This is a genomic window from Rhizobium sp. JAB6 (assembly GCF_003024605.1).
Lineage (GTDB): Bacteria > Pseudomonadota > Alphaproteobacteria > Rhizobiales > Rhizobiaceae > Rhizobium.
On record NZ_PYJQ01000003.1, the window covers coordinates 1 to 57158 of the forward strand.

A 57158-nucleotide genomic window follows, 5' to 3' on the forward strand; every position below is an offset into this window, starting at 1 on the left:
TCAGGCCAATGCTGATGCGCTCTCCACGATCCAGACCGGCCGTGCCGACGCCTATGCGGCAACCGAGCTGACCGTCGCCAAGCTCGTTCAGGGCAGCACGAATGTCGAGCATGCGGAGCCGTTCACCGATCCGGTCATCAACGGGAAATCCGTCAGAAGCTACGGCGGTTTCGATTTCCGGCCCGAGGACAAGGAGCTCTACAAGGCCTTCAATACCGCTCTCGAAGCCTTCAAGAAGACCGAGGACTACAAGAAGATCCTGATGTCCTATGGTCTCAGCGCAGAAAGCGTCGAGGCCGCGCGCACCAAGAGCACCGAAGACCTTTGTGCGGGCAAGTGAGCCTATCGATAATCGGGAACGATCTGGCGACGTCTGCGGATGATCGCCAGGTCGGTCGGCCCCTCCCATCCTGAAACGGAGGTGACCTAACAATGAGCTGGACACACTATCTGCCCGCATTGCTGAAGGGCGCCGAGGTGACGGCGCTCATCGCCATCGCCTCCATGTTTCTTGGTGCCATTCTCGCCTTTGCGGCCGGCCTTGGGCGCTTTGCCGGAGGACGCCTGCTGTCCGCAATCGCGATCGTCTATATCGAGATCTTTCGCGGTACGTCGCTTCTGGTGCAGCTTTTCTGGCTTTATTACGCACTGCCGCTGATCGGGATCTCCTTCGATCCGATCACGACGGGCATTGCCGGCCTGGCGCTCAATATCGGTGCCTATGGCGCGGAAGTCGTGCGCGGCGCGCTGCAGGCGGTTCCAGATAACCAGCATGAGGCGGCACGCGCCCTGAATTTCAAGCAGGGACAGACGCTTTTCCATATCGTCCTGCCGCAGGCCGTGGTCGAAATGATGCCGGCTTTCGGCAATCTTGCCGTTCAGAACCTGAAGGATACGGCACTGGTCTCGCTGATCTCGATCAGCGATCTCACCTTCCAGGCGCAGCAATTGCGCAACATCACGCTCGACAGCGTGACGATCTACTCGCTGACGCTGATTGGATATTTCATCATGGCGCTTATCCTTGTTGCCTTCATGCGCTGGTTGGAGACGGTCCTTCGCCGTGGTGCTGCCTTCCCGGGGAGGGCACCGGCATGATGTATGGCTTCACCTGGGATACGACGACGACGCTCTCCTTCGCATTGTCGATCCTGCCGATCCTCGGCATCGGCCTGATCGTGACGCTGGAGGCGGCAGCCGCCGGCTTTGCGATCGCGCTCTTTCTCGGCCTCGTCTTCGCCTTGCTCAGGCGCAGCCGCTTCGTCGCGATCTCCTGGCCGACGGCCTTCGTCATCGAGTTTCTGCGCGATACGCCGCTGCTCGTCCAGCTCTTCTTCCTCTACTACGTTCTGCCGATCTACGGCATCACGCTCCCGGCCTTCCTGACGGGTGCGCTGGCCCTTGGGCTGCAATATTCGGCCTATACCTCGGAGGTCTATCGTGGGGGTCTGGATGCCGTGCCGCGCGGACAATGGGAGGCTGCGACGGCGCTCAATCTGGGTCGCGGCCGCACCTATTGGGATATCATCATCCCGCAGGCGATCCCCCGTATCATTCCGGCGATGGGCAACTACCTCGTCTCCATGCTCAAGGAGACGCCGGTGCTTTCGGTCGTCACAGTGGTCGACATGCTCAACCTTGCCAATCTCATCGGGGATCGAACATTCGAATATCTCGTGCCGCTTTCCCTCGTCGGCCTGATCTTTCTCATCCTCACGCTCGTCTGCTCGGCAGCCATTCATTGGCTCGAAAAGACGTTGCCGAAAAACGGAATTGCTTTGAGATGACGCAACCTTTGATCCGCTTTCAAGATGTGACCAAGCGCTACGGCCACCTGACCGTGCTCGACAATTTCTGCTTCGATGTGGCGCCGGGCGAGAAGGTGACGTTGATCGGCCCTTCCGGCTCCGGAAAATCGACGGTCCTGCGCATCCTGATGACGCTCGAGCCATTCCAGGAAGGAACCTTGCATCTCGCCGGCATGTCCTATCATCAGGACAATGGGCGAGGCCGGTTTCTTGCCAGCGAGGCGCATCTGCGCCAGATCCGCACCCATGTCGGCATGGTCTTCCAGAGCTTCAACCTGTTTCCGCACATGACCGTGCTGCGCAACGTCGTTGAAGCGCCGACACGGGTGCTCGGGCTTGGCCGGGCGGAAGCCGAGTGCCGTGCCGTCGATCTCTTGCGGATGGTCGGGCTTTCGGAGAAGAAGGATCATTATCCGAGCCAGCTTTCCGGCGGTCAGCAGCAGCGGGTCGCGATCGCCCGTGCGCTTGCCATGCGTCCAAGAGTCCTGCTGTTCGACGAGCCGACATCCGCACTCGATCCGCAGCTCGTCGGCGAAGTGCTCGGCGTCATTCGTGACCTTGCCCATGAGCATGATCTGACGATGCTGCTGGTCACGCACGAAATGCGCTTTGCCCGGGAAGTGTCCGACCGCGTCTGCTTCTTTGACAAGGGCCGCATCTGCGAACAGGGCAAGCCGGAAGAGATTTTCAGCGCGCCAAAGGAAGACCGCACGAAAGAGTTTCTGCATTCCATTCTTTGATCGGGTGCTGTGTTGAAATTGATGCCTCCCGCTGCGATTAAACGATCGTTCCCACGTCGAAAACGGGAGGCAGTTGCTCGAAGGTGCCGCGAACGGTTTCCAGCGCCGAGCGAAGGGCGGAATGGGATAGGCGGCCGCCCAGGCAGATGCGGATGCCGCCGGTCGGACGCTCCCCTCCCGCAATGAACGGTTCGGACGGCGTGACCGCGACGCCCTTGCGGGCAAGCGCGCGCACAAGACCTTCCTCCGTCCAACGTTCCGGAACGGAAAGCCAGGCGCAAAGCGACAGGGGATGGCTGCCGGCGACGAACGGCGCCAGCACATCGGAGACGATTGCCTGCCGGGCCTCGGCCTCGCTTCGCTGGACGGCAAGCAGGGCTTGCGCCGTCCCATCCAGAACCCAGCGCGACGCCATTTCGGCAACGACATTGGTGGCACTCCATCCGGTCACGCGCAGGATCGAAGCAGCGCGGATCGAATAATGGGCCGGCACGACGAGATAACCGATGCGCAAGCCCGTCATTACGGATTTGGTGAAGCTGGTCACGAAGAAACCGAGTTCCGGGATGAGATCCGGCATGGAGGGAAGGGGAGCCCGCAGCATCGGCTTATAGACCTCATCCTCGATGACGAAGATACCATGCCGCCGGGCTATGTCAGCGATCGCGTGGCGGCGTTCCGCACCCATGACGTGGCTGGTAGGATTGCCGAGCGAGGAAACGATGACCAGTGCCGAGACATCGCCGACGGCGCAGGCGGCCTCGAAGGCGTCCGGCAGGATACCCTCGCGATCGGTCGGAAGACCGCGAAGCGTGAAACCGAGAACGTTGGCAAGGCCGATGATGCCGTGGTCGGTCAGGTTCTCGGTCAAAACCACTTCGCCGGGTCGAACGACCGAGGCGACGGCAAGGAAGAGGCCGTGAGCGGCGCCATTCGTGATGAGGATGCGATCCGGATCGGTTGTGACCGATAAGCCGGCGAGCCAGGCCTGTGCCGCGGCACGATGGGCATCGAGGCCGGCGATCGGCCGGCAAGGCCGCATGAAACTGCTATTGTCGCTTTCGGCAAGCGCCTGCATGAGTTCACGGGCCGATCGCTCATGCGCCTCGGTATAAACAGCGCGGATGATGGAAAGATCGGCGCTGCCGCTTGGATCTCGATCGAGCATGAAGCTGTCGGCGCGTTCGGTCACACGGCTGCGCACGAAGGTGCCGCGCCCGACCTCGCCGCGCAGATAGCCGCGGCGCTCCGCCTCCTTGTAACTCAGGCTCACGGTCTGGACCGAAATGCCGAGCGCATGGGCGAGATCGCGATGCGTCGGCATCTGCGCATGCACCGGCAGGACGCCGTCATCGATGTCGGCGATGATCTTGTCGGTGAGCAGCTTGTGCTTGGTCACGCCCTTGCGATGCTGGAGGACGGGTTTCCAGGCGCCATTGTCCTGGTGCGTTGAATCATGACGATGCATGGATTGATCCGGTACAATTATCGAGATCCATGTACACCATTCGGCGCCGGATGGCGACGACCGGATGCAATGGCGCGGCCTATTGTCAACAACAGGCCGCGCCATTGGCGTAGGATGTGTAGGGTTGTCTCTTCGGGATCGGATCAACGGCCCGAAAGCACGCTTTCGATCGCGCCGGCAGCCGCCTTGACGACGGTATCGGCTTCCTCGCGCGTCAGGCACAGCGGTGGCGCGAAGCCGAGAATGTCTCCCTGCGGCATGGCCCGGCCGATGACACCGCGCTCGAGCAGCGCCGCTGCCACCTGTGGGCCGATCTTCTGCGCGGGATCGAAGAATTTGCAATCATCCTTGTCCTCGACGAATTCGATGGCTGCCATCAGGCCGTCGCCACGAACCTCGCCGACATGCCTGTGGCCGCCCACCGCCTTGGTTAGTTCGGAGCGGAAATAGGCGCCGGTCGAGCCTGCATTTTCAACGATGCCGAGTTCGTCGACCAATTCAAGATTGGCGATACCGGCGGCGGCGCAGATCGGATGCGCGGAATAGGTCCAGCCATGGCCGATGGCGCCGAGCTGATCGGATCCCTGCACGAGCACCTGCCACATCTTGTCGGAGACGATGCTGCCCGAAAGCGGCGCATAGGCCGAGGTCAAGCCCTTGGCGATGGTAATCAGGTCCGGCTTCATGCCGTAATGATCGGAGCCGAACATCGTGCCGAGACGACCGAAGCCGGTGACCACCTCGTCGGCGACGAGCAGGACGTCGTATTTGTTAAGGACGGCCTGGATCTTCTGCCAGTAAGTTTTCGGTGGCGGGACGATGCCGCCGGTGCCGAGGATCGGCTCGCCGATGAAGGCAGCGATCGTTTCCGGGCCTTCGGCGAGGATCATTTCCTCGAGTTTATCGGCGCAATGCTGCGCAAATTGTTCTTCGTTCATCGACCGGTCGGCGCGGCGGAAGAAATAGGGAGCTTCGGTATGGAGGATCGGCGCGCGCGGCAGGTCGAAGGCCTTGTGGAAGAGTTCGAGGCCGGTGAGGCTGCCGGTCATGACGCCGGAGCCATGATAGCCGCGCCAACGGGAGATGATCTTCTTCTTTTCCGGACGGCCGAGAATATTGTTGTAGTACCAGATGAGCTTGATGTTGGTCTCATTGGCATCGGAACCGGAAAGGCCGAAATAGACGCGGCTCATGCCTTCGGGTGCCCGGTCGATGATCATCTTGGACAGCGTAATCGAGGCTTCCGTGCCGTGTCCGACATAGGCGTGGTAATAGGCGAGGTTCTTTGCCTGCTCCGCTATCGCATCGGCAATTTTCTGACGGCCATAACCGACGTTGACGCAGTAAAGGCCGGCAAAGGCGTCGAGGCTCTTCTTGCCGGTGGTATCGGTGATGTAGACGCCTTCGGCGCCGGCGATAACGCGGGTCGGGGTCTCGCCGCGCGCATGCATTCCCATATGGGTCGAGGGATGGAAGAAATGGTCTCGGTCCCAGGCGTTCAGTTCGTTGCGCTTGTCCAGCATAGTGTGGTTCCTTCTTTGTATCGGAAGCGTCAGGCTGTCGTGTCGACGCAGAGATATTTGAGCTCGGTGAAGGCCTCGATGCCGTGGCGGGAGCCTTCGCGGCCGAGGCCCGACTGTTTCCAGCCGCCAAATGGGATCGGGCCGCCGGTGATCTTCACGCGGTTGATGGCGACCATGCCGTATTCGAGCGCCCTGCCGAGCCGCATCTGCCGCGCGCCGTTCGCCGTCACGACATAGGCGACAAGGCCGTAGTCGGTGTCGTTGGCGCGGGCGATGACCTCGTCTTCGCTGTCGAAAGCGGTCACGACGGCAACCGGTCCGAAGGTTTCTTCGTGCATGATCAGCGCATCCGGCGAGGGCTCGACGAGCAAAGTCGGCTGAAAGAAAAGCGTCCCGGCCGGGTGCCGTTTGCCGCCGGTGACCAGCCTTGCACCGTGGCGCAAGGCGTCCGTGACCTGTTCCTCAACCTTGGCCACGGCACGTTCGTGCATGAGGGGGCCGATATCGACGGTACCGTCCAGTCCGTTTCCAACCTTGAGGGCTTCGATACGCTTAGCGAATGCAGCGACAAAGGCGTCCATGATCGGACGCTGAACGAAGATCCGGTTGGCGGCCAGGCAATCCTGGCCGGAGGTCGCGAATTTGGCATTGACGGCGATGTCGACCGCGCGCTCGAGATCGGCGTCGTCGAAGATGATCAGCGGCGCATGGCCACCAAGCTCCATGACGAGCCGCTTCATGCTTGCGGCACACTGGCCGGCGATAAGTTTGCCGATCCCGGCCGAGCCGGTGAAACTCAAAGCTCTTACCCGAGGGTCGTCGCAGAAGGCACCGACGATGGTTGCGGCATCGCCGGTCAATACGTTGAAAACTCCGGCAGGAAGGCCGGCCCGTTCGCCGAGTTCGGCCAGCGCCAGCGCCGATAGCGGCGTTTCGGACGACGGATGGGCAACAATGGTGCAGCCGGCGGCGAGCGCTGCAGCCGCCTTGCGCGTGATCATGGCGGCGGGAAAATTCCAGGGCGTGACGATCCCGACAACGCCGAGGGCCTCCCTGCGGACGAGCATTTCGCTATCCGGAAGATGGCTGGTGACGCTTTCGACGTTGATGCGCTTGGCTTCCTCGGCATACCACTCGATGAAGCCCGCGGCATAGTCGATCTCACCAAGCGATTCAGCCAAGGGCTTACCTTGTTCCAGCGTCATGATCAGCGCCAGATCCTCGCGCGCATCGATCATCAAATCATGCCATTTGCGCAGGATCGATGACCGTTGCTGCGGCAGCAGTGAACGCCAGGCGGAAAAGGCACCAGATGCAGCGTCGATAGCCTCGAAGGCTTCTCTCTGGTCGAGGCTGGCGACCCAGGCAAGCGTTGCGGAGGATGCGGGGTCGGTGACCGCGAAACTCTGATTGGCCTTGCCAGCAACCCAGCGGCTGGCGACATAAGAAAGGTTTCGCAGCAAATGGCGGTCGTTCAGCCGCGAAAGGGCTTCATGATGGGTGGCGCGGGCATGGAGCGCAGTCATGGTCGAGTCTCTCCTTCCAGATAGCCGATGCTGTCACGAAATGACGTGAGAGATTGTCCATTGCTGGCGCTCGACAGAGAGAAAGGATCTAAAGAGAAGCGCGGCGCTAGAGAGTTTGTCTATTCACTGTCAGGCGCATCCGGGGAAAGAAGGCTGGTGACCGGCAGTACCGCCTCCTCCTTCACGGTCTTGGTCACGATATAGGTGAAATAGCGCTCGATGCCGAGGTCGCGATTGAGGAGATTGTCGATCAGGCGCTGATAGGCGTCGATATTGGCGGCCATGATCTTCAAGATATAGTCGACGCCACCGCCGACGGCCCAGCAGGCCACGATCTCGGGAATGGCCGCTACCGCCCGCTCGAAACGATCGAAGTCGCTCTGCCGATGATTTGCCAGTGTCAGTTCCACCATGACGCTTGCGACCGGCGCGAGACGACGGAGCGCCACGCGGGCATGATAGCCCGTGATGATCCCCGCTTTTTCAAGCTTGCGAAGGCGTAGCCAACAGGGCGTGGGCGACAGACCAACTTTCTCGGCGAGCGCGAGCTTGGTGATGCGGCCATCTCGTTGAATCGCATCCAGTATTCGAAGGTCAATGGCATCAAGTCTCATAGGGAAGCTGCTTATGTGTTCCGGCGTGCGTCAGCCCGCATTCTCATTCGGGTCTAAAGGCAGATGGCGATGGAGTCCATTGTGTATTCTCCCCTCAGGAAATGATCCCGAGCATGCAACCTAGCGTGAAAAAGTAGGAATCACCCGGATCGGCGAGTGCCTGGGCCTGCGGGCCGGTGCATGTCCGATCTGCATCTTCAGCGTCAGAATGATTGAATCATCGCGGCCATCTGCAAGTCGAAGCCGATTGTTCTCCTTGGCATCGCACTTTTCTGTGCTCTTCCTTTTGCGGCGCAAGCTATCGGGGAGTCGCCTGATCAAATACCGTTATCTCGCTAGAATGTGCGTGTCCGGCCGAAGGAACGCAGCAGAAGATTGACGGATACGGCGACCTTGTCGAGGTCGCGAATGTCTTGCGAATAGTCTCCCGTATAGAGCTTTACAATCATTTGATCTCGGATGGCGCCAGTAAGGTCGAAATGAAGGTGGAGATAATAGGCTTGCCGATCGCCTCCCCGGCTCACGCTTCTGCGTCGCTGAGTGACCTGCTTCAGTTCGGCTTCGAAGGGTGCAAAGCCGTGAAGATGCAGCAAGACCGATTTGGATTCGAAGCGTGAATCCACCGCAACCGCGACCACGGCCTTATCGAGCGCCAAACTGACCAACCGGCCGGGAATGTCATCCACCGAGGCCGGTTCGTCCAATTTGAACGCGTGAAACAATCGTTGCGGTTTCTCGAAGCAAATGAGGGAGGCGATGACTAAGACGACGATGTTGATGCCGGCCCAGAAAGCGGCGATCGGCGAAAATTGCGCCTGGATCTGTGTTGTCTCGGGGACGATATCGATGAGCAGTCCGAGCGCCGTTATCGTGATCAAGGTTGCGATCCAGGCAAACGTATATTTGTCGAATTGTTTTGCTTGATTGCCGCTGCCTTTCGGCGTCACCCTAAACGGCTTGCCGAATGGTCTGATCAGGCTCGACAACACGGTCGGCAGCATTCGGAAAGTCGCAAAGGTCCCAACGGCACTTGAGATAATGGGCAGATATCGCGTTGGCGTTATCCAAAGCATGAGAAGGAAATAGGCCGCCAGCAACGGAACCTGGTATGAGACGTAGTCAGCGATGTCAGTGAAATAAAGCGGCAAAAGTCCGAACCAGAGATAGGCGATCGGAATGACCAGGATCATCAGGCGAACCAGATATTGGACTATCCATGAAACCGGCAGGAACAGGATCCGCTGAAACAAAGACAGTCCTGGGCCGAGCAGCGGACCATTGTGCAAGTAAAGCGTCTGAATGCCACCCTGGCACCAGCGTTCTCGCTGAACGAAATAGGCGGTGAGATTTTCCGCGGCGAGTCCCATCGACAGGCGCTCGTTCAAGTAGCGCGTCTTATAGCCTTTGTTGAGCATGGAGAGCGTGGTGAGCAGATCCTCGGTGATCGACTCCGTCGGGAAGCCGCTGATCGCGTCGATCGCCTTGCGCCGAGCGATCGAGCACGAGCCACAGCAGAAGCTGACGTCCCATCCGTCGCGGCTGGGCGCGATCTCGTCAAAAAACAGACGCTGCTCGTCAGGCCATATGTTCTCCAGCCCCAGGTTCGTCTGAACGGGATCGGCATTAAAAAAGTGCTGCGGTGTCTGGACGATACCGATGCTTTCGTCGGAGAAGAAGGGCAGTGTACGACGAAGAAAGTGCCGGTAGGGGACGAAATCGGCATCGAAGACGGCAATGAATTCGCCCGAGCTGACTTGCAGACCATTATTCATGTTGCCGGCTTTGGCGTGAACGTTGTTGCTGCGCGTGACATGAATAGCGTTCTTCTCTTCACAAAAGGTTTTTAGCCAGTCGCGGCGCTGGTCGTCGAGGACATAAACCTTGAGCTTTTCTGCCGGGTAATCGAGTGAGAGTGCGCCGACAATTGTTCGCTCCAGGACGTCGAGCGGCTCATTGTAGGTGGGAATGAAGACATCCACCGTCGGCAGTTCGCGCTCGTCACGCGAAAAAAAGATATTGCCAAGCTCATCCGTCTCGAGGCTGCGGTCGACGTAGCGGCTCATGAGGATGAGGAACAGCACAACGTCGGAAAATGCGAGAAGTTCGACGATAAAGACGAGCCAGACCCAGTAGAAATTGGCACCATCGTAGGGATAAGGAAGGACGGTTTGCGTGAACCGCCAAATCATGTAGCGCAATGCGACGGCCGCGACGAACCCGCAGGTAAGTGTCCTCGTCCAGCTATGATGGCGCGACCAATTGAATGGTCCCAAGAAAAAGAAGGCCACCACGAGAAAGGTCGGAGCGAGGGCTAGAAGATACTGAACCACAGGTTCCTGACCCAATTCGAAAAACCGAGTCCATGCCTTGGAAAGCGGACCTGGACCGAACGTCCCACTTGGCAGAAATTTTCGAAGTCGCTGTTCATGAAGGAAGATTGCAGACGAACCCTGATGTGGGCATTGCGTTGTGATGTAAAGGGCAGGCTCGCCGCAAATGAATCGGTTTCCGTAGCTGCAGAGCTGCCCTTTACGGAAACGACCGAACCTTTGAAAACATCGCTACGCCCCAGCAGCCGAACCTGCGCGGCCAGGCCGGGATAGATCTCGTCATAGTCGACTTCGGGGACAAGGATGTCGACGAACAGCTCTCGGCAATCGAGAATTCGCATGAGCTGATTGTTGAGCACGACGTTAGAGCCATTGACGATGCTTCTGCTCCAAACAACGCCCTCGAATGGCGCGGTTACGGACGCCGATTCGAGACTGCTCACGCGAATGCCTTCTTCCGTGAGCTGCTTTTCGACTTCGGCGGCGCGAGCTTCATTTTCGGCGATCCGGGAATTCAGGTCGCTGATGTGGACGATCACCTCATCCTGACGTTGGCGGAAGTAGGGTACGTCGTTCTGTCCATCTCCGAATACGAAAATGCCCTGTCGAACGGCGTTCAGCCGTTGTTGCAATTGATCGACGGTCAGGTTGCTCACTTCGACCTCGCCCCCGGTCGCCGCGCCGGTGGCGCGTGCGGCATCCACCATTCGCTGGGTGAGTATCCCCTTGGATTCCAGCTCCTTCCGGCGATCGAAATCGACCTGCGCGGCGAGATCTTGCGCCTGCGAAACCTCGACCCTCTTCCGCAAAATCTCGACTTCGCGTTCAAGGTTTGAAATCGTAGCCTGCTTGAAGATTTCCAGGCGATTTCCCAGTTGGTCGCGAAGCTGCGTGAGATCGTCGCGTTCCTTTTTCAGCGCTGCCACTCGATCAAGGGCGGTATTGCGCTCCGCCTCAAGGGAGGCCAGAACTGCGCGGCTCACGCGAGGATTGCTGATTTCGGCGAGATTGTCGCCGGCTTTGACAGGAACGCCAACCTTTGCTGGCTCGCCCGAAATCACACCGTCGATAGGAGCATTGAGGAGAGCCAGGCGCGCATTGACGGTGCCATCCCGGCTTGTATAGCCCGTGATTGCCGGTAGCGAGACGACAATTGCAAGCGCCAGCAGCAAAAGGCCGACGGTGACACGGATAATGCGATGATTCCAAATCATGTCAGCGATAGGACCAGCGGGGTTAGCGGTCATCGGTCCGGCGACCTTGGCCGACAGATGCAACTAGGTCTTGTGTAATTTAGCGCGAAGGAATTTAGCCGGCAAGTGGCGGCGATGGGCTTGTGTTAACGAATGAGAATACGCTGTCTCATTAACGGTCGAAGGAGGTTCAAGCCTCACCCTTCCACCATCAGGCAAGCGGGCTGGAACATTATTCCACTTTGCCAGTTGATCTTGAGGGAAATTAAGGAGGTATACGAAATGCGAAAAATAATGATTGCCTGTGCGGCCATCACCATCTGTGCTGGTTTACCTGCGGCTGCGGCAGCAGAAGAGGTCATCGTCGACGGGCCTTCCTATGATCAAGGCTATCGTCACCACCGCCATCACCACCCGTATGTTGCGCTAAGCGACCGGGGCATTGCCATCGGATCGGTTCGCGAGCGTGATCGATACCATCGCTATAACGATCGCGGCCGTTGCATGACAAGGACTGTCACTCACACCGATGAAAATGGCGACGAGGTCACCAGAACCATGCGGCGCTGCGATTAGCAGCGCCGACGTGGGGGCAGCTTCCAACCGGCATCTATTCTTAGCCTTTGCGGGCGAAGCGGTCGTTGATCAGACTTCTGCTGGATTGGTACGCAAAGAAAGGCATCGGCGGAGGACGGATATCAGACAGTTTCCGTCCTCTTTTCCTCGGCGATCGGGCGTCTTGCCGCGTGCCCGTGGAATAGACGTCGATGAGATGAAACATCAACGCGAAGGGCCGGCGCGGCCGGCTCCTCTATAATAAACCTACGCCTGTGAGAGGTCTCCGCTTGAACCACCGGCATTGCACATCCGGTGGATGGTATGACCTCACTCCTCGAAGATATATATGTCGCCTTCCTTCAGCGCTGCAAGAAATGCCTCTCTGGCTTCGTCCGCTTCCATTTTGCCCTGCTGAACGGCCAGAAGTGCTTTCATCGCGGTGTGATAGGCTTGGCCATCTTCAAGAGTTGGCCACTCGTTCAACATGAATTCCGCCGCGCGCTCCGCGCTAGAGATTGTCAAACGGTCTCCCGTCTTCCGGGTTTCGACTATGACAGGCTTACTCCACCATTGGGCCATGGGCTTTCTCCTTGTCGCGGTCAACGCCCTGCCAGTTGGAATGTTCCGGGAGGAAGTTCTTGGCTCGAGTGAAATCTCGACGCACGCGAACAAAGAGAGCTCAGCTAGTCATTATCGCCCACATCGACTTTACCTATTTCTCACCTTCTTCCAGCCGGCGGGCAATCGCATGGCTGCAAGGAAGGTGAGGGCGTGGATTCTCCGCGTTCGGCTGCTTGACGCCATGCGCCCGCCCTCGACGGCCCGGTTCGGCTCCGTCGATCCGGGCTGCCGTTTTGGGGTCCAATGCCGAGTAAGCAATTATTAGGAGTATAAACCCATTCTATAGAACTGGTCACTGTATGTGTCGTGCTTTGAGCCGAAATGGAGCTGCTTGAACGAGAGGCTCGAGGGTTTGCGGATGCAATGGCGTGGAGGGAGCATGCACGCATTTTTTGAAAGTAAGGCAGGAAAGCAGCTCGCTGCCCTACTATGCGGTGCGGTCGTGCTTTGGATTGTCGGCTATGTTTGGCATGTCTCCATATTTTACGGCTTGAGAAACATATCCGATGCGTCCGTCGATTTTGTCTTCCTGAATTTGATCGTCGTGGGGGCAGTGAGCTCGAGCTATTCACTGTTACGAATTCTTGAGCTGCGCAAGGAGATGCAGAGGCAAGAGGAGCTTGCAAAGCAGGCGCACTGGATCGCAACGCATGACCATCTTACCCGCCTGCCCAACAGATATGCGCTCGAGAAATTCGAGCTTGCGCAATCAACCGATGCGGATAGTCAAGAACCTTCCACTGCGACGGTCTTCTCCCTCGATCTCGACGGTTTCAAGAAAGTCAATGATTTGGTCGGCCATCAAGGTGGCGATCGGCTTCTGCAGGAAGTCTCGAAGCGTCTGTCCCAATTCGCCGATCCCGCGAGCGTCTTTCGTCTGGGGGGCGATGAGTTTCTCGTTATTGCAAGGGGATTGGCGGCGCAAAAGGATGAAAAATTCGCAAGATTGCTGATCCAGGCCATCAGCCAGCCAATACAGGTGGGCGCAATATCGTGCCAGGTGGGTGCAAGCGTCGGCTATGCCAGGTGGCCTGAACAGGGGCTCGCTTTGGAGGACGTCTGCCATCGTTCGGACATCGCGCTCTACGAGGCCAAAGCAGTCGGAGCAAGCAACGCCTTGCAATTTTCGGAGGAGATGCAGCGCAAAGTGACCGACCGTGCAAGGCTTGAGGATGAGCTTCGCAGGGCAATTGCTGAATGTCGGATCAGGTCATTTTACCAGCCTCTTATTGACCTTCGCTCCGGCGAGGTTTGTGGGTTCGAAGCTCTCGCCAGATGGACTTTGGACAATGGCGAACAGATATCGCCGCAGATATTCATTCCCATCGCCGAGGAGACCGGCCTGATGACGGAGCTGTTTCAGCAGCTATTGCGAACGGCCTGCGAGGATGCAAAGCTGTGGCCGGATCAGATATCGCTCTCCTTTAACGTCTCGGCAATCCAGATGGACGACAGATTGCTTGCGACGCGGATTCTCAAGGTTTTAAAAGAAGTTGGCTTCTCCCCTTCCAGACTGGAAGTGGAGATCACCGAGAATGCTTTGATCCGCGATCCCAATCTTGCCGCATCGGTGGTCGACGACCTTCATTGCGCCGGCATTCAGATTGCTCTCGACGACTTCGGCACCGGCTACTCAAGCCTTGCGCAACTGGCTCGATATCAGTTCGACAAGATCAAAATCGACAAGAGTTTCGTAGATCCCGCTCGCATCTCCGACGAACGCCATGAAAAGATCCTGCAGGCGCTCCTCCTTATGAGCCGAGGGCTCGATGTAAAAACCACGGTCGAAGGCATCGAGAACTACACGCAGCTTGCATATTTTCTGCGTGAAGGCTGCGATATCGGCCAAGGATATCTTTTTGGAAAGGCCATGCCCGCCTCTGAGGTGATCCCCTACTTGCGCAATCGCAAGTCGGTTCTCAAAGCCCAGGCATTCCAAGCCTCCTAGATCTGGCAAATGCGCGGCAATTGCATGATGGAGGGCGGCGACGGCCCTTCAGCGCGCCTCGACACCGAAATCGCCTATATTCAGTGGGTGGAGACCTTTTCGTTGGCGAGGAGAATAACATAGTCCTCCGAAGCGTCGGCCAAAGCTAAGGCGATTTCCTCGATCGAAAACCCTTCCTGCTGCAAATTCTCTACCATTTCCAACATTGCGATTTCGACCCGGGCACGCGTAGTGCTCTGCGGAATGGCGGATACGTTGTTCCCAAGGCTATCTACACTCATTTTCAGACCCTCTTCAAAGGCACGAATGCCGCGTAGGTTATCCATATGTTATTGATTATGCAAGTATAGACCGAATATCGCAAAATATTGTGACAACTGAATGTTGTAATACTTATCGTTTTAATGTTCCAACGTGAAATTATACTCGCGATTGGACGCGTAGGACGGCAGCGGGCATGGCGAATTCGGACGAGAAAACAGCACGCGAGAACCTCGCTAAGCGCAGTGCTCAACCCGCCTCGCGGCGGCCTTGTCTATCCGGCGCTTCGGCCCGATCAAACATGCCTGCCTCCGTTCCCCGCGCCAAAGCGGCACCCCTGGCGGCGTATGCAAGGATCTAGGGAAACTACAAGGGCTAAAAAGCGTTCTGTTGCTGTGAACCCCATCAGCAGGAGACAGCAATGGCGGACGACAGCACCACGACGATCAGCGCCACATTTCAAACACGTCAGGCAGCAGATCTTGCCATCGAGCATCTGGTTCAGCAGCATGGAATTTCCAGGCCGGACATTTTCGTTCAATCGGCAGGCGACCGAAACACTGCGGGTTCGACGCCCTCGGGAGGAGATGCCTCGCACGGAGAGGGAGCGCGCCGCGACGCACCGCTTGCAGGCGAGATCGAGGTCTCGGCGGATATCGCCTCCAGCCTGGCCGCGACCGTCCGGCGCAGTCTCGCAGATGCCGGCGCGCTGCGTATATGGAGCCGCTGAGCATGGCCGACACTCTTTCGAAATACCGTGCCAAGCGCGACTTCCAGAAAACCAGCGAACCGAGCGGGGAGACGCATGTCAAACCCTCGAACCGCCGGCGTTTCGTCATTCAAAAGCATGATGCCACACGGCTGCATTATGATCTCCGCCTGGAACTTAACGGCGTCTTCAAGTCCTGGGCGGTGACGAAGGGACCATCGCTGGATCCGCGCGACAAGCGGCTGGCCGTCGAAGTGGAGGACCACCCGCTCGACTACGGCGATTTCGAAGGTACAATCCCCAAGGGCCAGTATGGCGGCGGCACGGTGATGCTCTGGGACCGCGGCTATTGGGAGCCGGAAGGCAGCGCCTCGCCCGAGGAAGCGTTGAGAAAGGGTGACTTCAAGTTCACGCTGGACGGCAAGCGCCTGCATGGCAGTTTCGTCCTGGTCCGGATGCGCAAGGATCGGGACGGCGGCAAGCGAACCAACTGGCTGCTGATCAAGCATCATGATGACTATTCGGTGGAGGAGAACGGCGCCGCCGTTCTGGAGGAGAATGCTATCTCGGTTGCCTCTGGCCGCAGCATGCAGCAAATCGCAGAGGGCACGGGCCGCAAACCACGGCCCTTCATGATGGCGAATGCAGATGTGGAGGCAGATGCGGTCTGGGACAGCAAGCACGGCCTCGCAGCCGACGAGCGCAAAAAGCGGCCGCGCAAGGATGTCGCGACCTCCAACCCCGCCGATCTGCCTGACTTCGTCGATCCGCAACTGTGTGAAAGAGTTGCTCGACCACCCGCTGGCAATGATTGGCTGCATGAAATCAAGTTCGATGGCTACCGCATCCAGATGCGCGTTGTCGACAGCGCGGTAACGCTGAAGACGCGCAAGGGCCTCGACTGGACCGGAAAATATCCCGAGATCGCCAAGTCGGCGTCCGAACTTCCCGACTGCATTATCGATGGCGAGATCTGCGCGCTCGATGAGCACGGCGCACCGGATTTTGCCGCGCTGCAGGCAGCTCTGTCGGAAGGCAAAACGGATGACCTCGTTTATTTCGCGTTCGATCTGCTGTTCGATGGCGGCGAGGACTTGCGCTCGATGCCCCTGGTCGAGCGGAAGGAACGGCTGCAAAATCTTCTGGCCGAGGCGAATGACGATCCCCGCATCCGCTATGTCGAACATTTCGAAACCGGCGGCGATGCGGTACTCCGCTCCGCCTGCAAGCTGTCGCTCGAAGGCATCGTCTCCAAGCAGATGGATGCACCCTATCAGTCGGGCCGCACCGAAAGCTGGGTGAAATCGAAGTGCCGGGCGGGCCATGAAGTGGTGATCGGTGGTTATGCCAAGACCAACGGCAAGTTCCGCTCGTTGCTGGTCGGTGTCCACCGTGGGAGCCAGTTTGTCTATGTCGGACGCGTCGGCACCGGCTATGGCGCCAAGAAAGTGGAGACGCTGCTTCCGAGACTGAAGGCACTGGAGACGGCGAAATCGCCGTTTACAGGTGGTGCTCCGAAGAAGCAGGGGGAAGTGGTCTGGACAAAGCCGGAGCTTGTCGCCGAAATCGAATTCGAGGGCTGGACCGCGGACGGTCTCGTCCGGCAGGCCGCTTTCAAGGGTTTGCGCGAGGACAAGCCGGCAAAGGAGGTCGAGGCCGAAAAGCCGGCATCGCCGGGCAAGACCGAGACCGCTGAACCTGTCGCAGCCGCCACACATAAGCTTGTCCGTCGCAAAGGTGCGAAGGCCGAAGTCATGGGAGTTCTCATTTCCAATCCTGACAAGCCGTTGTGGCCGGACGCCGGTGACGGAGAGCCTGTCACGAAGGAAAAGCTGGCGCGCTATCATGAAGCTGTCGGCGCCTGGCTCATCGAGCATATTAAGGGCCGGCCATGTTCGATCATTCGCGCACCGGATGGTATCGAGGGAGAGCAGTTCTTCCAGCGGCATGCGATGCCCGGCACCTCCAATCTTCTCGAACTGGTGAAAGTGTTCGGCGACAAGAAGCCATACCTGCAGATCGACCGGATCGAGGGGTTGGCCGCTATTGCCCAGATCGGCGGTATCGAACTGCATCCATGGAATTGCCAGCCGGGCAAACCGGAAGTGCCTGGACGTCTGGTGTTCGATCTCGATCCCGGGCCCGATGTGCCGTTTGCGAGCGTTGTTGCCGCGGCGCGCGAGATGCGCGACCGGCTCGAGGAGCTCGGTCTCGTCAGTTTCTGCAAGACCACGGGCGGCAAGGGTCTGCATGTCGTCACTCCGCTTGCCGTCAACAAGCGCAAGGCTCTGACCTGGGCCGAGGCAAAAGGTTTTGCACACGATCTCTGTCAGGATATGGCGCGCGACAATCCCGATCTCTACCTCATCAAGATGACCAAGAGCCTTCGGGGCGGCCGGATCTTCCTCGATTATCTGCGCAACGATCGCATGGCGACCGCCGTCGCTCCCTTGTCGCCGCGCGCACGTCCGGGTGCCACGGTCTCGATGCCCCTCACATGGACGCAGGTAAAGGCCGATCTCGACCCGAAACGATTTACGATCCGAACGGTACCGGCGCTGCTTGCCAAGAGCTCGGCCTGGCAGGATTATTGTGACGGCGAGCGACCGCTGGAGCAGGCGATCAAGCGCCTCGGGAAAACACGACGTGCAGCGTAATCCCACAGGACGATCTTCAGGCGAGTCAGATGGCCGAAGCAACACAGGACACGACCGAGCCACCCGCGCGCGAGGGGGCAACCGCCGATCTGCCGCACGACCGTATAACGGTTGAGCGCTTTCGGCAGGCGTTCCCGCGTGCTCGGTGGAGCGACCGGCACAATGCCTGGTTCGTGCCCGGCCGCACCGCCCAAAAACGCATTGGCCGCTGGTTGGCCGAGATGGAGGCCGAAGCGGACAGGTTCGCCGACGACAAGGGCAGGGATGCCTATGCCTTCGAGCCAATTGAAAGCCGATACCTGGAGGCGGCGCCCGCGACGCTCCAGATCCGAACACCCTACTCTCGCGCCGTTATCGATGAAATCCGTGGGATTCCGCTTGCCCGCTGGGATGCCGACCGCCGCCTCTGGACGGTGCCGTACCGCTCGTTTGCAGAACTGCGCCAACGCTGGCCGGTCATAGAGGCGGCCGCCAAGCGCAGCGAGCCGGATGCTCGGCGCGCAAGGCGCGAGGCAATTAAAGGGACGGAGGAAGAGGAGCTGTCCAAGGGGAGGATGAGGGAGCGCCGGCGGACGCGATATCCTGTTCCGGCCGACGATCCGCCGCCCTTCGACCGTGCGATCGGCACGCATGTAGGGGTCGTTTTCTTTACCAGGACCGACGGCGAACTCGCGGATCCGACGACGGTTGCCGCTTTCTACTTTGCCGCTGCGGATGGTGAGGATTATGTCTGGATATCGTGGCGGCGCGGCACGCTGGAAGAATTGGTGACGACGTGGCCGGCGCGCGCACCTCCGGGGCAAGGCGAACGCTATCGCGGCTGGTGGATACCGACGCTTGAAGAGCTGCGCAACGCCCGGCGCGACGCCAGAGCCAAAGAGCGCAAGCAAAAGGACAAGCGAGCCAGTGAACGACCAGCAGACAGTGCTTGAGCAATTTCAGCACCTGCCGCCGATCGCGCCGCGCGAGCTCGTCGGCTTGTGGAAGGGGCGCGGCATACCGGCGAACCATCCGTTTGACGGCGTGCTCGAAAATCTCGGCTGGTACGGCAAGCGCTTCATGACCGATATGCGCGCCGATGCCCTGCTGTTTCGCTCAGGCGAACACCGGCTCACGGCCATTGATCCGAAATGGATACCGCTTCACTGGGCGCTGCGTTTCGATCGGCTCGGCCGGACTCGGATGGCGAGAAACCTGCTTTCCTATCTTCAGCGCCGGCTTCGAGCGAAGGGGCCGGTCGCAGCGGTGAAAACCCTGGCATTTGAGGGTGTCGAAAGCGCCGCGATGGTCTATGACCATCAACCGATCATCGACTATTTTCGCCGGCTCGATGAACTGCGGCTCATGGGCGCGATGACGATCAGAGGCGACGCACGGATCTACTTCTTCGAACTTCAGCGCGTCGACCAGCCGTCTTGATGATCTCCTTTGCGCGCAGCCCGCTCGCGACGTCCCGGACGCCGCTAAAGTGTCGTCATCCGGCTGAACGTCGGCTCTGACGAAGCCGTTTCCACCATGGCCAGAGGTGCCACAATCCGATCAATACGAGAAGAGCGATCGCGGCCGTTACATTGGCAAGGATATGATTTCCGATAGCCTTGCCTATCACGACATCTATATCGGCCGCCAAACCCAGCGCCAGAAAGATCGTTGCAGCAAGCAGGAAGCGGCTCGCAATTTGGTAGAACTCCGCGACCGGTGCGCCATCGTAAACGATACGATGATACGCCGGAGGTGTCACCAGGAGGATGATCGCAAAAGTGACCGAACCCAGCGCGATGCAATGAAGCATTTTTGCCGGGACGCCGAGTTCTGCAAAGCCGTGCGTGAGTACAATTGCAAGCTGGAAGCCCAGCAAGGCCTGTGCGCCGGGCAGCACAACACGGGCTTCCGTCAACACATAATCGATCTTGGCGGCGGTGGGCGTTTTTTCGTCTGAAGTCGTCATATTGATATCTCCGTTGCGGGCGCGAAGGAACGGCCCGTACCACAAGCCGGCCGCCACGAGGCCCGCGAGGGATCCAACCGCAATCCCAGTCGTCGCCCCCAGGCCCCGGCTTATGGCAACGCCGATATCTAAACCGAGTGCGACGGCGAATGGAGCAAGCGTGGAAAGAGACGTCCGCGTGACGAATTTGTTGAACTCAGGCGTCGCTTCTCCGCGCCCTACAATCCTATGGTGCGCACTCGGTGTAATCAGGAGTGCAATGATCAGGACCATGATGCAAAGGACGATCACTTCCACGACTTTCTCGAGGAAGCTCAATTCGGTGAAAGTCTCCTGAAACGGCGCGTGGAATTGAAAGCCGAGTAGGATTTGCGCACCCAACATCAGCATGCGCAATTCATCCAATGCGGTTTTTGTCTTATCGGCCAGTGACACCTGTCTTCCCTTTTTTTGGAAAGGGCGAAAGCGTAAACTGCGGCTTCACTCTTCCCATCCACGTTAAGCGTCATTCCGGATGAAGGTTCCGTGGCGCTGTATTCCGCTCGTTTCGAGACGTGCCGCGCCACCAACCGGACTTGGTGAGGACGCCTTCGATGATCTCATCGAAGTCCTTTGCGGGGCAGGCGCGACTGGTGATGAGGGAAGCGCTCATCGTCGGATCGTCAGAGCTGTCAGTGATGCCCCAACGCAAATTGCCGGCAATGCTCGAGATAAGCCTTGTCGTGGATGGACAGGAGATCGATCACACTCGACCAAAGCCATGAGGGCGTGTCTGCGTGTTTTTTCCGCGCGCGAGCAAGCCCGGTCGCCCAAGATCGCCATACCTGCCTATCCATCTGTCGACCATGCGCGTGTCCCACCACTCCCCCGAGATAATGCGCGATCGCCTGGATCTCATCTCCAGCAAGACGGTTGACCTCAATTTTCATGTCCTGCGGCGTAATCTCGCGAATGAATACGGCCGTTCCCATGACCTTCGACGCCACCATGCGGTCGCCAAGATTGGGCGACAGCGCTTTGGCTCCGGTCAGGACCCGCTCGGCATGGTCCTGGGGCATTTCTGCGCCGGCAGCCGACGGAGCGGCAGCGGCCACCGCCTCCTTGATATCCAGCAACGAAACCGGTCCGCGCTTGCCATTTCGAACCAAAACCGCGCATCGAAGGTGGCCAAGGGAACTGCAGCCTTTGATCCAGTAGGCAGCGTCGAGAACCTTTGGATCGAAGGTCGTCGATCCCTGAGATGAGGCTACCACTCTCTCTAATTCCTCGTCCTTGCAAAGTGCCATCACCGCGCGCCGCTCATCCCTGTGCAGCGGCCAGAGCCGCTTGTTGCGGGGAAGGAGAGGGCGTTTGGTTTGAAAGTTCTCCATTGCTAGGTTTTTCCACCGCCGGTGAAGGGAGTGCTTCACGAGTTTTTTAATGTCCTTGGGCGGCCGGAGGCGCGGAGTGCTTGCGGTATCTTCCACACACGCGGTCTCGTATCCGCCAACAAGCGCGTCCAGCATCCTCGCAGTTGTGACGCCGGGCAGGTCTGAACCACGGGCAGTCGAGGCAAGCGAAAGGCCAAGGCGAATGAGGTCATGTGCAGGATTGCCAATGACTGTTTGATCAAAATCGCGGATCTGAATAGCAACGTCACCATCGCCGTCCGCCAGGGCGCCGAGGTTGCCCATATGACAATCGCCGCAAATCCATATGGGAGGTCCGTTTGGGATGGACTGTGCACATCGGTCCAGCCACTCATAAAACAACTTCGTTGTTCCACGAATATAGGCTTCGGGTGAACGTGCCATCTTGAGGTTTCGCCGGGAGCTTAGAAAAGAATCGCGATCCTTGCTATTCATCGGTTCATATCCCCGTTGCACAGCCCCCAAACGCTTCAAATATAGCAGAAACCTTCAAATGAAACAGATCTCGGCCGCCATTGGCCTTCGGTTTAGGGTGCTGTCTCACTCAATCCCGAAGCGAGATTCGCTGGCCAAGCTCTCGCGCACCGCCGTTGTCGCTAACCATACTTGGCAACGAGGATGCCGGCTGACGTTCAGTCGACGAATTCGACAATTACGCCCGGCTTCACCATTCCCGCGAGCTCTTCTACATCCCAGTTTGTCAGGCGGACGCACCCATGAGAGCCGACCTTGCCGATGAGTTCTGGATCCGGCGTTCCGTGGATTCCGTAAGTGGGTTCTGTCAAATCAATCCAGACTGTGCCGACGGGATTATTCGGCCCGCTCGGCAGCTTTAATATTTTCTTGTTATGACCTTGCTGAAAGTTGATCTTCGGATTGTAGGTGTATGTCGGCAATCGCGCGACACCTTTGACCTTGTGCTTGCCGGAGGGAGACGGTGATTCCTCGCTGCCGATCGTGGCCGGGTAGACCGCCAACAAAGACCCGTCTTCTGCAAATGCAAATACCTGGCCCAATTTTCTATGGACCTCGATCCGTTTGACCACGCCGCTCTTTGGGGCACCAGGCACCGCAGTCGAGATTGTTTCACCGGGAGTGAAGGAAGCGGTCGGATTGAGCGCCTTGAGGAGGGCAACGCTCATATGGAAACGTTCGGCCAATTTCTCGGCAATGCTCGTATAACCAAGATGCTGCATCTTTGCCTGCAGAGCGTAGTCCTTGGGAATGCTCGGTACAAGGTCCTTTCCGTCGTCCGCCGTTATGGAATAACTCTGAACGACCGGGATTTGGTCATCGAGCCGCCCGATCACGGCGGGATCGGGTTTTCCATCAACGGGAAGTCCTTGCAAAGCTTCAAACCCCGCAATTGCCTTGTTGAGGTTCTCGCCGCGAAAGCCGTCGATCGCGCCCGGTGAAGCGCCGGCTCGATCTAGCAGAATCTGGAGCTTTACGATCACCGCGTCAGGATTCTCGGGCTTGGCGCTTGGCGCTTCGATCTGTATGGACGAAATGGAAGCGGTATTCACATCTTGTGCGGTTATCGCGGCGGCGACCGTCGGATACCATAACGTCCAAATGATCGAGATCGCAAAGTAACAGCGCGTATTGGCCATAACTGAGAAATCGCCGTCAGGGTAAGTTGTTCCATCTGATCTGCCGGAGGTTTAACTAAACTGCCCCGCGGATGGGTGCCAAAGAAGACAGACTTCAGTCATAGGCAAACCTTCAGGCGACTGCTTGATGGATTGGGGCGTGCTATCGTCGCCCCAATTCCTCCTGCGGAATCTAGGATTAGAGAATGCCCGTGATAAAGCGGTCGACGCGTGTTTCCGGCCTGTAGAGGGTTTTGACGATGATTGCCGCGACGGTTGCCGTCAGCGCGCCGCCGATGACGTCGCTGACGTAGTGCGTGCCGATATAAACGCGCGAGAAGGACACGAGAATTGCGGCCAGAAGGAAAAAGAGACCGCGTCTCGGCAGATTGTGGATCAGGAAGGCTGCGGCAATCGCAAAGCTCGCCGTCGCATGATCGGATGGAAATGAGGGATCGCTGCTGGGCGAGATCAGAAGGCGTGTAATCCCAGCATCATAAGGGCGGATGCGCTGATCAAAAAGCAAAATTATCTGGTTAATTCCCAACCCAATCAAAAAGGTCAGGCCGGCAGCGATGAGGATATGGCGCGTTTTTGTCCGCTCGGAGCCGGTCCACCATTGGGCGGCGACGGCCAGAATGAGCAATGGGACACCGACGTTGGAGATGGTGATCACGACATGGTCGAGAAGGCTGTTTCCGGCTAGGCTGTTGATCCATCCGGTAATGGCGGCGTCGAGTTTGTACATTTGGCCTCCTATCGTTTCTCGATGGGATGCCCGAATTGACTGACGCCTGCCTGAAGGGTTGAGGCTGTGCCATGGCTATAGGAACGTCTTCACGCGTTCTCAGACGCGCTCGGCGCAGCCCACAGTGAAGGTGGCGGCGGTACTTTGAGGCGGATACCGCGCGCCCATACGAGATCAGCCACCGGCCGGCATTGCGCCCGGATCTACCCATACTGCCTCCCAGACATGTCCGTCCGGATCGGCGAGATTGCGGTTGTAGAGGAAGCCGAGATCCTGTTTCGGATTGATGTCAGCTTGCCCGCCATGTGCGGCGGCGGTATCATTCATTTGGTCGACGGCCTCGCGGCTATCGCAGGAAATGGCCAGCATCACTTCGCTGGACGTTGCCGGCGGGATCGGACGGCTGGTGAAACCGCTCCACTTTTCACGGGTTAGAAGCATGACGTTGATCGTCTCGCTCACCGCCATACAGGCCGAGTTATCGTCGCTGAACCGCGCGTTATTGGCAAATCCCAGGGCCTCGTAGAAGGCCTTGGCCCGGGCCAGATCCGTCACCGGCAGGTTCACAAAAATCATCTTGGTCATTTTAGGTTCCTTTGCGCGCGGGATATGGCCTGATCCGAGGTCGATATCCGACGGTTGATGCCTCGCCGTGACCGTCACGGTGATTGCTTGCCCGACAGAAATGCAGCAATCCCGTCGCGAAAGAATTGATATTTGGTAAGAAATCGCGTCAGCCTCTGTCGGGCCTTGTGATGGCGATTGTCTTTCGCAGCCGGCTGAGGCTTTCCGGGGTGATGCCCAACCATGCGGCGATGTGATGCTGCTTCAAGCGCTTATGCAGTTCCGGCTCCCCGCGGATGAAATCGATATAGCGCTGCATCGCGTCGTCGTGCCGAAATGCAATCTCGCCCGGCTCTTTCTCGATGATCCAATGGCGTTCCATATAGCTGATGTAAAAGGCGGCAATGTCGGGGAAGTCGCTGACGAGCGACTTGAAAGCCGCGAAGTCATATTCGAGAACGGTGCTGGGCTCGATGGCCGTGATCGTGAACAGGCTGGGCTCACCGAGCAAGGTCGCGCTGACGGAAGCGGCAATGCGGTTCTCAGGAAAGAAGGTTTTAATGATCAGGTCGCCGTCACGGCCGACATAGTGCTGGCACAGCAGGCCTTCGACGACGAAGGCGTAGGTCGTCGGTACGTCGCCCGCGCGAATGAAGGGCTCGTCCTTGCTGTAGCGCCTCGGCCTCAGGAGTGATGACCAGGCCAGCACGGCTTTTTCTGACAGATGGGTATAGGTCCGGATTTTGGCGAAGAATGCTTCCGTGTTCATGAGCTCAGTCCGTGGGTCGGCGATCATCTTTATCTGGCTTATCTCATGGCGGTGGGGTAGGCGCGCGATGAGCGGTGCAACGCGGAAATCAACGGCGCTCCCGGTTTTATCATGAAAGAGGGAGGATCCGCAGTCGCCTTCGTGCCTTCGCTTACAATACCTTGGGCAGCATCAGCGACATGTTTATCATCCGCAATCTGATCACTTCGGGCATGGAGCCGAGTCTAACTGTCAGCTTCGATCGGATCACGCCATTTTAGGATGAAGTTCCCCTAGGAGCGCGAATCCGCTGACTGAATAATTCCAAACGACGCGACCGCTATCATGCCTGATAATGCAAGCAGATGATGGGGTAAATGAGACTCCGCAAGCCAATCCGGCCGGACGCAAGGTCTCGCCGGATTGGCGGATCGCACGGCGATTCCTGTCGCGCCAGCGTTACCGCGTGTATCTTGTGAGGACACGATGTCGATGCCCTCCCATCCGGTTTCAGGCGAAGAAAGCTTGCCGGCTACGTCGATTTGTTAGCTTCTCGTTCTGATTGAGCCAAGGGCGCTTCGCGCCTTATGTGATGTGGGCCTACTCGCTGGCTTTCGAGATTCCTGGAGCGGGGCGGGTCACCTGACCGAAAATAGCGTAAATCGCTAATGCGAATCCAAGCATCAACGCTGTGGAAGCGAATATCAGCCGGTAAGTACTCTCCGGCGGCAGCCCGACATTGGCAATGGCCCCGAAGACGGAGGATGAGACCGACACACCTAGAAAGACGAGAGTGTTCAGCGCGCCCAGACCGACGCCGCGCAAGCCTGAAGGCAAAAATGCCTGAGCCTCCGTCATTACGATCGGATGAATATTTCCGATGGCGTAGAGGACTGCCAGCCCCGCGCAGGCGGTTGCGAGCCCGTTGCCTGGAGAGGCGCTCAGAACGAGTGCGCATGCAACCCCGGCGGCCAGCGCCGCGATCACCACTGCGCGGCCGGTACATCTGGTAAGGACGACGGGCAGTGCGAACGACGTCGCTATCGCGAAGATGCTGACTGCGGTGAGCGCCGCCCCGACGTTTGTGCCGGTTCCGAATACTCCGGTGAGATAGGGGCTCGCCCAAGCGTTGCGAAATGTACCGCCCAGCGAAAGGGTAAAACAAATCGGCAGAAGGTAGAGTAGAGATGCGGGCTTCCATCGCCCACCATCTTTTTCACTTGCCGTTTCAGCCGGTGCCTTGGCGCGTAGAACAAAGCCGATCGCCAGCGCGCTGAGGAACATCAATAGGGCTGCCGACCAGCATGCCGACCGCCATCCGAACCGTTCACTGAACCACGATAAAGGCGACGCTGAAAGAAGCGCTCCCACGGATCCTACGGAACTCACGATCGTAGCAAGGCGCCCAGCGCGCTCCGGAGGTTCCGACACGCCGAGAAAATAGAGCACTCCCATAAAGACCGGCGCACACCCGACACCGATCAGAAGCTGGCCGAGGGCCGACCACCAGAAGGTCATTGCACTTGCGACCATTGCCGAGCCGCCCGCTCCCGCGGTCATCATCAAGCACATTGGCCAGCGAACGCCCCATCGGTCGAATGCGAGCCCGACGGGTATCTGCAGGAGGGAAAAAGATGTAAAAAAGGCCGAGGCGAGGTAGCCGAACTCTGCTGGATCGAGCTTGAGCTCTTGAGAAAGCGGGGGACCGACGATTCCGAAATAACTTCGAAAATACATGCTTGCTATGAAAGCGGCGCAGAGGCTCGGGAGGGTTGCTCGCATCTCCTGTTCTCCCACATAAAAGCGGATCTCACGCCTCGCCTTGAACGCTTTGGCATGTAAAGCCATCAGCTCCTGTGGGATGACGTTTCAATATGGGATCAGGCACATGAACGCCGCCGCCTGGCACGCTCACGCCCTGATGTGCCTTTGATGCCTGAAAGGGCTCGGGAATGAAAATCGAGCCCTTCTGTTCGGCGATCGCCGGACGCATCGATCATCGACGCGTCCGAGCTGCTCCAACAGTAAAGTCTTCCTCTTCATCCCGCTGACGACCGGCAAGCGCTGCGGCTGCAGAAGCAATAAATGCGCCGACCAACAGCGACAGCGATCCGATCAGAGCGGTTGTCGCAGCTGTCTTTCTAGCTTTATCAGCCGCCGCTTTCGCTGCTGTCTTTGCATCGTCGATCTGCTTGAGCACCGAATCGACGCGGTTGCGGGCATCCGCTTCGGAAAGGCCGGTGCGCGCGGAAACCACGGTCGCAACATAGGACTTGTCTGCGTCCGAAATCTGCCCTGTAGCGGCACCTTGCAGGAGAATAGCGGTGATCTCCTTTGCCGCCGCCGCGCGATCGTCGGATTGGGCGGAGGTTGCCGCCTTCGCGGGCCTGAGCAGCGCATCGGTGAAATAGGCTGTCGAGTCCTGATCGCCTGCCTGTCCCGCGGAGGCAGCAGCACTCGCAGCCGTCTTCGCCACCTGCGTCGTGGCATTCACCGTCGTTCCTGCCAGAGAGGTCAACGAAGAGGCGAGAAATCCCGCTACGAACACGGTCGCCAGTGCCCAGCTTAGAAAGCCATGCGCGGTGTCGCGGAAAAAGACCTCATCGGAGTGGACTTCAACCCATTTGGTGCGCAGTCGGCCAGTTAGATAACCGCCGATAGCCGAGGACAACCATTGAACGACCACCAGCCAGATGGCGGCGGTGATGCCGAGGGTAGCCGCCGAGCTGCTTTGGCCAGACCAGGGAGACACCATCGTCAGGCCGACGCCTGAGCCGAGCAGCAGAAGAATAAGGGCAGTGCCAGTCGCAGCAAGAGCACCGCCTATGATTGGCCCCCAGACAATCGCGGGCTTCGAGGATTCGATAGGAGTGGCTCCAGCAGGAGCGTCTTCGACAGAGGACATGGAACCCTCCTACCGCATGAAAAGAACGAGAAGAATGACGATCGGCAGCGGAATACCAAGAAGCCAGAGCAGAATACCTCGACCCATTTTGAAATCCTCCAAGGATGAACTTACAAGATTGCAACCGCGCTCGAGAGATTTTGTTCCCCGATTGGTCGACGGGGTAGGCAATTTTCGCTGACTTCACGAGACATTAAGACCATGGCCATAGCAGCAGATCGTCGATTTCGATCAGGCAGAAACATAAGCCGACTTATGTTCGCAAACGCGATACGGGAGCGATCGTTACGGGGCGGTGGCATCGAGCGACCTGCGATTCGGACGGTGTTTCGTCGCTGCGGATCGGTCGCAGATCGGCGTCGGCAGGAAACGGTAGGATCGTGAAAATCCGATCGGCGAACTGAAGATTTCTTGAGGATGAAATATCGCGAACGGAGCATGCACGACTGACGCCGGCGCGGGGATGAGGGCGGACCGCGCTGCATTATTTAGCACTTCTGGCTGCGTAAACGGCTTCCGGGCGGTCCAGTCGATCTACGTGTTCCATGGCCCGCGCTGATTAATCTTTCTTTCGCGAGCGCCGTGGAACTGATCCGGCCGTCCTTTTAACTTGGCGCACCTCCCTCGTAAGTGCAGCTGTCGCCATAAGATGCGGAACAAATTGCACTTTCTCGTGTTCGATTACTGCAACAGGAGGAAACTTCCATGAAGAAATCCATCTTCGCCGCCGCAGTTCTTCTTTCGGCGACGGCAGCCTTGGCCCAGAGCCAGACACCGTCCACCACCCAGACAACTCCGGCAGTCAACACCGGTCAGAACCCGGGAGCGCCAGTCGCTGGCAAGAACAGCTTCACAGAAGACCAGGCCAAATCCCGTATCGAAGCCGCCGGCTACACCGACGTCACAGGTCTCAAGCTGGATGATCAGGGCGTTTGGCGAGCGACAGCCAAAAAGGACGGCAAGGACACAGGCGTGTCTCTGGACTTCCAGGGCAACGTCACCATGGCCAAGTAACGAACTGAGAACAACGAATTGAGAACAAGGAGACGCGATATGCGCACCATCAGCGGACTTTATGACAGTTATGACGACGCCAAGGCGGCGGTGAAAGCTCTCGAGGATGCAGGCATCCCATCTGACGACATTAGCATCGTTACAAACAAGGCAAATGGTGTCGAGGTCGAAGGGCAGGGTACCTATGCAGCCGAGGGGGCGGGAACAGGCGCTGGCGTAGGAGCCGTGGCCGGCGGTGCCGGCGGCCTATTGACCGGCCTCGGCATGATGGCCATCCCCGGCGTCGGCCCTGTTGTCGCTGCGGGCTGGCTCGCGGCCACTGCTGCGGGAGCGGTAGCCGGGGCTGTCGCCGGCGGTGCGGTTGGAGGTATCGTTGGAGCGATGATCAGCGAAGGCGTCCCGGAAGAGGAGGCGCATGTCTATGCGGAAGGCATCCGCCGTGGAGGTTCGGTTGTGACCGCAAGGATCGACGAGGCAAAGCTGCCGCAAGCTCAAGCAATCCTCAACCGGTCGCGGCCCGTCGACATAGCATCCCGCCGGGCACTTTATGCGGAACAGGGCTGGACCCGCTTCGACGAGTCCGCCGAACCCTACACGCCTGAACAGATCGAAGCCGAGCGTCAGCGATATCGCATGAACCGGCTTTAAAAACACAGCAATTCGAAGATGGCGTCCGCGACAGCGGGCGCCATCTTGCGCCGATGTGGATTATCGGCAAGCCGAAGCCCTCGCGGATATTCATCTCTCGGGCCGGCCAGCGGACGTGTCCGGCTGGAGAATAGTCCATTCGAATAGAAATCGCCTCTGAAAGAGCGGTAATATTTCCGATCAGAAATGACAGGGCCCGACGTTCGATTCTCATCAAGAGCGTTGATTGTGCAATAGCGGCCGGCCGTTCGATTTCTTTCAGAAACCCGCTTCCGGTACATGGCGGGCTATCGCGCAGCTGAGTTGAGATCATCGCCTGCAGCTGTGCCTGCAAAAAGCGGTCAGAGCCGATGCAGGCGTGCGCTATGCTGCTTCGCACCCGGCAGATGTTTGCTGGGCAGCATCTTGCCGGTGAAGTATTATGACAGCCGCGTTTGTTTCGCTGTGTGTCTCGAGAGAGTAGACGGATCGAGAATCTGGCCGAAACAGACCACCGCTACCCGCTCGCCGGTGGTCTTAGCGATATACATATATTCATCCGCGCGTTTGACATAGGATTGCACGGTGTCATCTGCCCGCAGGAACGTAACGCCTACCGCAGCGCCGGTGAACGTCACTTGCCCGTCGATGGGTATCGGTTTGAAGATGCGTTCCATCGTCTCCTGGAGATGCGATTGCAAATCGCCGGCGAGCTTCCGGTCGATGTCGAGCAGTACGACAAACTCATCCCCCCCGATCCTTGCAATGAAGTCCGTGGCGCGAAAATTTTCGCGCAGTCTGTTGGCGATCGTTCTTAGCACCTCGTCGCCAGCCGCATGCCCGATCGTATCGTTCACGATCTTAAAATCATTCAGGTCGATATATGCGAGGGCGAGCTTGCGATCATTCAGCAGGTTGCGAGCGACCGCCTCGGCGAGGACTTCATCGAAACAGGCCCTGTTGGGAAGGCCTGAAAGCGCGTCGGTGCGCGCCGAGGTCTTAAGCGCGTTCTCGATCTCACGTTGCTGCCTGACGCGGGCGGAAACATCGATGATGATCTCGACATCGAAAGAAACTCCGTCGATTACGGTGCGCTGGGCAGAAATCAGCGTCGGAATAATCGTGCCGTCGGCATAGGTGATATCCACCTCTTCCAACTCATAGGCGCCTTCTTCTTCAAGCAGCCGGTGACGGCGGTCCCGGGCCGGATTGTCAATCGCCGCACCCTCGGAAGTGAGCCTTTTGCCCTTGATGTCATCCCACTTCAGGCCGGTCAGCCGAAGATAGGCTTCGTTGACCTTAACATAGCTGGATGTTTTCGTGTCACTCGTCGTGATCGACATCGCGATAGGCGCGGACTCGAACATTCGCATGAGCATGGATACCAACAATTCCGTCGGCAAAACGTCTTCCTGGCCTATGATGGATGCTGCGCTTCCTTTTCCGAAATCCGCCAGATCGAGTTCATGCTTCACTGTCGAGGGACGCCACGGTGCAATCATATTACCGGTCGGCGACTTCGCCCGCCACTTCTGTAGCGAAGTTCGGAACTGGCCAATTTTGGGTTCGAACCCCTCTTCAGCCGTAACCGCGGTGATGACGCCGTACCACTTGACGATCTTGCCTTCGGCATCGCGATGCGGCTTTGCACGACTGAGCATCCATCTCCAGGCATCGTCGTGAAGCCTCATGCGGAACATCGTTTCAAAAGGCTTGCCCGATGGCAACCATGCAAGCCATTCCTGCCGAACCCGGAGACGGTCGTCCGGATGCATGCGGCGATACCAGTCCGCAATACGATCAACGGTGTTATCAGCCATTCCGTCGAGTGTCGGTCCCATGAAATTGACAACACCTTTGGCGTCGCTCGACCAAGGAATAGTTGCACTGAGTTCGATCGACTGCCGGGCATGATCCTCGGTTTCCTTAAGCGCGGTTTCGATCGCCTTGCGATCGGTAATGTCGATCGCGGTAACCGAAATACCGATCTGCTCGCCTCCATCGTCCTCGACAGGCTGATTGATGACAAGGAAAGCTTTTTCGCTACCGGCAGGCTGGTATTCGTTGACGACAATGGTCTCGCCGGCGAGGACACGGCGCAGATCGCTGTCGACGCGAGGCGCGTCATGGTCAGGCACGAAGCTGTTCACCTCCTGCCCGATCAAGTCATCCGGACAGAGGCCAAACATTTCCGCAAAGCGATTGTTGACGCTGACATAGCGCAATTCCATGTCGAGAAAACATAGGCCCATCGGTGCTGCTCTGTACAAAGCGTCCAGTTGGTGAACGCGTTGGAGCAGTGAAACATTCCCGGCACGTGGAGACAGCGATTGCTGTTTATGGCAGGTCAGCCACTGCGCCGTTTCAGCCCCATTCAACGGTTTGCCGAACAGCCAGCCTTGTCCGACATCGCATCCCAACCGGCGGAGAATCGCCGCCTGTTCCTCGGTCTCGACGCCCTCAGCAACGACGACCATACCAAGGCTTTGGCCTAACCCGATCACCGAGGCGACGATCTTGCGGCTATCGTTGTCGTGTTGCATTGAGCGCACGAAACTCATGTCAATCTTGAGTTTGTCGAAAGGAAAGGCGTGCAATCGGGTAAGACTGGCAAAGCCCGTTCCGAAATCGTCAAGCGCAAGACCTATACCGGCAGATTTCAGCAGAGCGATCGTCGACCGTACGGTCTCATCATCTTCAAGCAGAACGCTTTCCGTTATCTCAATATGGATTCGATTTAGTGGAAAGCCAGTCGCCTGAACAATGCCGCGGATGAATTCGAAGAAGTTCGGATCCCGGAATTGCACGGCGGAGATATTGATCGCAAGCACGAAATTTCCCGACCAGAGATTTGCCTGCTCACAGGCTTCGGAGACGATCTTTTTCGTCAAAGCATCGATCAGGTCGTTTGCTTCGGCAATAGGGATAAACTCCGATGGCGAAATGATGCCCATTTGGGAATCGGTCCAGCGCGCCAGTACTTCAAATCCGATGAGTGCCCTGCTTTGCATATCCACCAACGGCTGAAACGCTGGCCAGATCGCCGGGGTCGACAATGCCCGTTTTATGCAATGTGGCGATATTTTCCGGTCATTCACCAAGGTGCGTTGCTCTGCGTCTGACCGCTGGCCGTGTTTCTGAATTTGAGCGGTTTTCCGACGAGAGATCATAGTGCTTCCCACCTGCGCGCCATCAGCATGGCGGCATCCGCTTAAAATTCGATTATCTCCTGCGAGTATAGTGAACGACGCCATGTATATGATCAAAGCCTTATAAGCATTGGGTGAAGTCGTTACACTTCCGAGTGATGGATGTCTCAACTATCCTGCTGAAATTGGGGCAATGTTCTTGTAAAAGTAGTATAGCTTCATTGCAGAACGACGTAGGCGACATAGCCGATAACATCCGTAAGTTGGCTGCCAACCGCAGGCCAGATGTCATCTGCTCGATCGTGAGATAGACGTGCGCTAGGTCGCGGCGCGACTGCCTGCGCCGGATTTCGATGCCGGAGCAGACGTCCATTCACCTGAGTGTTTGAAGATGAGGCCGTTCGGAAAGCCGGGAACAGGCATTCCCTGAGAAATATCGCATCCTCGACGTCCTGCTCCGCGATGCCATGGAGGCGTCCGAATTTGCTGCATAATATAGCGGCTTGGAAGCAATTCACGCTGTGTAAATTGATCTTGAATGCCTTGCTGGAAGATTGTGAATTCGAGGGAAACCTGCGAACATGACGGCAGTTTTTCTTCTGATGGTGTCTTATGGGCAAAACACCGGACGCAATCGATGTCGAACTTGGATTGCGCATCCGGCTGCGCCGGGACCAATTGTCAATTACGCCGGATGTACTGGCCGAGAAGCTTCATATAAGGCCTCAGGAGCTTGAGAAATACGAATGCGGCTTTGAAAAAATCAGCGCCAGTCGCCTTCTGCATATTGCAGAAATTCTCGATGCCCCAATCATGTTTTTCTTCGAAAGCGAATCGGGTGAGGCCCTTCCTTCCAGGGAGGCGTTAGCCGGTTTTCGATTTGCGAAGCATCATAAGGCCGTTCTGAGAACAGCCTTATCGTGGATCGTTGACAAGCGGTTGCGGGCAAAGATCCTCGCCTTTGTGCAATCAAGTGAACCCCGCAGTGAGCGCTGATCTGGTAAAATGACATTTCATTTAACGACTTTCGGCAGCTGCGCCCTTTACGATGAGAAGGGCGATCGTGTGAACGTGCCAAAACAGGCGCTGGTCACGCTTGCCTACCTCTATGATTGCCGGCGATCGATACCACGCAAAGAGTTGGCAGCATTTCTCTGGTCCAGCAATCTTCAGGCAGCGGGCGTCAACTTGAGATCGACCCTGCTGCGTTTGGCGACTGCGACGTCTAAATCTCCCAAGCCGCTGATCGGCGGCGTTGCTGCGAACATCGCGTTGAACTTCGATGCGCTGCGTTGCGATCTGGATACTATCGAAAATACGTCCGGCGTCGCCAAGCTTGGCGCTCTTAGCGATGCGGTTGCCAAGAATTTTCTACCCGTTTACGGCAGCGGCTCTACAGCTGTGGCCATCTGGGTGCGCGACGTCCGCGCACGGCTCGCAGGAGAGCTGCGAACTGAATTCTTCAAGATACTGAATGAACCCTCGTCACCTCAATATCGCGGTGAATTGAAGCGCGCAGCCATGCTTCTGCTGGACCGGGATCACTCCGATGATGAAGTCCGGAGCGCGCTTGGCGAGAAAATCACCTCTTACATTCAGGTGATTGGCGAAACCAAGGATCCGAATTCAAGCCATCCGGCTGAAGACACGATTCCGCTCTCCGGAGACGGCGGAGTGCCGCGTATCGCTCTGCTTCCTCCCGAGACGCTGGAGGAATCAGAGCGAGCCGGCTCGGTTGCCAATGCGGTCATCGAAGACCTCACGATCAGCCTTTGTGTCGACCGAAGCGTATCCGTGGTTGCTCCCTATACGGCCGAGCAGATCCGCTCCTCAAACAATAAGTCCAGCCTTCTAAGGCAACATAATGTGGTCTACGCGCTGGATACGAAGAGGACGGGCGACAGCCTTTTCGCTCAGCTGATTTTCATGCCGCGCGATGAAATTATCTGGGCAACGCGCGTAAAGCTGGATAACGCCGCCATAACGGAGCATCGCAACGCGATTGCCACTGCGATCCAGAACTCCATCATCGAGCGTGTTGGTGCTTTCCACGGCATTGTTTCCGATTTCAGCTGCAAGCCTCAGGCCTATTTTGCCTACCTTGAAGGCGTGCAATGCCTGTCCCGTCTGGGCCTTCAGAATGTCCGCCGTGCACGCAAGCATTTCAGGGAAGCTCTCGAACACGAGCGGCACTTTGCGGCGGCACTTGCGGGTATCGCCAGAACCCTAACGATGGAATGGGTTCTGACCGCCCGAGGCGATAGCGACCTGTTGAATCAGGCGGAAAAAATGGCGGCGGATGCAATCCGCGACGACAGTCGGTTTGCCGGAGGATTCAAGGAAATTGGGGTTGCTCGGCTCTATCGCGGAAATATCGACGGTAGCCTCGAGGCTTTGTCGAATGCCGAGCAGCTTAGCCCGCACTACGCGGACGTCATTTGTAGTCATGCCGACAGTCTCACCCATGGTGCTAATCCGAAAGCGGCATTGGAGAAGGTTGTCACCGCCCTTGATCTCAATCCGCTTGCGCCGGACTACTATTATTGGACCGCAGCAGGAGCCAGCTATCTCCTTGGGGAATATACACAAGGACTAACCTATCTGGACATGATGAGAGATCCAAGACCGGCAAGCAGGCTCGCGGCTGCAAGTTGGGCAATGTTGGGTAACCTTGCCAAGGCGAAGACGTATCGACTGCGCACCTTGCGCGATAACCCAAATTTCGATCTCGATGCGTGGCTTGCCATGGTCCCGCTCAAAGAGAAATGGCAGACAGAGCGTTACAGGGAAGGCCTGTTGAAGGCCGGTTTTTGAAAGGATGAGATTTTGGCGGGCGCAGTTTTGATCGGCATTGATGGTGAAGACGGGCTTTGGCTGGCAGATCTCCAACAGGGGACCGTCGTTCGGTACATGCAACCCTTGACGGGCGAGTTGGCGACGGCAGAATCCTGGCGCGCGAAAGGGATCAGAGTGCAGAAAAATATCGATTTTGCTGTAGCGTTGATATCAGCTGAGAGCATGGCGTCCGGCCTCCTTGAAGGCTAGGTGCTCGTTAATCGGTGTCAAACAGCTTTAGAGCGTGCCCTCCGGCGGAAACTCTTTCAAGGGTTTCGCCTCATCTGGGGCGACTTGGCATAACCCGTGTCGGACGCCAGACCGAGCTCGATCGAATAGGTATTCCCGTTTGGTGTGCTTATGCCCCGAATTCCCGGGCGATCGTTATTGCCCAGGGTAAAGGTCTGGACGACATTTCCGCGAAAACATCCGCGGTGATGGAAGCCGTCGAGCGTTCGGTGGCCACTCAGCCTTACTGTTCAACGCTGATGGCAAGTCGAGACGATCTTACCTCATGTGGCCATGCAACGGATTGTTTAAATGGCCTGCTGGCTGTCGGTGCTCAGCCGATAGAGGCTATCGAAGAGATCAGATGGTCCCAAGCCCGCGATTTGGTGAAGAATGCCTCAATATTCCTGCCTTTCGATGCCATTCATCTTGACCGAACCCAGATCAGCCCGCGCTTTTGGATATCATCGGACGGATTGGCGTCAGGCAACACTTGGCACGAGGCGGTCCTGCACGGGTTGCTGGAGAGGCTGGAGCGGGATGCCTGCGTCCTCTGGAGCGTTGTCCGCCCGGCGCGCCGATATGCGCGCCGGATAGATCCATCCAGTATCGAAGATAACCATATTGGCGCGATGCTGGAGAAGATCTTCTCTGCCGATTTCGATCTCGCCCTTTTCGATGTGACGAGCGATCTAGCCGTTGCCTCCGTCGTTGCCTTGCTGCGGCCGAAAGGTGATGACAGGTTGCTGAGATATGTCGACTTGACCATGGGGGCAGGCGCATCCTTGTCCCCGAATGTCGCCGTCGCGCGAGCAGTCTCGGAGGCTGTACAATCTCGGATGACATTCATTGCCGGCGCAAGGGATGATCTTATTCCCGAGCTGTTCTCCCGTCGCGCCGATCCAGCCCACCTGCAGTCGTTCCGCGCTCGATATATGACGAGCCTCGACGAACTACCGCCGACCGCCGCTGGGTCTGCGCAAGACGCGCTCGATCATCTTGTCGGGGCTCTGTCGGGACGCGGTATCGACCAGCTTTATGCAATCGAGCTGGCACCTGAATGGCTGCCGGCATCGGTCGCGAAGGTTTTCGCGCCGCAACTCGAACATCCGGATGGGAATCGCCGAATTCGCTTTGGCAGTCGCGCATTCTCGGCGAGCCTCTTATGAAAGTGATCTTTGTCGGCCCGAGCCTGCCCGATGCCGACGCTTTCGCAGACGACACGATGGTCATACGGCCGCCCGCGTGTCAGGGCGACGTCGTCAGAGCTCTTGAGCATGGTGCGACTGCCATCGGCCTTATCGACGGCCAGTTTGAGTTCGTCGCGCCGGTCTGGCACAAGGAACTGCTCTTTGCCCTATCCAAAGGTGTTGCGGTGTTTGGCGCGGCCAGCATGGGAGCGCTCCGCGCGGTAGAATGCCAGGCTTACGGCATGGTCGGCGTTGGCAGGATCTTCGACGATTATGCTTCCGGACGCCGCATGGAGGATGCGGATGTCGCCCTCCTTCATGGCCCAGCGGAGCTAGCTTATCCGCCTTTGTCAGTCCCGCTGGTCAATGTTGATGCGACGATCGAGGCCGCAATTGACCAAGGCGTCATCGATGGAGGAGAGGCTCTGCGGCTCTCCCAAGCAGCCCGGCGTCTATTTTTCAAGGACCGGACCTGGAGGCGTATTGCCGAAACCAGCAGCATAGACACAGGGCAGGTGAGGGCTCTCGTCGCCACTGCGTGGACTGACCAGAAGCGCCAGGATGCTATGGAGCTGATGCGTGCAATGGCAGAGAGACCATCACCGGCACCCGTGATGGTCTGGTCCTTCAATGCAACTCCGCTGTGGCGCAAACTCTACCCACAACTTTACCGTATATCGGAGGCTGATTGACACATGCATTGCGTGTGCAACGCTTTTGCAACGCACTTCGTCGATCGGAATATGCCAATCTCGCCTTCGGATCATTTTGGTGGGGTTTTAAGAGTGATGGATTGTGAAGGTCATGAGCGTCATTGCGAGATCTTGGCGCTTGTTAAAATGATGCAGTATGCCGATCAGATCGCCAGCGATCTCGATACACCGCAGGCCGTGTTCCTGATAAAGGCGGCACAAGAGGCTCTACTTTCCGTCTTGAAGACCGAATGCGCGGCGCTCTCAAATGCACATCTGGGCGGGCTTGTCAGTGACGCGCATGGTCACTGCTAGCTCCATCCTTCAGAAGGAACCGATCATCATCCAACCGATGCCGGCTTGCACTTGGAAACTTCAAGAGGTCTGGTTTGCTTGGAAGAATACGAGCCACGGTGGGCCGAGCCGCGAAAAAAGTAAGCTCCGCCGATCCAGGGGCATTGTTCTGGATTTCAAGGAACCTCATGGAAATATGAGGATCGAGTTCATCCTGTTTGCAGCGATTGTTGTTGCGTGGTTTACGATTGCCTGCACCATCTGTCTCTCGTTGAACTGGCTCTGATCTCTGGCTCTTTCCAGGGCAGCTACAGTTGTAGATCGGCGAGCCGTCTCGAGCGGAGATAGCGTGTTTGGAGTCTTGTTTGGCGCGGATATTTCCGGTCCTTCTCTCCCGAAGAAGAGAAGGAAATGATTGGCGACCGTTCCCCTCAGGAGCAACCAATCCACGCGGACAATTCATAAACGGTCAAGCCTGAAGAATGTGCTTGCGCGTCAGTTCCATGAGGTGGCTTACGTCTCGCCTTTCTATCGCGTCCACCATTTGCTGATGTTCACGACCGGATTGCTCAATGCGGGCGCGTGTCCGCCATTGCGATACCGGCGCGGAGGACGTTCGCTGCCGAATTTCCGTGATCAGTTCCACGAGTTCCTGATTGCCGGCAAGGGCAAGCAAATGGCGGTGAAAGGCGAGGTTGGCTTCGTAAAGTTCAAGCATGGTGCCGTTCAGCACCAAATCATCGAAGCGTAGAGCAAGAGTTCGCAACTTCGCGATATCTGCCGTGCTCGCATTCGCAATGATACGGTCGCTGACGGCGACTTCAAGAATGACGCGAATGTCGCTTACCTCTTGAGCGCGGCGCCCGTCCTGCTCATGGACGTGATAGCCACGATTGGGAATATGCTCCACCAGGCGCTTCTGCACCAGTCTGTCGAGAGCCCGTCGAACTTCAGGCCGCGTACAATTATACCGCCGTTCGAGATCGATCTGCTTCAGCCAGGTTCCGGGTGGGAGGCGACCGGCAAGAATATCCTGCAGGATAAGCTCGGTCACGTCGGGCGTTTGCGGCTCTTGCGCTGTCGCTTCGGCTTCCAGCGAATTCATGCAGTTCTCTCCAGCCTCCGGGTTTCGGCGATGACTATCATAGCTCTCCTTTGGCTCACAACGAGCGCGATATCGGTGCTGAAAAAATATTCACGCTTATCTCTTGCGCGGTGATGTCAATTGGATCATAAATTGGCGCCAATTTGATTACCATTATATGAGGCGTGTTGTAAATCCATGCAAAACTCGGATGCCGTTTGGGAAATTGTCGAGAGAAAACGCACGGCGTTTTTCGAGTTGAGCGACCGGATCTGGGACATTCCGGAGACGAATTACCTGGAGTATCAATCTGCCGAAGAGCATGCCCGCCTGCTGGAAAATGAAGGTTTTCGCGTCAAGCGCGGCATTGCCGGTTTGCCGACGGCAGTCATGGGAGAAGCAGGCGAGGGCGGTCCGGTCATCGCGATCCTTGGCGAGTTCGATGCCCTGCCGGGGCTGAGTCAGGAGGCGGGCATTGCCGAGGAGCGGCCCCTGGTCGACGGCGGCAATGGTCACGGCTGCGGTCATAACATGCTCGGTGCCGGGTCGATGCTCGCTGCCGCCGCCGTCAAGGATTTTCTTGCGGAGAACGGCTTGACAGGGCGGGTGCGCTATTACGGTTGCCCCGCCGAGGAAGGTGGCTCGTCGAAAGGTTTCATGGTCCGCGCCGGTATTTTCGACGATGTGGATATCGCGATCTCCTGGCATCCGGCAGCCTTCGCCGGCGTCAACACTCCGATCTCGCTTGCCTGCAATGAAATCAACTTCCATTTCTCAGGCCGCGCCTCGCATGCCTCCGCCACACCGCATCTTGGCCGCAGCGCTCTCGATGCGGTGGAGTTGATGAATGTCGGCGTCAACTACATGCGCGAACACATGCCTTCGACCGCGCGCATTCACTATGCCATCACCGATGCCGGTGGCGCGGCGCCGAACGTCGTGCAGGCGCGTGCCACGGTGCGTTATCTCGTCCGCGCGAGAACCTTGCCGGAGCTCCTGTCCCTAGTCGCCCGCGTCAAAAAGGTCGCGGAAGGTGCGGCCCTGATGACCGAGACGACCGTTCGCAGTGAGATCATCAGCGGCGATGCCAATCTCGTCGGCAACACGCCGCTCGAAGAATGCATGTTCTCCCATTTGCAGCGGCTCGGTCCTCCGCAGTTCGATGATGCGGACCGGGAGATGGCCCGCAAGTTCCAGCAGACCTTCAATGCAGAGGATATCGCAGCCTCCTATGGTCGGTTCGCACTGAAACCGAAGAAGGACCAACCGCTTTGCGAGGAGGTTTTCCCGCTGAACGCCGGCGATGGCACGCTGGTCGGCTCCACCGATGTCGGAACAGTGAGCTGGGTAGTGCCGACCGTGCAGATGCGCGGGGCAACCTATGCCATCGGCACGCCCGGTCATTCCTGGCAACTGGTCGCTCAAGGCAAGCTGCCGGCTGCTCACAAGGGAACCGAGCATGCCGCCAAGGTAATGGCCAGTACGGCCGCCGATCTCATCCGCAATCCCGGCTTGATCGAGGCCGCCAAGGCCGATCACAAGGCTCGCCTTGAAGGAATGCCTTTCGTCAACCCGATCCCGGATGACGTCGAGCCGCCGCTGCCGGAGAAGGCCCATGCCTGACTTGGCCCTGCAGCCAGATCGTGAACATCTGATGGCGCACCTCCGCGAGTTCGCCCGCCGGGTGAAATTGTCGGGAACGCCGGAGGAACTGGAGAGCTTCCATTATCTTCAGGCGCAGATGAACAGCTACGGGTATCGCACACAGCTGCTGTCGCATGATGCCTTTATCAGCCTGCCCGGTGCGGCCAAGGTTGAGATCGAAGGCGAAAGTCTTCGTTGCATTACTCATTCGATGTCGGTTTCGAGCGGGTCAGGAGGTACAAGCGGCGACCTCGCCTATGTCGGCGAAGGGACGGAAGCCGATTTCGTCGGCAAGGATGTGGCCGGCAAGATCGTTCTGGTCGACGGAATTGCCACCGAGGAAGTCGCCGCAATTGCGAGCGCGGCCGGCGCTCTCGGCGCGCTTCATGTGAGTCCGAACGAGCATCTCTACGAAATGTGCGTGTCGCCGGTCTGGGGCAGCCCGTCGCAGCATACGCGGACCAAACTTCCGAAGACGGTCATCTGCACCATTGCCAGCGAAGACGGCATGCGCCTGCGCGAACGGCTTGCCCGGGGTGAAAAAGTGCGCGCAACGCTTACGGCAGAGGTCGACACCGGGTGGCGCAAGACACCGCTTCTTGTCGCCGAGCTTCAGCCGGCGAGTGAGGATGAGCCATTCGTGCTGTTTTCAGGCCATCATGACACCTGGCACTTCGGTGTCATGGACAATGGCGGCGCCAATGCGACCATGCTGGAGGCGGCCCGCTTGCTTGCCCTTCAGGCAAGTGAGTGGCAACGCGGCCTGCGTATCTGCTTCTGGTCCGGCCATTCGCACGGACGCTACTCCGGTTCGGCTTGGTATGCCGATGAATATTTTGATGACCTCGATCGTCGTTGCGTGGCGCACGTCAACGTCGATTCCACCGGGGGCGAGGGGGCGACTATCCTCACCAATTCCGGCGTCATCGATGAGTTGAAGCCTTTGGCGGCCGAGGTAATCCAGCGGCTGACCGGGCAAAGGCATGCCGGCAGACGTCACGGCAGAGCAGCGGATCAATCCTTCTGGGGTGTCGGCATCCCCTCCATGTTCGGAAGCCTCAGTCATCAGCCGCCTGGACCTGTCAAAATGCTGACGGCGCTCGGTTGGTGGTGGCACACGCCGCATGACACCGCGGAACATATCGATCCCGCCAATCTCCGCCGGGATACACAGATCGTGCTGGAGATACTTTGGCGCCTGCTGACCTCGCCGATCCTGCCATTGGACTATACTATTTATGCGGATGCCCTCGGCAAACAGGTCGCCCAGCTGCAGACGGAGCTCGCGGGGCGTATCGACATTTCGGTTCTTGCAAACGCAATCGACGAGTTACGCATCAACGCGAAAGCCATAGTGGGGGCGAAGGACCTGTCTGCCGCCAAGGTAGCTCGCATCAATGCCTCGCTCATGCGCGCCAGCCGCCATCTCGTGCCGCTGAACTATACGAGCGGCGAACGCTTCCATCATGATTCCGCCCTGCCGCACCCGGCCTGGCCGTCGCTGGAGGGGCTTCGGGCGCTGGCCACGCTGCCGGTGACATCGTCAGAGACCGCTTTCTACGCCGTCCATGCCCGTCAGGTGAGAAATCGCGTCGCCCACGCGCTGAGGCAAGCCAATACGGCATTGCGCGCCGCCCTGGAGGACTGACGCAGCCATATCTCCAATTAAACAAACGGCACTTCGAGGCCGAAAAGAGGGAACTGAGAATGAAGAATAGAAATCTGTTTGCTGCCGTGTTCGGCGCCATTGCCTTCCTGGCCCCCCTTGCCGCCGGCGCCAAGGACTGGACGCATGTCAAAGTCGGCATTGAAGGTGCCTTCCCACCCTGGAACTTCATGGATTCCAGCGGCAAGCTTGCCGGCTTCGATGTCGATCTCATCAACGACCTCTGCAAGCGCGCCAAGGTCGATTGCGAACTGATTGCCGGCGAATGGAACGCGATGATCCCGAGCCTGAATGCCGGCAAGTTCGATCTCGTGATGACGCTCGGCATCAACGAGAAGCGCAAGCAGGTGGTTGATTTCACAGTGCCCTATGCGAGCGGCGTCGCAAGCTTCCTGCTTCTGAAGGATGGCCCGGTCTCTCCCCTGCCGATGACCGGCGAGCGACTGAATCTGAACGACAAGGCTAAGGCCGATCCTGTGATGGCAGAAATCGGCAAGGCGTTGAAAGGGAAGACCGTCGGCGTGGTCCAATCGACCAGCCAGGAGCAGTTGATCAAAGCCTATTTCGGATCCGATGTCACCGTGCGCGCCTACAAGAATTCCGGAGAACGTGACCTCGATCTGAAGGCCGGGCGCATCGATGCGGGTTTCGACAGCGGCGTTTATGAAACCTCCGTGCTCGGCAAGCCTGGCAACGATGATCTGATGATGTCGGGTCCGCTGGTGAAGGGCGCGATGCTGGCAACCGAAGTCGCGCTCGGCATGCGCAAGGGCGAAACCGATCTGAAGGCCAAATTCGATGATGCCATCAGGCAGGCCGCCAAGGATGGCACGATCAAGCAACTCTCGGAAAAGTGGAGCAAGATCGATCTGACGCCGACCTTCGACGCCAATTGAGCGTTCTTTCACCGCGTCACCTATAGCTGAGGCTAGACAATGGCACTTGCCGCAAAAGTCCGCTCTCCCGGGGCTCCATCATGAACCAGCCAAGTTTATTCGAGCTTGCTGGCTTTGGGCCGGAGGGCTGGGGACATGCCCTTCTTGCCGGAGCGTGGATGACCATTCTGGTTGCCATCGCCGGCTATGCCGTCGGGGCCTCTATCGGAACGCTCGGGGCATGGGCCAAGATTGCCGGCAACGGCTTTGCTCGCGCTACGGCCGATGCCTATACGACGGTGCTGCGCGGCATCCCCGATCTGCTGGTCATCTATCTCTTCTATTTCGGTGGCAGTGCCGTGGTCACGGCGGTCGGCAAGCTTTTCGGCGCGGAAGGTTTCCTCGGCTTTCCGGGCTTTCTGGCCGGCTCCCTCGCGGTGGGGGTCACATCAGGTGCCCAGTTTACCGAGGTGCTGCGAGGCGGGTTCAAGGCAGTTCACCCAGGGGAGATCGAGGCTGCCATCGCGTGCGGCATGTCACGCTGGCTTCGCCTGCGGCGGATCATCGCGCCGCTGACCCTGCGTCATGCGCTTCCCGGTCTCGGCAATGTCTGGCAGGTCGTCTTGAAGGAGTCGGCGCTGGTGTCGATCACCGGCGTTGCCGAACTCCTGCGTCAGGCTCAGGTCGGCGCGGGATCGACCGGGCTTCCATTCGATTTCTACCTGATCGCCGGCGCGATCTATCTGATGATTTCGACGCTTTCGAGCCTCGTTCTCCAGCAAGCCGAGCGGCGTCTGTCGCGCGGCGTGAGGAGGCGCTGATGGACTGGCAGTTTCTTGAAGAGACGTTTTTGAGCCTGATCGCCGCAATTCCACTGACGATCGAGCTAGCCCTGACGTCGATCTGCCTCGGGGCCATTCTGGCGTTACTGCTGGCGCTTGCCCGGCTTTCCGGCATCGTCGTGCTGGATTGGTTCGCGCGCCTTTATGTCTTTGTCTTCCGCGGCACGCCTCTTTTGGTGCAGATATTCCTCATCTATTACGGCCTTGGTCAGTTTCCCGCCATACGGCATAGCATCGTTTGGCCGTTTCTCCGCGATCCCTATTGGTGCGCGGTTCTGGCGCTGACCTTGAATACCGCGGCCTATGCCAGTGAAATCATTCGCGGCGGCCTGCTCTCGGTACCGCATGGTCAGATCGAGGCTGCTCGCGCTTGCGGCATGCATCGCTTTCTCGTGTTTCGGCGGATCATATTGCCGCTGGCGATCCGCCAGGCCTTGCCCGGCTATGGCAACGAAATGATATCGATGGTGAAAGCGACGTCGCTTGCCTCGATCATCACGCTGATGGAGGTGACGGGCGTCGCCGCTAAGATCATCTCGGAGACCTATAGGGCAATCGAGGTTTTCGTGGTCTCCGGAGCCATTTACCTCGCCATCAATTTCGTGCTCACGCGCCTCATTCAATTTGCCGAATACAGGCTGAGCCCGCATTTGCGCGCTCCTCTTCCCGTCACCCGTGAGAGTGCCGCGATCACGACGCCCGCAGGAGAACCACAATGACGGCTGCGCCCATCGCACTGAGCGTGCGCGACATGCACAAGAGCTTCGGGCCCGTCGAGGTCCTCAAGGGCATCTCCCTCGATGCGCTCGAAGGCGACGTCGTCTCCATTCTCGGCTCGTCCGGATCGGGAAAATCGACGTTCCTGCGCTGCATCAATCTGCTGGAAACACCGGATTCCGGCGAGGTAACCGTCGCCGGCGAAACGATCCGCATGCAGCGCAATGCACGAGGCGCGCACCGGGCGGCGGATGGAAAGCAGGTCGACCGGATGCGTTCGCAGCTCGGAATGGTGTTCCAGAGCTTCAACCTCTGGTCTCACAAGACGATCCTCGAAAACCTTATCGAGGCGCCGATCCACGTGCAGCGGCGCTCCCGCGCCGAATGCATAGACGAGGCCGAGGCCCTGCTCGCCAAGGTCGGCATTGCCGATAAGCGCAATTTCTATCCTGTCCACCTGTCCGGAGGCCAGCAGCAGCGGGCCGCCATTGCGCGCGCGCTCGCCATGCACCCGAAGGTTATGCTTTTCGACGAGCCGACGTCCGCGCTCGACCCCGAGCTTGTCGGCGAAGTGCTGCGCGTCATGCGTTCGCTTGCCGAGGAAGGACGCACCATGCTGATCGTCACGCATGAAATGGGATTTGCGCGCGACGTCTCCAGCCGCGTCGTCTTCCTGCACAAGGGCGTCGTCGAGGAAGACGGCAAGCCCCAGGACGTCTTTTCGAACTCGCAATCGGAACGCTTCCGCCAGTTCATCAGCCAATGACGCATCACGCTCAATCAAGAGGGGAACGAGAGCATGAAATACATGACTGCAATTTTGACGGCGTTCATGATGATCGCCACCTTGGCCGTTTCGACAGCTGTGCGCGCCGAGGAGAAGAAATGGACACATGTGACGATCGCGACGGAGGGAGCATTCCGTCCGTGGAATTTCACCAAGGCCGATGGTAGCCTCGACGGCTACGAAATCGAGCTGATCAAATATTTCTGCGCTCACATGAAGGTCGAATGCACGACGGTGATCCAGCCTTTTGACGGCATGATCCCGGCGCTGAATGCCGGCAAGTTCGATGCTATCATTTCCGGCATGTCAGCGACTGCCAAGCGCGAAGAAGTCATTGCCTTCAGCGATTCCTACGGCACGACGGGACAGACTTTTGCGACATTGAAGGACTCCCCGCTCGCCAATCTGCCTTTGAAGGGCGAAGTCTTCTCGCTCGCAACGGATGAAGCCGGCGCTGCCAAGGCGGTGAAGGAGCTTGAACCCATGCTCAAGGGCAAGACGATCGGCGTGCAGACAGCATCGATCGCTGCGACCTTCCTCGATAAATACCTGAAGGGCGTCGCCGATATCCGCGAATACAAGACGACCGAGCAGCATGATCTCGATCTAAAGGCCGGCCGCGTCGACCTCATCATGGCCTCCATGGCTTATCTTTCGACCGCGGCGGCAAAACCGGGCAATGAGGACATGATCGTCGCCGGCCCACGCTTCCAGGGCGGCATGCTCGGCCGGGGCAGTTCCGTCGGTCTGCGCAAGAGCGACCCGGAGCTGAAGGCGATGTTCAACGATGCGATCGCCGCAGCCAAGGCGGACGGCACAATCGCTAAGCTGTCGCAGAAGTGGTTCGGCTTTGATGTTACGCCGAAGTGAAACCCTCGTGAAATCCTCATCCAGCGCAGGGCTGGATGGGGAATGGAAGTAGCGCGTTTCACGCTGGCCGCAGGGCTTTCGGCTACCCGGCGATTCTTACCCTCGCGGTTTTCCCACTCCATGTTCTGGCGTGGGACATTCGGCTTTATCGAAGCTGGCGCCGTCTGAAGCATCCTACCGTCATAAAGCTTGGCAAAATGAAAGCCTGATCTGCCGACAACGCCAGTTAGATTTTATTCGGGGTCGATCATGGAATAAGCGCAAGGACAATCCGATTGGCTGCGGCGACGAGGAACAGCGCGATCGCCCGCATTGGCGAACCGAGGTGATTGAGACTCACCGCCGTGATCGCGAAAATCCCGGCTTCGAGAACGAGCCTTCCAGCCGGGCCAATCTCGTATCTCCGCTTCCGATCTCTCGCCGAGCGCCAAGACGCGGGTTCTTACAAGCAATGCTGGCCGATCGCCAGCCCCAGGCGAAGCAGTTTTTCGACGCCTGGAGCCCCGTCGCAACGTTTGGCCATGCAGGTGCCAGTCCCTACTTGTCCTTCAGAACAAGTGCACTGGTCAGGTCGCCCAGCGGCTTTTGCTTGTGGGCAGCGACGGCTGCGTCTCGAACGGTGATGCCATGTAGCGTCGGCAGCTCGAAACGGCGAGTGATGAAACGCAGGATCGAGGTCGTATCCATTGGTGTGTGATCGACATAGCCATGCCGCGCATAGGGCGAGACGATGATGGCGGGAATGCGGGAACCGGGACCCCAACGATCACCCTTGGGCGGTGCGACATGATCCCAAAGGCCGCCGTTTTCGTCATAGGTGACAACGACGAGCATATGTGGCCATTGCGGGCTCTTCTCAAGATGCGCGATCACATCGGCGAGATGGGCGTCGCCGGCTTCGATGTTGGCATAGCCGGAATGTTCATTGAGGTTGCCCTGCGGTTTATAGAACGAGACCTGAGGCAGCGTGCCGGCGTCGATCGCCTTGATGAACTCGGTACCCGCCAGACCTCCATCTCTCAGATGTTCGGTCCGGGCGGCCGTGCCGGGAGCGAAATTCGCATAATAGTTGAACGGCTGATGATGATACTGGAAATTCGGCGCCGGCTGCTTGTTTCCGTTGTCGAGCACATCCTGCCAGGCGCCCCCGTACCAGGCCCAGGTCACGTGCTTGAGGCTAAGCAAGTCGCCGATGGTGGGCTCCGTCTGCGGCGGCAACGTCGTCGGCTTGTTCGGATCGGCAAGCGCCTTGTCGCCATCTGCCGCTGGCCCATTGCCGCTTGGTTGATAAGGGGGTTGCATGGTGTTGACCGCATAGAAATCGGGCGTGAGATTGCCGTCGCCGACAAATTTTGGAATGCCATCGATTGCAGACTTCGGCGAGTTGGGCGCGGTCTTCAGTGTCACGCCATCCGCCTCGACGACCGCGATGGAAGGTTTGGCGGCACTGGTGTCGGCATTCGGATAATACGGCGCACAGGCGCAGATCAGCCATTGATGGTTGAAGAACGAGCCGCCGAACGCGCCCATGAAGAAGTTATCGGCCAGCACGTATTTCTCGGCCACCTTCCACATCGGCGTTTTTGAGCCATCCCACAGACCCATTGGCAGTGCACCTGAATCTGCATAAGCGACAAACTTGTCGTTCCGGCCGCCATCGATCTGCATCTGGTTCTGATAGTAACGGTGCCAGAGATCGTGCGTGATCGTATCCAGCCCGAGGTTGAACCCTTTGGGATCGTCGACATGAAATGGCCGATTGGGAAGATGCTCGGTCTCTGCCTGCGTTACGGGCGGCGTCACGCCCTTGGCGGTGAGGCCGTCCCAGATCGGCGGCAATTCTTTTAGCGGCTTGCCATCGCGGTCGCGCTGGATGCGGGCGGCCGCCGACGCTTTTGAAACTCCGTTTGCGCCCGGGAAATTGCCATAGAGATTGTCGAAACTGCGGTTTTCCGCATAGATCACCACGACTGTGTCGATGAGTTTCAGGTCACCGGCGATCCTCCCGTTCGACCCGGCATTTGCGCCGGAACTTGCGGCGGCGGCCGGGCCAAAGACGGCCACGGAAAGACTTAACGCGCAGATGGCGGTAGCAGTGATCGACTTCATTTTGGATTATCCTCCACGGGGTTCAGTGGATGCGCCTCCACTTCGATTAGGCAACATATTCCGGCAGGTATCCAAGGCAAGCGCTAATTGAAATGGTCTTGAAACGCGGCTAACGATATCCCTGTATGAGATGAGCCATTGCAGTAAGGGGCAGCGACTATGGCGATGCATTTGAAGCCGCCTCGAGGACAATGGCTCGGGATTAGCGCGTTCCTCGCAATACTGTTGATGATCACGTCGGCCGCCATGGGCGAAGCACTGTCGCGCGCGGAGGTGCGACGACAGACATCGGCTCTGACAGCACTGGGTAAAGCTCTCTTCTTCGATCCATCGCTCTCGGCCTCCGGCAAGATGGCCTGTTCCTCCTGCCACGATCCCGAGCACGGCTTCGGCCCGGCGAATGATCGTTCGGTTCAACTCGGTGGCGGCGATCTGCATCAGCCGGGCCTGCGAGCGGTTCCCTCGCTCAAATATTTACAGGTCGTCCCACCCTTTACGGAGCATTTCTTCGAATCCGAGGATGAGGCAGATGAAAGTATCGACAACGGTCCGACCGGTGGCCTCACCTGGGACGGCCGGGCCGACCGTGGCCGCGAGCAAGCCAAGATCCCACTATTTTCCGCCTTCGAGATGGGCAACAGAACCGAGGCGGAGGTCGGCCGCCATGTGCTCGAGGCAGGCTATGGAAAGGCGATCGCAGGTATCGCCGGACCAAGGGCCGCCACCGACCCGGCTGTTGCCTTTCGTACCGTGCTCGAGGCTTTGGAAGTTTTCCAGCAGGACTATCGGACCTTTTACCCCTACTCGAGCAAATATGATGCCGTCTTGGCCGGCAAGGCGGTGCTCACGCCTCAGGAGGCAAAAGGCCTTGAATTGTTCGATGCACCGGACAAAGGCAATTGCGCGTCCTGCCATGTGAGCCAGCGTGGGAACGACGGTACGCCGCCGCAATTCACGGACTATGGTCTGATCGCCATTGGTGTGCCCCGCAACCGCGAGATCCCCGCCAACAAGGATCCGGCATTCTACGATCTCGGCCTTTGCGGTCCTTTGCGGACCGATTTCAGCGGGCGTGAAGACTATTGCGGGCTCTTCCGCACGCCGACCCTGCGCAACGTCGCACTGCGCAAGACCTTCTTTCACAATGGCAGCATTCATTCCCTACAGGATGCCGTACGCTTTTATGTTGAGCGGGAGACAAGGCCGGAACATTGGTACCCACGCAAACCCGACGGAAGCGTGGACAAGTATGATGATCTGCCGGGGACAGCCAAGGCTAACATCAATATGGATCCGCCCTTCGATCGCAAGCGGGGGGAGGCCCGAGCGCTCTCTCCAGCCGAGATCGATGATGTGGTCGCCTTCCTGCGTACGCTTACCGACGGCTACGATCCGCCAAAGTGAAAGGGACGTGCGTTGCGTGGTCGCCGCGTCTTTGATTTCGGGGTGCCGTTTGCCCTCAGGTCAAGGAGATCAAGTACCGTATCCGCACCTTTGCCCGAGGCGTTGATCTTGCCGTCGTCACCGATCGTGAGCTCGGTGCCGTTGGCGAAGCTGAGAGACCAGCCATCATCCGATTTGGTTCGGCGTCTATCCGTCAGCTCGATCCCCGCTGCGGAAACCAATGCAATCACTTTGTCGACGTCCATGCTTTCGCTCTCCATGCTGCAGATGCGTGTCCACCACTTCAGAAGCTGCGTACTCCGCAGACTAGAGATTGATATTTGTCTGCGCATGCCGGTAACAACAGCATATCTCGGGGTTGAGTTTTCTTCCTTTAATTTTTGCTGCTTTCCTTGGCATGACCAAGAAGCCGGTGATCCGCCTTCTTCATAGCGTGGTGAAAGAGGATCGAGATCCCAGGGAGATTTTTTCAGCCCCTCAGTGCAAATCAACACCATAGGGCACCACGCGATTTCGGCCCGATTCCTTAGCGCGATAAAGTGCCTGATCCGCCTGGCTTTGAAGCTGTTCCGGCGTGGCATTTTGGATATTTTCTACGTGGCTCACACCGATGCTGACCGTGACATAGGGCGATACCCGTGAAGCGGGATTCGGAAGGGATGCGATCTCCACGCTTTCTCGGATCTGTTTGGCGACCTCAATTGCTTCCTCTTCTGCAACGCCGGGAAGGACGACCAGGAATTCCTCGCCCCCGTAGCGCGCCGCATGATCGTGGCTTCCTCTCAAGTTGCTCTGAATGATGCCGGCGACCTTTACGAGGCAGCGATCGCCCTCGCCATGGCCGAGGCTGTCGTTCAGGGCCTTGAAATGATCGATGTCGCACATCAATAGGGCAATACCCCCCGTTTCGGCCCCTGCGTCCCAAAGGCGATTGAGGAGTTCCATCATCCAGCGCCGGTTGGCGATGCCGGTGAGCGGATCGGTTCTTGCCAGGAGCTCGAGGCGTGCGTTCGCCCCAGCCAGTTCCGCTACGCGACTTCGGTCCCGGAGCTCGAGAAGAAAGGCCTTTTGCGCAAGGATCGTCATGGTGCGCCGCGACACTATCGTCGCGATGATGCCGGCAGTGAAAAACAAGGTTGCCGCCTCCACGCTTCCGACAGTGATGCTCGGATTGTGGATTTGGAAGAAGAGATAAAGGCCCAGAGCGATCGCGGCAATGATCGCCGTCGCCGGCAGCGGGATGGCGAAGATAATGATCGCGGAAATGGCCACGAACAACATGATGTTCAAATGCCGCTCGTAAAATTCGCCTCCGGCGGTTACGCCGACCAGCGCCACGGAGAGGAGGATGAAGAACAAGCCGGCTAGAAGGATGGCTATCTGAAGTCTGGGCACGCCTGGTTTTCTCCAGAAAAAGGCCGTACCCAAAGCCGCCGGAGGTAAAAGGAAAGCGGGCGCGAGCATGGAGAGTGCGACCGGTCTCGGAAGCAGGATCGCGTTCAGTCCCAACGTAAGCAGGTCTATGAACGTTACCCAAACCATCCATGAGCGGATGATCTTGGCGGTTCGCGGCCAGGAGCGCTCCTGAAAGAGGCGAAGAAGCTCACCCTTCAGCCGTATGTCTCGCGTACGACCGTTAAGGAGCTGCTCCACCTCTCCTATAGGCAGGGACGTCGATGCGCTTTGCTGGATTTTCAAATCAATATCCAGTTTGTTGGCCGAAACCTCGTTCTTGTGCAGTTCCATCTCCAATCGCCAGGAGGATGTTTCGTTCGCAATACAGAACAGTCAATTCTACAACCAGATTGTTAGCGTCTCCTTGCAGTCACTATCGCAATTTTACATTCGCTCGATCGAATTACCGCCGGTGTGGCGGCGGGCGGTCTGCAACGCAAAATTAGTATTATAAATCTATTTTAACCTGAGGAGATGGGAAGGTTGGGCCATAATGGATGTAGAACAATGGGCTATTGGCCAGACAGATGGCCTACTCGATATCGCGCTCGACAACATGCCGCATGGGCTTTGCATGTTTTCAGCCGATAAGCGGTTGATTTTGTGCAATGCCGCTTACGCGAATATGTACGGCTTGCGCGAGGATTTGACCGTCGCCGGCACGCCGCTCCAAACCATACTGGACTATCGTTCGCACGTGGGCAGTGGGCCCGTTCATAGGGCCACATATTTTGATGTCGTCGGATTGGCCGCGCAAAGGGGCGGAAGAGCGAGCCAGAATGTCACCCTTCAGGATGGGCGAGTGATTCGTATTACCCATAGCTCGATGGCCGACGGACGTTACGTTGCCACCCATGAAGATATCTCCGAGAGCGTCCGGAACGCCGAGATCCTTGTACGGCACAAGGAGACGCTCGAAGCGACGGTCGCCTTGAGAACGAAGGAGGTCGAGGAGCAGGCGCGCGAGCTCGAACGCCTCCTGCAGCAGGAGCGCAACATCAATGAGCTGCAGCGCCAGTTCGTTGCGCTCGCATCCCATGAATTTCGCACGCCTTTGGCCATCATTGATGGAGCCGCACAACGCCTGCTGCGGGCAAAGGGAGATATTTCCTCTCAGTTTGTCCGAGAAAAAGCGGAACAGATACGCTCATCCGTGGTGAGAATTGTCAATTTGATGGAAAGTATCCTTGCCGCCGGCCGGATGGATAATGGGGCAATCGAAATTCGTTACGATCGATGCGCTCTGAGATCGATGCTTGAATCCTGCTGCCATCGCGAAGGTACGATCAGCAGATACCATCACATCAGGATGGATCTTGAAGGCCTGCCCGATCACATCGAAGCCGACAAATTTGCGCTTGAGCAGGTTTTTTCCAATTTACTGTCCAACGCGACCAAATATGCCCCAGGCCACCCCGAGATCAGCGTCGCCGGTCGGCAGGAAGGCGATCATGTGGTAATCGTCGTGCAGGATCACGGCGTCGGCATCGACGCAGAAGACGTGCCCAAGATCTTCCAGCGATATTTTCGCGCACGGACCTCCAGCGGAATTCCCGGCACCGGTCTTGGTCTGTATTTGGTGAAAAAGATCATCGATTTGCACGGGGGATCGATCGAGATCGACACCCAGAAAGGGAGAGGGACCTCCTTTATCGTTAAACTCCCGATATCCCGGAAGAATCCGCAGATATCAGCAGATCTTGCGAACATAGCGTGATCGCCAAAAGGGCAAGCTAATGACCACCATTCTTTGCATTGATGACGAGGCGGAAATCAGAGGTTTGATCATCGAGGAGCTGGCCGAGGCCGGCTTTGCGACGTTGGAGGCCGCAAATGGCCGTGAAGGGCTGGAACTCCTTGTGACCAAATGGCCCGATATCGTTATTTGCGATATCACCATGCCGGAAATGGATGGTCATCAGCTGCTCGCGGAAATTCAGATCAACTATCCGGAGCTCTCCAACGTGCCGTTCATTTTCCTGACCGCAATGACCGACAAGCAAAATATTGTCACAGGCTTGCGGGCAGGGGCGGCCGATTATTTGACCAAACCGATCGATTTCGAAATTCTGCTGGCAAAAGTAGAGGGTTGCGTCGCACGTATCGAAAGCGACATCAGAAACCACAGGGCGTTCTGACCCGAATAAAAGCGCATCCGGGAAGTTTCTTCGCGCCAGCGCTCGGCGAGAATGCAGTTCCACCGAGCCATCATGACGCTTAATGAGGTCTGGCAGAGACCGCGAGACGTGTAGTTCCGTCAGGGGATATTTGCTTGGTTCTGGTGTCATACGGGATCATGTGACGCATGCCGACTAACAACCTTTCGAGGTGCGAGCCGAGGCCAGAATAGTATGGACGCCAACGAGCGGGCGTTCTCTCACAATTGAAATGGATCGCGACACGACATCGCGCGTACGATATGCTGTTCGATCTCGGAACAAGTCTCATCGCACTCCCGCGCCAGATCTGAATTGAACGGCTGTCGCCGAAGAGCGTCTCGTGTTTCGACTGCTATTTGGTAAGCCTCGAAAAGTTCGAGCTGCCAGCGATCGCTCGCTTCCATAATCAGGTTTCGCATCTGTGGCAATCGCATCGCGAGGCGTCTGCGTCCGGCCTCCCGCCGGTTGGATCGCGCCATCTGCCTTAATCTCCAGAGCATGCCCCAGCGTATGGGCTTCCATTCGCAGGTAGCGCCGGCAGTAGACATTGAAATGGGTTTAGGACCAAAGGCGGTAGGCCTCAGACTGAAGTCCCTGTCGTGGAACGACATGCCCGCCGGTTCGTTGCTTCGCCAGCGATCACGAAGCCTCCCTTCATAGAAGAAGGGAGAAGCGCTCGGGCGCGATATCACCAGGACGGGGAGAAAGAACATGGTCCATTCAGCAGAAAAGTCCCGGGGCCGGCCATGTCCCTGATGGCCATTCTGTTCACGATCCCCGGTATTGGGGCCAGGCTTTTCGCAGCCGGCGGCCGGCGCACCCGTATTGCCGCCCGCGTTCCACTGGTCCGATAGCGGGGGACGGGAAGATGAATGCGCTCGCATCCCTCGCCTTCGCAATCGTCAGTTCAGTCGGGATCTGTGTCGCCGTTGCCTCTGTTGCGTCCCGTGTTGTGGCGGATTCCGAGCCTCACGCCTTCAAGGAGCTTGCAGCACATGACCTATGGACGGCGAAGCCGGTGAAAGTCGATCTCCGCCGGCAGCACTACGAACGCATTCCGCCGCGCTATTCCAGCTATGTGATCGAAGCGTCGGCGAGCACGTCAAAGGCGGTCGAGGATCCCCCGGTACCGCAACGTCCCGCACCTCGGCCAGAGCTGTCCGATGAGCACCTCGCGTGGTGTGCGCAACGCTACCGCTCCTTCAATCCGACAACCAATAGCTATCGATCTTATGGCGGGGAGATCCGAGAGTGCTCTTCGCCGTTCCAACAGATTATCGCTGACGCAGATCGGCCCGTCGAGACGAAGAAAAATGCGCAGGCAGCAGCCTGGTGCGCCGCGCGCTACCAATCGTATCGACCGGAAGACAATACCTATCAACCCTGGGAAGGGCCGCGGCGCCCCTGCAGCCCCCCGGATACCCTTCCCGGTGCTGATCGTATTGCGAGCGGGAAATGATCATCCGAACCGTCGGCGAAGCGGGCGTTGCGGACTACGCCGAGCTGGTTAGCCGACAAATTCGACGTTTGAAATGCAGTGGTTGCAGTAGCCCGGCCAAGTTTGAAATTGGAGACAGAGATGACGGCCATGCTGATAACGGAAATCCAGCAAGCTCAGCTAAAAGGTTTCTTCTTGAGCAGGGCGGACCGAGGAGCACTTATGGTTCGCATCCTCAATGAGCTGAAGATGCAACGAGCGCTACTCGGAAATGTGCCGGCCGACCATTTCGTATTGATGGACAGGCTCATCGCGCGCGTTTCCTCCGCGATGCCCGAGATCGCCGATATGCAGGTTGCAGAGTTCAATCATGTTCTAAGCGAGTTCGAAAAGCTTTTGGCGACGCTCGATGGCATTTCGCATACCGCCACCATGCATTGAAGCAGCTCTCCTCAATGCATGGTTGGAGTCAGAACGGCGACAGCATTTCGGTCGCCGCCTTTTCCCGTTACAAACCGGCCTCGGCCATCCAAAGCTCGGCATCCTGACCGCCTGGAATTCGCAGCGGAGCGGATGCATCCGTGGCTGCCCGCCAGACCGCCTCCGCTACGTCCCGTGCGTGGGTCACGGGACCGGTGTCGTCCTGCACCGCCCTTACAAATTGCTGGATCAGTGGGGCATAATCCGAATTGTCCAAGCCACGCAAATGCGGACGCGCATTCTCCCCAAAACGCGTTTCCGGCGAGCGGCCTGGCAAGACGATATGCACCCGCACGCCAAACGGCTCCATCTCCATTGACAAGGACTCGGTGAAGGCGTTCACCGCTGCCTTGCTCGCCCGGTAGATTCCAATCACCGGCAGAGGTTTGACGGTCACCGTGGAGGTCACGTTGACGATGATCCCGGCGCGTCGTCGACGCATCTGGGGCAATACGGCCTGAATCATCGCCAATGTGCCGATCGTATTTGTCTGGAACAGCGACTGCACCGTCTCCGGCGCGGTCAGCTCGATTGGTGCCGGCGCCCCGAAACCGGCATTGTTGACCAATACATCTATCCGACCGGCGCTCTTCACGGCTTCCGCGATGCTGGCAGCATCGGTGACGTCGAGCGAGAGAATACGCAGCCGTTCGGAAACCGGGAGCAGCGCAGGGTTGGGCGTGCGCATTGTCGCGATCACGTCCCACCCTCGTTCAAGAAACAGTTTCGCAGTCTCCAGGCCAAAGCCGGACGAACAACCAGTGATCAATATCGTTGGCATGAACTTCTCCAAACAAAGGGAACGATGCCATGATAGTGACCGGATGAGAGACTTTATATATGCTGCAGTCTCCATTTCTTTAGCGATAGTCCTAACTATGCCAATCGATCCCCTTGCCGAAATCGTCACATTGCTGCAGCCGACCGCACGTTTTTCGAAGCTGGTGGAATGCGCCGGCTCCTGGCGAATTCATCGGGAGGCCACGGGCGAACCATTCTATTGCGCAATCCTTGAGGGGCGTTGCCGCGTAACGTTCGGAGGACGTCAACCTTTCATCCTTCAGGCCGGCGACTTCGTGCTCGCGCCGGCCATGCGCGACCTTGTCAACGAGAGCGTCGATGCACCGGCCGATCTATCCGCTATGGTTCCGACACAGTTGAGTGGCGGCCATTTCCGTGTCGGCCGCCTCGAAGGGCCGGCGGATCTGCGTATGCGCATAGGCCATTGCAGCTTCGGCGCGCCGGATGCAGCCTTGCTTGTTTCCCTCTTGCCTGATGTGGTTATCGTTCGCGATGAGCCCCGCCTCGCTACGCTGATGCAGCTTGTAGGCGAGGAAACCCGCGAGCGGCGGCCGGCGCGCGAGCTCGTGCTGGAGCGGCTGCTGGAGGTATTGTTGATAGAGGCATTGCGATCCGGCGCGGAGACGGTCGTCACGTCGAGCTTGAGCCGCGGCCTTGCCGATGAACGCCTGGCGGCAGCACTTCATGCGATGCATGCACGTCCTGCCCATCCTTGGACAGTGGTGGAACTTGCAACGGAAGCGGCTCTGTCCAGATCGGCTTTCTTTGCGCGCTTCAGCCGCGTCGTCGGCCTGGCACCCATGGAATATTTGTTGGCTTGGCGCATGGCTCTCGCAAAACAGCTATTGCGCGGCCGCGAATTGGGGATGGATCAAGTGGCCGAACGTGTGGGTTACGGATCAGCAAGCACATTCAGCGTCGCCTTTGC

The 57158-nt window shown here is 58.1% G+C and carries 54 protein-coding genes (1 of these 54 running past the window's edge); 31 read left to right on the forward strand and 23 right to left on the reverse strand.

Going from position 1 to position 57158, the window contains the following annotated elements; genetic code table 11:
• From C7U61_RS04540 to ehuA, 4 genes are all read left to right on the forward strand, one after another.
• The coding region (locus tag C7U61_RS04540; RefSeq protein WP_146143943.1) for a transporter substrate-binding domain-containing protein at positions 1-340 on the forward strand (340 nt) is incomplete at its 5' end.
• A gap of 92 nt (positions 341-432) precedes the next feature.
• Positions 433-1098 (forward strand): ectoine/hydroxyectoine ABC transporter permease subunit EhuC, encoded by a 666-nt coding sequence (gene ehuC / locus C7U61_RS04545; RefSeq protein WP_106996977.1) that lies wholly within the window; start codon positions 433-435, stop codon positions 1096-1098.
• Positions 1095-1787: an ectoine/hydroxyectoine ABC transporter permease subunit EhuD gene (gene ehuD, locus C7U61_RS04550; protein WP_106996978.1), complete on the forward strand. Its 693-nt coding sequence runs from the start codon at positions 1095-1097 to the stop codon at positions 1785-1787. Before ehuC ends, ehuD begins: the two co-directional genes overlap by 4 nt.
• Positions 1784-2548, forward strand: coding sequence for an ectoine/hydroxyectoine ABC transporter ATP-binding protein EhuA (gene ehuA / locus C7U61_RS04555; RefSeq protein WP_106996979.1), 765 nt, complete (start codon positions 1784-1786; stop codon positions 2546-2548). The genes ehuD and ehuA overlap by 4 nt, the downstream gene beginning before the upstream one ends.
• A gap of 37 nt (positions 2549-2585) precedes the next feature.
• On the opposite strand, the gene C7U61_RS04560 is transcribed toward ehuA, so the two are convergent.
• The 6 genes from C7U61_RS04560 to C7U61_RS04585 form a co-directional block, all read right to left on the reverse strand.
• Complete coding sequence (locus C7U61_RS04560) at positions 2586-4016, reverse strand: PLP-dependent aminotransferase family protein (protein ID WP_106996980.1); 1431 nt, start codon at positions 4014-4016, stop codon at positions 2586-2588.
• A 143-nt stretch (positions 4017-4159) separates the two neighbouring features.
• Positions 4160-5539 (reverse strand): aspartate aminotransferase family protein, encoded by a 1380-nt coding sequence (locus C7U61_RS04565; RefSeq protein ID WP_106996981.1) that lies wholly within the window; start codon positions 5537-5539, stop codon positions 4160-4162.
• 29 nt (positions 5540-5568) lie between these two features.
• A complete protein-coding gene (locus tag C7U61_RS04570; protein WP_106996982.1) occupies positions 5569-7065 on the reverse strand; it encodes an NAD-dependent succinate-semialdehyde dehydrogenase in 1497 nt (498 codons plus the stop codon).
• Positions 7066-7184: 119 nt separating this feature from the next.
• Positions 7185-7679: an Lrp/AsnC family transcriptional regulator gene (locus C7U61_RS04575; RefSeq protein WP_106996983.1), complete on the reverse strand. Its 495-nt coding sequence runs from the start codon at positions 7677-7679 to the stop codon at positions 7185-7187.
• 335 nt (positions 7680-8014) lie between these two features.
• Positions 8015-10009, reverse strand: coding sequence for a glycosyltransferase (locus tag C7U61_RS04580; RefSeq protein WP_106996984.1), 1995 nt, complete (start codon positions 10007-10009; stop codon positions 8015-8017).
• Positions 9991-11223, reverse strand: coding sequence for an HlyD family efflux transporter periplasmic adaptor subunit (locus C7U61_RS04585; protein WP_106997029.1), 1233 nt, complete (start codon positions 11221-11223; stop codon positions 9991-9993). Before C7U61_RS04585 ends, C7U61_RS04580 begins: the two co-directional genes overlap by 19 nt.
• 261 nt (positions 11224-11484) lie before the next feature.
• Here C7U61_RS04585 and C7U61_RS04590 point away from each other — a divergent pair, with 261 nt between their 5' ends.
• Positions 11485-11778: a hypothetical protein gene (locus C7U61_RS04590; RefSeq protein ID WP_106997030.1), complete on the forward strand. Its 294-nt coding sequence runs from the start codon at positions 11485-11487 to the stop codon at positions 11776-11778.
• Positions 11779-12087: 309 nt separating this feature from the next.
• Here the strand turns inward: C7U61_RS04590 and C7U61_RS04595 are convergent, their stop codons facing one another.
• Entirely contained in the window at positions 12088-12339 is a 252-nt protein-coding gene (locus tag C7U61_RS04595; protein WP_106996985.1) for a DUF982 domain-containing protein, read from the reverse strand.
• Positions 12340-12760: 421 nt separating this feature from the next.
• Between C7U61_RS04595 and C7U61_RS04600 the strand changes: the two genes are divergently transcribed.
• Positions 12761-14329, forward strand: a complete 1569-nt coding sequence (locus C7U61_RS04600) for an EAL domain-containing protein (RefSeq protein WP_106996986.1) — start codon at positions 12761-12763, stop codon at positions 14327-14329.
• An 80-nt stretch (positions 14330-14409) separates the two neighbouring features.
• Here C7U61_RS04600 and C7U61_RS04605 read toward each other — a convergent pair whose 3' ends face one another.
• Positions 14410-14655: a hypothetical protein gene (locus tag C7U61_RS04605; protein ID WP_106996987.1), complete on the reverse strand. Its 246-nt coding sequence runs from the start codon at positions 14653-14655 to the stop codon at positions 14410-14412.
• A gap of 356 nt (positions 14656-15011) precedes the next feature.
• On the opposite strand from C7U61_RS04605, the gene C7U61_RS04610 reads away from it, so the two are divergent.
• Genes C7U61_RS04610 through C7U61_RS04625 form a run of 4 tightly spaced genes read left to right on the forward strand, consistent with a single transcriptional unit; the run spans position 15012 to position 19375 of the window.
• Positions 15012-15320 (forward strand): hypothetical protein, encoded by a 309-nt coding sequence (locus C7U61_RS04610; protein ID WP_106996988.1) that lies wholly within the window; start codon positions 15012-15014, stop codon positions 15318-15320.
• 2 nt (positions 15321-15322) lie between these two features.
• Positions 15323-17956: a DNA ligase D gene (gene ligD / locus C7U61_RS04615; protein WP_106996989.1), complete on the forward strand. Its 2634-nt coding sequence runs from the start codon at positions 15323-15325 to the stop codon at positions 17954-17956.
• Between the two features lie 29 nt (positions 17957-17985).
• Complete coding sequence (locus C7U61_RS04620; RefSeq protein ID WP_106996990.1) at positions 17986-18888, forward strand: hypothetical protein; 903 nt, start codon at positions 17986-17988, stop codon at positions 18886-18888.
• A complete protein-coding gene (locus C7U61_RS04625; protein ID WP_106996991.1) occupies positions 18863-19375 on the forward strand; it encodes a DUF4334 domain-containing protein in 513 nt (170 codons plus the stop codon). Before C7U61_RS04620 ends, C7U61_RS04625 begins: the two co-directional genes overlap by 26 nt.
• A gap of 55 nt (positions 19376-19430) precedes the next feature.
• On the opposite strand, the gene C7U61_RS04630 is transcribed toward C7U61_RS04625, so the two are convergent.
• The 8 genes from C7U61_RS04630 to C7U61_RS04665 form a co-directional block, all read right to left on the reverse strand.
• A complete protein-coding gene (locus tag C7U61_RS04630) occupies positions 19431-20339 on the reverse strand; it encodes a DUF6328 family protein (protein WP_146143944.1) in 909 nt (302 codons plus the stop codon).
• Positions 20340-20575: 236 nt separating this feature from the next.
• On the reverse strand, positions 20576-21748 hold the full coding sequence (locus C7U61_RS04635) for a DUF2252 family protein (protein ID WP_106996993.1): 1173 nt from the start codon (positions 21746-21748) through the stop codon (positions 20576-20578).
• Positions 21749-21945: 197 nt separating this feature from the next.
• On the reverse strand, positions 21946-22926 hold the full coding sequence (locus tag C7U61_RS04640; RefSeq protein ID WP_106996994.1) for a L,D-transpeptidase: 981 nt from the start codon (positions 22924-22926) through the stop codon (positions 21946-21948).
• 178 nt (positions 22927-23104) lie between these two features.
• Positions 23105-23653 (reverse strand): phosphatase PAP2 family protein, encoded by a 549-nt coding sequence (locus C7U61_RS04645; protein ID WP_106996995.1) that lies wholly within the window; start codon positions 23651-23653, stop codon positions 23105-23107.
• 174 nt (positions 23654-23827) lie between these two features.
• A complete protein-coding gene (locus C7U61_RS04650) occupies positions 23828-24238 on the reverse strand; it encodes a VOC family protein (protein ID WP_106996996.1) in 411 nt (136 codons plus the stop codon).
• A gap of 148 nt (positions 24239-24386) precedes the next feature.
• Entirely contained in the window at positions 24387-24986 is a 600-nt protein-coding gene (locus C7U61_RS04655) for a Crp/Fnr family transcriptional regulator (RefSeq protein WP_106997031.1), read from the reverse strand.
• 579 nt (positions 24987-25565) lie between these two features.
• Positions 25566-26813, reverse strand: coding sequence for an MFS transporter (locus C7U61_RS04660; protein ID WP_245410740.1), 1248 nt, complete (start codon positions 26811-26813; stop codon positions 25566-25568).
• Positions 26814-26961: 148 nt separating this feature from the next.
• On the reverse strand, positions 26962-27870 hold the full coding sequence (locus tag C7U61_RS04665; RefSeq protein ID WP_106996997.1) for a hypothetical protein: 909 nt from the start codon (positions 27868-27870) through the stop codon (positions 26962-26964).
• 705 nt (positions 27871-28575) lie between these two features.
• Here C7U61_RS04665 and C7U61_RS04670 point away from each other — a divergent pair.
• A complete protein-coding gene (locus C7U61_RS04670) occupies positions 28576-28884 on the forward strand; it encodes a hypothetical protein (protein ID WP_106996998.1) in 309 nt (102 codons plus the stop codon).
• A 39-nt stretch (positions 28885-28923) separates the two neighbouring features.
• Positions 28924-29532 carry a general stress protein gene (locus tag C7U61_RS04675; RefSeq protein ID WP_106996999.1) on the forward strand — a complete coding sequence of 203 codons (609 nt, stop codon included), beginning with the start codon at positions 28924-28926 and terminating at the stop codon, positions 29530-29532.
• 419 nt (positions 29533-29951) lie between these two features.
• Here C7U61_RS04675 and C7U61_RS04680 read toward each other — a convergent pair whose 3' ends face one another.
• Positions 29952-32765 (reverse strand): EAL domain-containing protein, encoded by a 2814-nt coding sequence (locus C7U61_RS04680; protein ID WP_146143945.1) that lies wholly within the window; start codon positions 32763-32765, stop codon positions 29952-29954.
• Positions 32766-33272: 507 nt separating this feature from the next.
• Between C7U61_RS04680 and C7U61_RS04685 the strand changes: the two genes are divergently transcribed.
• The 6 genes from C7U61_RS04685 to C7U61_RS04710 are packed head-to-tail and all read left to right on the forward strand — an operon-like array spanning position 33273 to position 37920.
• The gene (locus tag C7U61_RS04685) at positions 33273-33656 is read left to right on the forward strand and encodes a helix-turn-helix transcriptional regulator (protein WP_106997001.1); all 384 of its coding nucleotides are present in this window, start codon (positions 33273-33275) and stop codon (positions 33654-33656) included.
• A gap of 9 nt (positions 33657-33665) precedes the next feature.
• Positions 33666-35474, forward strand: coding sequence for a hypothetical protein (locus C7U61_RS04690; RefSeq protein ID WP_106997002.1), 1809 nt, complete (start codon positions 33666-33668; stop codon positions 35472-35474).
• 12 nt (positions 35475-35486) lie between these two features.
• Positions 35487-35705: a hypothetical protein gene (locus C7U61_RS19595; protein WP_106997003.1), complete on the forward strand. Its 219-nt coding sequence runs from the start codon at positions 35487-35489 to the stop codon at positions 35703-35705.
• Positions 35706-35719: 14 nt separating this feature from the next.
• Positions 35720-36892, forward strand: coding sequence for a YcaO-like family protein (locus C7U61_RS04700; RefSeq protein WP_106997004.1), 1173 nt, complete (start codon positions 35720-35722; stop codon positions 36890-36892).
• Positions 36889-37605, forward strand: coding sequence for a TfuA-like protein (locus tag C7U61_RS04705; RefSeq protein WP_106997005.1), 717 nt, complete (start codon positions 36889-36891; stop codon positions 37603-37605). The genes C7U61_RS04700 and C7U61_RS04705 overlap by 4 nt, the downstream gene beginning before the upstream one ends.
• A 51-nt stretch (positions 37606-37656) precedes the next feature.
• Positions 37657-37920, forward strand: coding sequence for a hypothetical protein (locus C7U61_RS04710; RefSeq protein WP_245410741.1), 264 nt, complete (start codon positions 37657-37659; stop codon positions 37918-37920).
• Between the two features lie 448 nt (positions 37921-38368).
• Here the strand turns inward: C7U61_RS04710 and C7U61_RS04720 are convergent, their stop codons facing one another.
• A complete protein-coding gene (locus tag C7U61_RS04720; protein WP_106997007.1) occupies positions 38369-39004 on the reverse strand; it encodes a GntR family transcriptional regulator in 636 nt (211 codons plus the stop codon).
• Positions 39005-39181: 177 nt separating this feature from the next.
• Here C7U61_RS04720 and C7U61_RS04725 point away from each other — a divergent pair, with 177 nt between their 5' ends.
• The 7 genes from C7U61_RS04725 to C7U61_RS04755 all read left to right on the forward strand — a co-directional run bounded on the left by C7U61_RS04725 (position 39182) and on the right by C7U61_RS04755 (position 46384).
• The gene (locus C7U61_RS04725) at positions 39182-40606 is read left to right on the forward strand and encodes a M20 family metallopeptidase (protein ID WP_106997008.1); all 1425 of its coding nucleotides are present in this window, start codon (positions 39182-39184) and stop codon (positions 40604-40606) included.
• Positions 40599-42275: a M28 family peptidase gene (locus tag C7U61_RS04730; protein ID WP_106997009.1), complete on the forward strand. Its 1677-nt coding sequence runs from the start codon at positions 40599-40601 to the stop codon at positions 42273-42275. Before C7U61_RS04725 ends, C7U61_RS04730 begins: the two co-directional genes overlap by 8 nt.
• Positions 42276-42334: 59 nt before the next feature.
• On the forward strand, positions 42335-43189 hold the full coding sequence (locus C7U61_RS04735) for a transporter substrate-binding domain-containing protein (protein ID WP_106997010.1): 855 nt from the start codon (positions 42335-42337) through the stop codon (positions 43187-43189).
• An 80-nt stretch (positions 43190-43269) separates the two neighbouring features.
• Positions 43270-43989: an ABC transporter permease subunit gene (locus C7U61_RS04740; RefSeq protein WP_106997011.1), complete on the forward strand. Its 720-nt coding sequence runs from the start codon at positions 43270-43272 to the stop codon at positions 43987-43989.
• A complete protein-coding gene (locus tag C7U61_RS04745; protein ID WP_106997012.1) occupies positions 43989-44729 on the forward strand; it encodes an ABC transporter permease in 741 nt (246 codons plus the stop codon). The genes C7U61_RS04740 and C7U61_RS04745 overlap by 1 nt, the downstream gene beginning before the upstream one ends.
• On the forward strand, positions 44726-45493 hold the full coding sequence (locus C7U61_RS04750; protein ID WP_106997013.1) for an ATP-binding cassette domain-containing protein: 768 nt from the start codon (positions 44726-44728) through the stop codon (positions 45491-45493). The genes C7U61_RS04745 and C7U61_RS04750 overlap by 4 nt, the downstream gene beginning before the upstream one ends.
• A gap of 33 nt (positions 45494-45526) precedes the next feature.
• Positions 45527-46384 carry a transporter substrate-binding domain-containing protein gene (locus C7U61_RS04755; RefSeq protein WP_106997014.1) on the forward strand — a complete coding sequence of 286 codons (858 nt, stop codon included), beginning with the start codon at positions 45527-45529 and terminating at the stop codon, positions 46382-46384.
• A gap of 537 nt (positions 46385-46921) precedes the next feature.
• On the opposite strand, the gene C7U61_RS04765 is transcribed toward C7U61_RS04755, so the two are convergent.
• The gene (locus tag C7U61_RS04765) at positions 46922-48493 is read right to left on the reverse strand and encodes an acid phosphatase (RefSeq protein WP_106997016.1); all 1572 of its coding nucleotides are present in this window, start codon (positions 48491-48493) and stop codon (positions 46922-46924) included.
• Between the two features lie 246 nt (positions 48494-48739).
• On the opposite strand from C7U61_RS04765, the gene C7U61_RS04770 reads away from it, so the two are divergent.
• Entirely contained in the window at positions 48740-49897 is a 1158-nt protein-coding gene (locus C7U61_RS04770) for a cytochrome c peroxidase (protein WP_245410743.1), read from the forward strand.
• Here the strand turns inward: C7U61_RS04770 and C7U61_RS04775 are convergent.
• The gene (locus C7U61_RS04775) at positions 49879-50142 is read right to left on the reverse strand and encodes a hypothetical protein (protein ID WP_181315790.1); all 264 of its coding nucleotides are present in this window, start codon (positions 50140-50142) and stop codon (positions 49879-49881) included. The genes C7U61_RS04770 and C7U61_RS04775 overlap by 19 nt on opposite strands.
• Before the next feature lie 232 nt (positions 50143-50374).
• Complete coding sequence (locus tag C7U61_RS04780; RefSeq protein ID WP_106997018.1) at positions 50375-51643, reverse strand: GGDEF domain-containing protein; 1269 nt, start codon at positions 51641-51643, stop codon at positions 50375-50377.
• 202 nt (positions 51644-51845) lie between these two features.
• Between C7U61_RS04780 and C7U61_RS04785 the strand changes: the two genes are divergently transcribed.
• A complete protein-coding gene (locus tag C7U61_RS04785; RefSeq protein WP_106997019.1) occupies positions 51846-53069 on the forward strand; it encodes an ATP-binding protein in 1224 nt (407 codons plus the stop codon).
• Positions 53070-53088: 19 nt separating this feature from the next.
• Complete coding sequence (locus C7U61_RS04790) at positions 53089-53490, forward strand: response regulator (RefSeq protein ID WP_106997020.1); 402 nt, start codon at positions 53089-53091, stop codon at positions 53488-53490.
• A 239-nt stretch (positions 53491-53729) separates the two neighbouring features.
• On the opposite strand, the gene C7U61_RS19600 is transcribed toward C7U61_RS04790, so the two are convergent.
• Positions 53730-53990 (reverse strand): hypothetical protein, encoded by a 261-nt coding sequence (locus C7U61_RS19600; protein WP_106997034.1) that lies wholly within the window; start codon positions 53988-53990, stop codon positions 53730-53732.
• A 389-nt stretch (positions 53991-54379) separates the two neighbouring features.
• Between C7U61_RS19600 and C7U61_RS04800 the strand changes: the two genes are divergently transcribed.
• Together C7U61_RS04800 and C7U61_RS04805 are read left to right on the forward strand one after the other, a co-directional pair.
• Positions 54380-54970 carry a BA14K family protein gene (locus C7U61_RS04800; RefSeq protein ID WP_106997021.1) on the forward strand — a complete coding sequence of 197 codons (591 nt, stop codon included), beginning with the start codon at positions 54380-54382 and terminating at the stop codon, positions 54968-54970.
• A 120-nt stretch (positions 54971-55090) separates the two neighbouring features.
• Positions 55091-55390, forward strand: coding sequence for a hypothetical protein (locus C7U61_RS04805; protein ID WP_106997022.1), 300 nt, complete (start codon positions 55091-55093; stop codon positions 55388-55390).
• Between the two features lie 67 nt (positions 55391-55457).
• Here the strand turns inward: C7U61_RS04805 and C7U61_RS04810 are convergent, their stop codons facing one another.
• Complete coding sequence (locus C7U61_RS04810; RefSeq protein ID WP_106997023.1) at positions 55458-56210, reverse strand: SDR family oxidoreductase; 753 nt, start codon at positions 56208-56210, stop codon at positions 55458-55460.
• A 97-nt stretch (positions 56211-56307) separates the two neighbouring features.
• On the opposite strand from C7U61_RS04810, the gene C7U61_RS04815 reads away from it, so the two are divergent.
• Positions 56308-57158 carry the 5' portion of an AraC family transcriptional regulator gene (locus C7U61_RS04815; protein ID WP_106997024.1) on the forward strand. Its footprint extends 46 nt past the window's final position, so only the first 851 of its 897 coding nucleotides appear in the window; its start codon is at positions 56308-56310; its stop codon lies off the right edge, out of view.

Bases quoted from the DNA above. Each gene is read 5' to 3' on its own strand.
- ehuC (WP_106996977.1), top strand. From the start codon at position 433: ATGAGCTGGACACACTATCTGCCCGCATTGCTGAAGGGCGCCGAGGTG.
- ehuD (WP_106996978.1), top strand. From the start codon at position 1,095: ATGATGTATGGCTTCACCTGGGATACGACGACGACGCTCTCCTTCGCA.
- ehuA (WP_106996979.1), top strand. From the start codon at position 1,784: ATGACGCAACCTTTGATCCGCTTTCAAGATGTGACCAAGCGCTACGGC.
- C7U61_RS04560 (WP_106996980.1), bottom strand. From the start codon at position 4,016: ATGCATCGTCATGATTCAACGCACCAGGACAATGGCGCCTGGAAACCC.
- C7U61_RS04565 (WP_106996981.1), bottom strand. From the start codon at position 5,539: ATGCTGGACAAGCGCAACGAACTGAACGCCTGGGACCGAGACCATTTC.
- C7U61_RS04570 (WP_106996982.1), bottom strand. From the start codon at position 7,065: ATGACTGCGCTCCATGCCCGCGCCACCCATCATGAAGCCCTTTCGCGG.
- C7U61_RS04575 (WP_106996983.1), bottom strand. From the start codon at position 7,679: ATGAGACTTGATGCCATTGACCTTCGAATACTGGATGCGATTCAACGA.
- C7U61_RS04585 (WP_106997029.1), bottom strand. From the start codon at position 11,223: ATGATTTGGAATCATCGCATTATCCGTGTCACCGTCGGCCTTTTGCTG.
- C7U61_RS04590 (WP_106997030.1), top strand. From the start codon at position 11,485: ATGCGAAAAATAATGATTGCCTGTGCGGCCATCACCATCTGTGCTGGT.
- C7U61_RS04595 (WP_106996985.1), bottom strand. From the start codon at position 12,339: ATGGCCCAATGGTGGAGTAAGCCTGTCATAGTCGAAACCCGGAAGACG.
- C7U61_RS04600 (WP_106996986.1), top strand. From the start codon at position 12,761: ATGCACGCATTTTTTGAAAGTAAGGCAGGAAAGCAGCTCGCTGCCCTA.
- C7U61_RS04605 (WP_106996987.1), bottom strand. From the start codon at position 14,655: ATGGATAACCTACGCGGCATTCGTGCCTTTGAAGAGGGTCTGAAAATG.
- C7U61_RS04610 (WP_106996988.1), top strand. From the start codon at position 15,012: ATGGCGGACGACAGCACCACGACGATCAGCGCCACATTTCAAACACGT.
- ligD (WP_106996989.1), top strand. From the start codon at position 15,323: ATGGCCGACACTCTTTCGAAATACCGTGCCAAGCGCGACTTCCAGAAA.
- C7U61_RS04620 (WP_106996990.1), top strand. From the start codon at position 17,986: ATGGCCGAAGCAACACAGGACACGACCGAGCCACCCGCGCGCGAGGGG.
- C7U61_RS04635 (WP_106996993.1), bottom strand. From the start codon at position 21,748: ATGAATAGCAAGGATCGCGATTCTTTTCTAAGCTCCCGGCGAAACCTC.
- C7U61_RS04640 (WP_106996994.1), bottom strand. From the start codon at position 22,926: ATGGCCAATACGCGCTGTTACTTTGCGATCTCGATCATTTGGACGTTA.
- C7U61_RS04645 (WP_106996995.1), bottom strand. From the start codon at position 23,653: ATGTACAAACTCGACGCCGCCATTACCGGATGGATCAACAGCCTAGCC.
- C7U61_RS04650 (WP_106996996.1), bottom strand. From the start codon at position 24,238: ATGACCAAGATGATTTTTGTGAACCTGCCGGTGACGGATCTGGCCCGG.
- C7U61_RS04655 (WP_106997031.1), bottom strand. From the start codon at position 24,986: ATGAACACGGAAGCATTCTTCGCCAAAATCCGGACCTATACCCATCTG.
- C7U61_RS04660 (WP_245410740.1), bottom strand. From the start codon at position 26,813: ATGGCTTTACATGCCAAAGCGTTCAAGGCGAGGCGTGAGATCCGCTTT.
- C7U61_RS04665 (WP_106996997.1), bottom strand. From the start codon at position 27,870: ATGTCCTCTGTCGAAGACGCTCCTGCTGGAGCCACTCCTATCGAATCC.
- C7U61_RS04670 (WP_106996998.1), top strand. From the start codon at position 28,576: ATGAAGAAATCCATCTTCGCCGCCGCAGTTCTTCTTTCGGCGACGGCA.
- C7U61_RS04675 (WP_106996999.1), top strand. From the start codon at position 28,924: ATGCGCACCATCAGCGGACTTTATGACAGTTATGACGACGCCAAGGCG.
- C7U61_RS04680 (WP_146143945.1), bottom strand. From the start codon at position 32,765: ATGGCGTCGTTCACTATACTCGCAGGAGATAATCGAATTTTAAGCGGA.
- C7U61_RS04685 (WP_106997001.1), top strand. From the start codon at position 33,273: ATGGGCAAAACACCGGACGCAATCGATGTCGAACTTGGATTGCGCATC.
- C7U61_RS04690 (WP_106997002.1), top strand. From the start codon at position 33,666: ATGACATTTCATTTAACGACTTTCGGCAGCTGCGCCCTTTACGATGAG.
- C7U61_RS04705 (WP_106997005.1), top strand. From the start codon at position 36,889: ATGAAAGTGATCTTTGTCGGCCCGAGCCTGCCCGATGCCGACGCTTTC.
- C7U61_RS04710 (WP_245410741.1), top strand. From the start codon at position 37,657: ATGCCAATCTCGCCTTCGGATCATTTTGGTGGGGTTTTAAGAGTGATG.
- C7U61_RS04720 (WP_106997007.1), bottom strand. From the start codon at position 39,004: ATGAATTCGCTGGAAGCCGAAGCGACAGCGCAAGAGCCGCAAACGCCC.
- C7U61_RS04725 (WP_106997008.1), top strand. From the start codon at position 39,182: ATGCAAAACTCGGATGCCGTTTGGGAAATTGTCGAGAGAAAACGCACG.
- C7U61_RS04730 (WP_106997009.1), top strand. From the start codon at position 40,599: ATGCCTGACTTGGCCCTGCAGCCAGATCGTGAACATCTGATGGCGCAC.
- C7U61_RS04735 (WP_106997010.1), top strand. From the start codon at position 42,335: ATGAAGAATAGAAATCTGTTTGCTGCCGTGTTCGGCGCCATTGCCTTC.
- C7U61_RS04740 (WP_106997011.1), top strand. From the start codon at position 43,270: ATGAACCAGCCAAGTTTATTCGAGCTTGCTGGCTTTGGGCCGGAGGGC.
- C7U61_RS04745 (WP_106997012.1), top strand. From the start codon at position 43,989: ATGGACTGGCAGTTTCTTGAAGAGACGTTTTTGAGCCTGATCGCCGCA.
- C7U61_RS04750 (WP_106997013.1), top strand. From the start codon at position 44,726: ATGACGGCTGCGCCCATCGCACTGAGCGTGCGCGACATGCACAAGAGC.
- C7U61_RS04755 (WP_106997014.1), top strand. From the start codon at position 45,527: ATGAAATACATGACTGCAATTTTGACGGCGTTCATGATGATCGCCACC.
- C7U61_RS04765 (WP_106997016.1), bottom strand. From the start codon at position 48,493: ATGAAGTCGATCACTGCTACCGCCATCTGCGCGTTAAGTCTTTCCGTG.
- C7U61_RS04770 (WP_245410743.1), top strand. From the start codon at position 48,740: ATGGGCGAAGCACTGTCGCGCGCGGAGGTGCGACGACAGACATCGGCT.
- C7U61_RS04775 (WP_181315790.1), bottom strand. From the start codon at position 50,142: ATGGACGTCGACAAAGTGATTGCATTGGTTTCCGCAGCGGGGATCGAG.
- C7U61_RS04780 (WP_106997018.1), bottom strand. From the start codon at position 51,643: ATGGAACTGCACAAGAACGAGGTTTCGGCCAACAAACTGGATATTGAT.
- C7U61_RS04785 (WP_106997019.1), top strand. From the start codon at position 51,846: ATGGATGTAGAACAATGGGCTATTGGCCAGACAGATGGCCTACTCGAT.
- C7U61_RS04790 (WP_106997020.1), top strand. From the start codon at position 53,089: ATGACCACCATTCTTTGCATTGATGACGAGGCGGAAATCAGAGGTTTG.
- C7U61_RS19600 (WP_106997034.1), bottom strand. From the start codon at position 53,990: ATGGCGCGATCCAACCGGCGGGAGGCCGGACGCAGACGCCTCGCGATG.
- C7U61_RS04800 (WP_106997021.1), top strand. From the start codon at position 54,380: ATGAATGCGCTCGCATCCCTCGCCTTCGCAATCGTCAGTTCAGTCGGG.
- C7U61_RS04805 (WP_106997022.1), top strand. From the start codon at position 55,091: ATGACGGCCATGCTGATAACGGAAATCCAGCAAGCTCAGCTAAAAGGT.
- C7U61_RS04810 (WP_106997023.1), bottom strand. From the start codon at position 56,210: ATGCCAACGATATTGATCACTGGTTGTTCGTCCGGCTTTGGCCTGGAG.